This window comes from Flavobacterium sp. Arc2 (assembly GCF_041431385.1).
GTDB lineage: Bacteria > Bacteroidota > Bacteroidia > Flavobacteriales > Flavobacteriaceae > Flavobacterium.
Genome location: NZ_JASMRH010000004.1, coordinates 173,015 through 229,275 on the forward strand (window position 1 = coordinate 173,015; position 56,261 = coordinate 229,275).

Sequence of the window (56,261 nt, forward strand, 5' to 3'; positions counted from 1 at the left end):
TTAGTACTTGGCTAGCATCAAGAGCTTTCCCTCGAAATTATCACTCGCAGTCCTATTTAGAAAATAAAAACAGATTATGGGTTAGCGAATGGAATAGTAGAGTTTTACAACCTTTCCGTTACAATCCCAATCTTTATGAAATGTCCATTAACTATAATTCAAATGTTGATTATGGCTATGAGGTAAATTATTTAATTTACAACTATATGGTCTATTTTCAAAATACCTATAAACAAAAACTTTTTGGTTATGTTCCTCAGAGATAATGTTACTATATTTGTAATCATTATAAATAAAAATGAAGGAATTAAAAAAACGTTGGAAAATTGAATCCAATTTTCAACTAACAATTATATTTATTGTCTTTGCAATAACCGGTTCTACTTCGGCTTGGCTATCAAAGCCAGTTTGTTTTTGGTTGGGAATTATGAAAGAAGACTTCGGTTTCTGGTACACACCAGTTCGATTGCTTATAATTTTTCCATTATATCAAGTACTCTTGGTTTTAATAGGATCCCTACTGGGACAATTTAAATTCTTTTGGGCATTTGAAAAGAAAATGCTGAGAAGTATGGGATTAGGCTTCCTTTTTAAAAAATAAACAAACCTAACTCCCACTCTCTCTTTTTATAACATAACTGTAAAACCACATTAGTGTAAAAGAGGGAATAAAATCCGTGAAGGGAAAAATCTCTTCAATAAAAGTCACCACACCTCCTACTTTTCCTGCCGTTCCTTTATACATTTTAGTCATTAGATAAGCCGCTACAGGTGCCCAAATAACATCTGAAAATTCACCAACCATAGGTACAGTAAAAGACAGCATTCCTATGGCATCAAATAAAATGCCTAACAGTAAATTTTTCTTTTTAGTATTTCTGCTAACCGCAATAACTTCTTTCTCCATTACTTTTTAAGTTTATCGTTGTAAACTTTTTTTAATTTTTCTATTTTAGGAGTAATGATATAAGAGCAATAACCTTGAGATTTATTATCGTTATAATAATTTTGATGATAATCTTCTGCTTCATAAAATTTTGACGCTGCCGAAATCTTGGTAACTATTCGCTTCCCAAAAGTATCTTCACTTGTCATTAAATTAATATAGTCCTCAGCTATCTTTTTCTGTTCCTCGTTGTGATAAAAAATTTCACTTCGGTACTGCGTTCCCACATCATTACCTTGGCGATTTATTGTCGTAGGATCGTGGGTAGCAAAAAATATTTCCAGAAGTTCTCCAAATGAAATTTTTTCAGGATCAAAAGTGATCTTAATTGCTTCAGCATGGCCTGTCTCTCCTCCACATATTTCTTTGTACGTTGGATCAATTGTCTTTCCACCAATATAACCCGAAATAACGCTGCTTACACCTGCTAATTCCAAGAAAACAGCTTCTGTACACCAAAAACAACCTCCTGCAAACGTAGCTACTTCCATCTTTTCTTGTATTTCCATTATATTATATACTTTTATTTGAGGTAAAATAACCTCATTTTTATTTTAACCGTCATGAAATTAGAACTATTCTATATTTTAATCCAGTATAGCTGTTCTTACTAAATCATTATAAATCAAATTTAGGCTATTAAAAAGACTCCCCTATTTCTTATTAACTAAATTTTATACTTTGTCTCATGAAAATTATTTTGTAAGCCATTTAATATTCATTTAAATCTTTGTTTCTTTGCAGAAATACCTTCTTATGATCTATGCCAAGAATTTGCACAAATATTACGACCAACTCCATGTTTTAAAAGGAGTGGATTTACATATAAAAAAAGGAGAAATCGTTTCTATTGTTGGGGCATCCGGAGCAGGCAAAACAACACTTTTGCAAATCCTTGGGACTTTGGACAGACCTTCAACAGAAAAGGAAATAGAACTTCGCATCAACAACGAAGACATTCTAACGATGAACGATAAAAGCCTCTCCAAATTTAGAAATTTGAACCTTGGTTTTATCTTCCAATTTCATCAATTATTACCTGAGTTTACGGCATTAGAAAACGTATGTATTCCCGCTTTCATTGCTAATAAGTCCAAACACGAAACAGAAACAGAGGCTAAAAAATTATTAGATTTTCTTGGGTTATCTCACCGGCTAAATCACAAACCCAATGAGCTTTCTGGAGGAGAACAACAACGTGTAGCAGTAGCCAGGGCTTTGATCAACAAACCAGCAATTATATTTGCAGATGAGCCATCTGGTAATCTTGATACCGCATCTGCTGAAAACCTGCACCAATTATTTTTTAAACTGCGTGATGAATTTGGTCAAACTTTTGTGATTGTAACCCATAATGAGGAACTAGCTAATATGGCCGACAGAAAACTGATAATGGTCGATGGCCAAATTAGTAATTAGGAGCTTTTTCCAGCTATTTGTTACAATCTTTTTAGCAGTCGAAAAGCCTGATAAAAAGGATTTCCACTTCTATCTGGGCTAAGTGTATTTGCAATAATTAGTGATTTGTCAACAATTTGCGTCAATCTGTATTAATATATTTCATCCGGTTCCAATAATGAAAAAATCAGAACTTAAAGATTTTCTCGACGAAAAAGTACTGCAATACAACACCCTCGATTTTATAGAAAGTGATCCGGTGCAAATACCCCATCTCTTTACTCGAAAAGAAGATATTGAAATTGCAGGTTTTCTAAGCGCAACCATTGCCTGGGGGAATCGAACCATGATTATCAAAAATTCCCATCGCATGATTGACTTGATGGGCAATGCTCCTTATGACTTCGTGATGTCTCATTCTGATGATGATTTGCAAAGATTAGAGCCTTTTGTACATCGCACTTTTAACGGACAAGATTTTAGAAGTTTTATAAAAAGCCTACAGAATATTTACAAAAACCATAACGGTCTCGAAGCTGTTTTCTCTAAACATCAAGAACCAGAATCGATTCAAAAGAGTATCTCTGAGTTTAAGAAAACATTCTTTGAAATTCCACACCAATACCGTACTCAAAAGCATGTTTCAGATCCCATGAATGGTTCCGCGGCAAAACGCATCAACATGTATTTGAGATGGATGTGTCGTCAGGATAACAAAGGGGTTGATTTGGGAATATGGAAAAGCATTCCCACTGCAGTTTTGTCTTGCCCTTTAGACGTGCATTCTGGTAATGTAGCTCGAAAATTGGGATTACTTACCCGAAAACAAAATGATGGTAAGGCAGTAGCTGAATTAGACGCTAAACTTAGGATACTCGACCCTAATGACCCTGTTAAATATGACTTTGCACTTTTTGGATTAGGCGTTTTTGAAGGCTTTTAATTTTTTAATTTAAGGAGCGATTACTATTCAGTAGAAATTACTTGTTTAACAGTGATATACTTACTTAAACATCTTTTAACCGCATTTCATCGGCATATTTCGTGCTTTATCGTTTAATTAAAATAATTATACTACATTAGACTGAAACAAGTATTTAAATGTTGTCGTCTTTTTCACAATAGAATATTTTGATTAAATAGTTTAATAAAGCCACGTGAATCATTATTTAAAATAATATAAACGTAGAGAGAAATTATTATCTATAAAGTAGTAGAGTAGTTACTAAAATTTGAGCTAAAGTTATTATACAAAATTAACATGAAAAAAATTTTACTAGCCGAAGATAATTCAATGCTATCCTTATTACTTAAGTTCAGGTTAGAGAAAGAAGGGTACAAACTTTTGATAGCAGAAAATGGAAAAGAAACTATAGCCCTAATTGATGAACACAATCCTGAATTAATTCTAACAGATATTATGATGCCATATATCAGTGGGTTAGAAGTAATCACTCATGTACGTAATAAATTGAATGATAACACCCCTATCATAATTTTCGCCTCATCGGGTCAGGAAGAAGTAGTACTTAAAGCCTTCAATCTAGGAGCTACTGACTTTATGAGTAAACCTTTTAGCCCTAATGAATTAATGAATAGAGTAAATCGAATATTACGTTAAACAATATGGCAACTTATTCATGCGAATAAGATTACTCATAAAAAAACTAAAATTTTAAAAAATAGTAAAGTTTTAGAAAAGTCACAAAAACACTTTCTGCCTTAAAATACATAAAAAATAGTTAATTAATTGCGCTTTTTTTATTTGTATCTAAATATTTTACTCTTATCTTAGATTAGCCCAAAAGTCTACAAACCTGATCCTTACCTATTCAATTTAAAAATTAATTAGATATAAGTATGAGTAATATGTTTAGAAATGTCAGTCCCATTTATACCGTTTACTTTTCAAAATCAAATAAAAGTATTAGCTCTAGTAATGCTGAAAACGAATTATTCTCATTCAATAGTTACTTCCTTACGAATGAGTTTGTGTTTGATATAATGCAATATATCCTTGTTCCTTTGCTACTAGCAGTTATCATTACTATGGTCATATTATTAATTGCAAATCGCTTTTACTTCGAAAATAAAATACAACAAAAGAAAGACATAAGTAATAAAACTAATAATTTTCTTACTCAAATTATATTTTCAAATTATGATGCTAAAAGTATCAAGGAAAAAATAAAACTATTTGAAAAAGAAGTTCCTTTTAAAAAAAACTGGTGTAAAGGTTTAATTCTAAATACAATCCTATCATTTAAACGAAATGTTACTGAAGTGAATCCGCATCAAATGTTAATGATTTATAGATATTTTGGATTTCAGGAGTACAGCCGTAAATTGATTAAAAGCAGCAATTGGAAAAATAAATTATTAGCAATTTACCACTACCAGATATTAGACTATAAAATTAAAACCGGATACATAAGACCTTATGTACATGAGAAAAATAAATTTCTAAAGTCGAATGCATTAATTGCCATAATATCCCTTTCTGATCAAAAACTTGATTTTTTAAGCAATTATGAAAGTAAAATATCAAATGCTGATCAAATCAAAATACTCGATATCATTTATCAAAAAAAAACGGTACTACCCGAAAAAATCAATGAATGGCTCGATAATAAAAATAGTTCGGTAGTAGTATTAGCAATCAAGTTAATGATTCGATATAGTAAAACCTTAACCAACTCAGAAATAACGTACCTTTTTACAAGTGTTGACAATGAGATAAGAAAAGAAACTTTTGAACTTATCCGACATTTATATATCGTTGACGCAAACACTATCGTAATGAATCAATATAATCAAGAAACCGAGAAGTCTAATAAAATTACTGCTCTGAAGACAATGGCTGTTATAGGCGACGCTAACACTACGGATTTTGCACTCAGCCTTATTTCTAAAGAAAAAGATTTAGAAATAAAATTTGAAATCATAAATTGTATTAATAAAATTGACTCGACTTTTTTTAAGACTTTTAAAATAGACGATCCTTTAGAAAACAACATCATAAATAGAATTCTTTTACATGTTAATAACCCATATCTTAATTAAATACTATGGAGAATATTATTAAAACCTACGAAAATTTTCTCATATATTATTCAATTAGTTATATTTTAATTTACCTCTTTCTGGCTATTCTATCTTGGATCGCAATCAGAACTTATTTTCAATCTAAATATTTCTTGCTTAAGGAAGTATTGATTAAATCTAATCACACCGTTGGAGTTTCTATTGTGGCTCCGGCATTCAACGAAGCGGTTACTATTGTTTACAATGTTAAATCACTTCTTTCACAAGAGTACCCAAAATTTGAAGTAGTTATTATCAATGATGGAAGTACAGATGATACTCTTGCAATATTAATCGAAGAATTTAGCTTAGTTAAGGTGGACTTTTTTTACCAAGAAAAAATACCAACACAACCAGTAAGAGGACATTACAAATCCACGAATCCCGTATACTCTAAACTTTTAATTGTAGACAAAGTAAATGGAAAGAGTAAAGCTGACGGATCAAATGCAGGTATCAACTCTGCTAAATATCCTCTTTTTATCTGTACTGATGTCGATTGTATTCTAAGAAAAGACACAATTTCAATGTTAGTAAAACCCTTTATTGAAAACACCGAAAAAGTAATCGCAACTGGAGCAGCAATACGAATTTCGAATTCATGCGAATTTAAAGACGGCATGCTCTATAAATCACATTTTCCTACTAACTTTTTTGCACGTTTTCAGGAACTGGAATACACACGCTCTTACTTATTTGGCAGAATGGCCTGGAGTAAAATAAACGGATTGTTATTAGTTTCCGGAGGACTGGGAATGTTCGATAAAGAAACAGTTATTCAGGCAGGTGGATACTGGCATCAATCACTTGGTGAAGATATGGAACTCATCACTCGAATGAGAAAATTAATGCATCTAAAAAAGGAGAAGTTCTTAATAATTTACATTCCAGAATCTCTTTGTTGGACTGAAGTTCCTGCAAGTATGAGAATATTTATAAGGCAAAGAATTCGCTGGGCAAGAGGGTTAATTCAAACACTTTATTTACATAGAGAGGTGCTTTTTAATCCAAAATATGGCAAAACAGGTTTACTTATTTTTCCCTATTATCTGTTTTACGAACTTGCAGTTCCGGTCTTAGAAACTTTAGGATTAATAGCACTACTAGTAAACATCATGTTCTTTGATATTAACTATCATTATTTATCAATTGGTAGTGCTTTTGTCTATTTATTTTATATAAGCATAACTCTAATTTCAGTTTTTTTAGATCAATTGATTTATAAACATTACACAGGTATGAAAGAAATAATTATACTAATTCTAATGGTTTTTATCGAGCCTATAATTTTTCACCCACTGAACGTTTTTGCTTCGATACAAGGATATTGGCACTTTTTACGCCAAAAAGAACGAAAATGGGGAATAATGATACGTAAAGGATTTACAACACCACAAAACCAAACATTATGAAAAAAAGTATCGTTTTAAATATCGTTAGTTCTTTCATTTTTATTTTTATTTTTTCAAGTCAAAAAACCACCGCTCAAAAAATTGATACAGACAGCCTTTTATCTGTAATTATCAAGGACATGAAGGATGGCAAAAATTATGAAAAAAATATTGAGAGAGCATTGATTGCTAAAAAAATTGCTCCTGATTACCTTGATTATTATTTGTTATTAGGGAGAAACCATGATCTATTGAATAACAAAGACAGTGCTAGATATTACTATAATTATTATATAAAAAGAACAACTTATAATGAAGTTGCTTTCAATTATCTAATCAACATTGAATTAGATAAAAAAAACTATCTCGAAGCTGAAAAAATAATAGATCAAGCCATTGAGTTACACCCTGAAGATAGAAGTTTTGAAAAAAAGAAAATAGTGGTTTATCAGTTGCAAAAAGATACTAAAAAAGAATATAATTATCTAAAAACTTTGCAAGCCAAATTTCCCAAAGATGATGAAATCAAACAAACTCTATTTCTGGTAGAATCTAAAATAAACTCAGATAGAGTGGGCGTGAATTATAGTTATACTTCATTTGACAGAACTGCTTACGGCCCTTGGCACTTGGGAAGTATACAATATATTAGGGAACGTAGTTGGGGTTCTTTAATTGGCCGTGTTAACTATGTAAATCGATTATCATCTGGAAAAAGTGTTTCTGACGGAACACAATTTGAAGCAGAATCCTATTTTTTCACAGGAAAAACTAGCTATTCCTATTTGGGAGTAGCCTATAGTCAAGATCCCGTTTTCCCTAAGTTAAAATTAGCTTACTCTTTTTACCAAAGTTTCAAAAAAGGATGGGAAGCTGATTTAGGTGCTCGATACATCAAGCCCGAAAACACAGAAATTAAAACAATTGTTTTAGGAGTTGGAAAATACATTGGCTCTTATTGGATAAATTTTAGATCCTATATTCAAAATAGCAACAATGAATATAATCCGTCATTCACGTTAACGACAAGATATTATTTTGAAACTAAATATGACTATGTTTCGCTAATTGCAGGATATGGAACTTCACCAGACGAGAGAATCACTATTGGTCAATTAGAACAAAGAGTAAACCTTACTTCTTATAGAATCGGGGCTGGATATTTCAAATCATTCAACAACAAGTATCTGACAGGTATTCAAACAACCCTTAATAATCAAGAATACGTACCAAACAAAAAGCAAAATGAATTTGAAATTTCGTTACTATTCCAATACAAATTCTAATACGTTTGATAATAAATCATATCTATTTAGGATACTATTTTTTTTAATTTTCTTTAGCTGCAAAATGATGGCGCAATCTGATATTGTTATAACGAACAAACTAACTGAAACAAACACAATTAATATTGCCTCTGAGAGTGCAAGACCAGCTGCAATACTATTGAAGTCTTACTTAGATAAATCTTTTTCTAATGCCTTTGCGATTCAGACTAATAATAAAAAGAGCGAAGAAAGTTCAAAAATACTCCTCAAAATAGCAAAGGAAAAAAAATCAACTGACGACACTACCTTTATAATTAAAAGCAATTCATCCAGCATTTCCTTAATAGCTCCAAATGAAAAGTTATTACGTTACGCTGTTTATACCTTGTTAGAAACTTGGGGATTCAGGAAGTTTACAGCTAAAGACACATACATCCCTAAGATAGATTTAGTTAAATTCCCAAAAAACACGGAACAACATCATAAACCCTCATTCGAATATCGTGTATTACTATATCCGGATGCCTACGACGAAGACTTTAGAGATTGGCATAAGCTGGATTGGTACTTAAATGACTTTAGTGTTTGGGGGCATTCGTTTGATAAACTTTTACCACCGGCAACCTATTTCAAAACTAATCCAAAGTTTTTTGCTTTATATGAAGGCAACCGTAAAAGCGAATCACTCTGCATGACTAATGATACAGTTGTGAGTCTTGTCATTAAAAAAATGCAAGAGGTTATTGCTAAAAACCCCCATGCTACATTTTATTCTGTAAGTCAAAATGACGACGCTGTATACTGTGAATGTGAGGAATGCAGCTACCTAAACAATAAATATGGAGGCCCTCAAGGTTCCCTTTATTATTTTTTAAATAAAATTGCTAAACACTTCCCTAATACTAAAATAACTACCCTAGCCTATCTTCACACTTATAAGCCACCCGTAAATTTAAAATTAGAACCTAATATTTACACCTTGTTTTGCCCTATCGAGTTAAATCGGGGAAAATCTATTGTAAACGATAATTCTAGTACTTCTTTTAGAAAAACATTGCAAGATTGGGCTAAAACTACCTCGCATTTATATTTATGGGATTATACAGTACAATTTTCTAACTACCTATCGCCATTTCCTAACATCCAAACCTTTTCTGATAATTATAAATTTTTTAAAAATAATAATGTAACAGGGATATTTGCGCAAGGATATGCAGATGTGCCAGGAGATTTTTCAGAATTAAGGCAATATCTTTTAGCCAAATTATTATGGGATACAACTATCGATATTCAGGCAACAACAAATGATTTCTTGAGAGGCTTTTATGGTAAAGCGGCCCCATATATCAAAAAATATTTAGATCTTCTATCTGAAAATCAACAGAAATCTAATTCTTACTTAGACATTTATTCGGGCCCTGTTCAAAGTAGAAATACCTTCTTGTCACCCGAAGCAATGAATCAATACGATGAATTAATTGATGAAGCTGAAATGATCGTTAGTGAAGATACACTATTAAAACCTAGAGTTGCAAAAATACGACTCGCATTAGAGTATGTCTTTTTTGAGCAGTCAAAATTCTATGGTAAGGACAAGCACGGAATGTTTACAATTAATGAAGCAGGTCAAAAAGAAGTTAAAGACGGACTTACCAAAAGAGTGCAAACATTCTCAAAAAAATGTTCTGAATATGGAATTTACGAATTAAGCGAAGACGGGTTATCTCCAGAAAAGTACTATCAAGAATGGCTAGAAATTGCCAAAGACACGACAACACATCTTGGAGAAAACCTGAAAGTTAATTTTCTAACATTACCTGCGGCAGAATACAGTGGAAAAGGAAGTTACGGGCTGGTAGATGGTGCTAAAGGTCACAGAGATTACAACATAAACTGGATAGGTTGGTACGGCACTAATCCATCGATCGAGTTGATAACAAAAAAGCTAGAATTTAATCAAATAAAAATAAATTTTCTTGATGACCAGCGGCATTGGATCTTTATCCCTAAGAAAATTACTGTCTATGGATTTAATGATAAGGAATGGGTTTTAATTACAGAAAAAGACCTTGAAGATTTAACAGAAAACCCTATAATAAAAACAGAATCTATAGAGATAAATAGTAAAAAATTTAATAACTTTAATCGTATAAAAATAGTGATAGACAACCAATTAGAACTACCTATTTGGCGAAACCGGAAAGGAAAGAAACCGATGGTAATGATTGATGAAATTGAACTATACAATAAATAAAACTAAAAAATGGCTAAAAAGAAAATACTCATAATAGAAGATGACGAGCTTATAATTAAAATTATGGAGTTTATTCTAAAGAAAGAAGGCTATGAAACTTACGTATCAAAAGATGGTAATGACGGCGTAGAACAAATAGCGATTATAAAGCCTGATTTAATTATTACCGATATTATGATGTCCTATAAATCAGGACTAGAAATCACCGCTTATAGTAAAAAAAATTATCCTACTATTCCTGTTATTATAGTTTCTGCTCTAGGTAAAGAAGACCTAACTGTAATTGAAGGCTTTGAACTTGGTGTAGATGATTTTATCGCTAAACCTTTCAATCCTAAAGAATTAGTTCTAAGAGTAAATCGTTTCCTTTAGAAAGTTTTACTCTTGTTTAAACGGTTAAAAACGACAACAATAGCAGAGTAATAACCACTATCCTCATAAAAACACTATCTTTGCACAAAATATACGTTTTATGACCACTTTCGAGCAATTCAATCTTCCAAAATCAGTCCAAAAAGCAATAGACGATTTAGGATTTACTACCCCTACTCCTATTCAGGAAAAAACTTTTTCTGTGATAATGTCTGGCCGTGATATGATGGGAATTGCACAAACAGGTACTGGTAAAACATTTGCCTACCTATTGCCTTTATTAAAATTATACAAATTTATACCTGGACATACTCCAAAAATTGTAATCCTCGTTCCTACTCGTGAACTTGTAGTTCAAGTAGTGGAGGAAGTGGAAAAATTAACCAAGTATATGTCGGTTCGTACCGTTGGTATCTTTGGTGGTGTAAACATTAATACTCAAAAAACAACTATTTATCAAGGTTGCGACATATTAGTAGGAACACCTGGTCGAATCATGGATTTAACATTAGACAATGTGATCCGTTTTGAGGAAATGCAAAAACTAGTTATCGATGAGTTTGACGAAATGTTGAATTTAGGGTTTCGTACTCAGTTGACTGCTATTTTAGCAATGATGCCTAAAAAACGTCAAAACATCCTGTTTTCTGCAACGATGACAGATGAAGTGGATGCTATTTTAAATGATTATTTTGATTATCCACAGGAGGTTACTCTTTCAGCTTCTGGAACACCGTTAGAAAATATTCAACAAATCGCTTACAATGCACCTAATTTTAATACGAAAGTAAATCTATTAAAACACTTGCTACAGGAAAATGAAGACATGAGTCGTGTTTTAATTTTCGTAAACAACAAGAAAATTTCAGATATGCTTCATGTTCGTATCGATGAAGATTTTGCAGATCAATTTGGAGTAATCCACTCTAATAAATCACAAAATTACCGTTTGAGTACGATGGCTTCTTTTCAAGAAGGAAATCTACGCGGACTTATTACTACTGATATTATGGCTAGGGGTTTAGATATTTCTAATATCACCCATGTTATCAACTTCGAAATGCCAGCAATGCCAGAATTATACATGCACCGTATAGGTAGAACTGGACGTGCTGATAAAACGGGTACAGCAATTAGTTTTATTGCTCCTAGAGAGGAAGAAGCAAAAGTTGAAATTGAAGTCTTAATGAACATGGAATTACCTATTGAAGCATTCCCTGAAGAGGTAGAAGTTTCAGCAAAGTTAATTGAACCAGAAAAAGAGAGACAAGTCGTTAAGTTCTTAATGAAAAAGAAAACGCTTGATGGAGACGGTGCTTTTCAAGAAAAAAGTAAAAAGAATAAGAAAGTCAATTTAGGAGGTCCTGGTGTTACCAAGAAAAAAACACATGGATCTGTAAATCGTAATATGTTAAAAACGAGAGACAAGAAAAGGAAAGACAAAAACAAATAGTATAAAAAAGGCTATAAAAATGAAATTCATTTTTATAGCCTTTTCTCTTTGCAAGAAGATCTATTACTATTTATTTTCAGTAAAAACCAAGCATACCGGGGAACACAACTCTATTTTTTTTCCAGTATCCATTAGTTTGCCCGTAGTAGTATTTCTTTGAAATATGATAATGTCATTCGTATATTGATGCGCTACTAAAAGAAAATTCCCAGTTGGATCAATGGCAAAACTTCTTGGTCCTTTACCTAAAGTACTTGTTTGTCCTTGAGACTCTAATTTTCCGTTTTTTAATATTTTAAAAATTGAAATAGTATTGGCTTCGCCACGGTTTGTTGCATATAAAAATTTTCCGTCAGGCGAAATATCTATCGCAGCTCCAGTGAAAGTCCCTTTAAAATCTTTGGCTAAAATGGTAGTTTGATCTACTTTTTTCAACTTCCCTTTCGAATAAGAAAACGTAGTCAAACCGCCGCTAAGTTCTTTCAAAAGATAAGCGTACTTCCCATCCTTACTAAACGTTAAATGTCTTGGACCACTTCCAGCTTCAACAGCGAAACTATCTTTTACTTTTAGAGCTGCATTGACTGAGTTTGGATTGTATACATAAGAATATACCTTATCGTTACCTAAATCATTAGCCAAAACAAACTTTTTGTCAGGAGAAAATTGAACCATATGAACGTGTGGCCCTTCTTGTCTTTTAGCGTTAATTCCTTTTCCGTAGTGCTGAATCACCTGTTTGGCTTCACCAATACTTCCGTCAGCATTTTTACCAAAAACACCTATATTTCCACCAGAATAGTTAGCAACAATTACATTTTTATCATCGTTAATAATATAACATGGATCTGCTCCCATTGCATTCTGGGAATTTAAAAAATCTATTTTACCATTAGAAGGAGTATAACCGAAAGCACTTACTTTACTCTCATTACCATTTTCATTTACAGAATAAATAAACTTATTATCTGCTGAAAAAGTCAAATAACTCGGGTTAACTGTACTTTCAGCTGCATTCTTAAAATTAAAATCACCCGTATTAGCATCAAAACTATAAACGTAGATCCCTTTGCTTTCGCACCCCTTTGTATAAGTACCTATAACTAGATTGAATTTATTATCCTGAGCTTGAATACTGTAACACATTAAAACTAACAGAAGGGCCGTAATTTGCTTTTTCATTTTCTTAAATTATTTTTAAAAGCTAAAATACATAATATATCGCAGTGTATTTGCAGCATTTAAAAAATATAAAGTCCTTTCAAAATTGATTTTTTTTAAATTGAAAAGAAAATCGAGTGTGCAATAAAAAATTTAAACAATAGCGTATTGCAACTGTTAACAAATTTGTATTTTTGGTTGCAACTTCATTGAGAATTTAATCCAATGCAGCAAACCTTACGTAAGAATGCAATTTAAACATCCTGAAATTTTATACTTTCTCTTCTTGTTGATTGTACCTATTTTGGTTCATTTATTTCAATTTCGTCGTTTTAAAAAAGAATACTTCACTAACGTTCGATTCCTATCCGCACTTTCTGTGCAAACCAGAAAAAGCTCCAAAATAAAAAAATTGTTGCTTCTTAGCTGCCGATTATTATTACTTTCTTGTATCATTGTCGCTTTTGCCCAACCCTTTTTTGAAGCAAAAGATAAAGAGAATGCAACAAACGAGATGTATATTATTTTAGACAATTCATTTAGTATGCAAGCCAAAGGAAAAAAAGGCGAATTACTAAAACGAGCCGTTCAGGAACTACTTGAAGACACTCCAGAAAACACTACTTTTTCTTTGTTGACGAATTCTGAAGATTTTTGGGACACTGATATAAAATCAATTCGGAGTTCCCTCCAAAATTTAAAATACAGCGCTACACCATTTCAATTAGATCCTATTTTAGCAAAAATAAAAGCACATAAATCTGCTTTTAAAAAAGATATTATCATCATTACAGATGGAGTTGGTCTCACTGAACAACAACTTAAAAATAGGGATAAAAATGACGTACCCTATTTTATAATCCCAAAGGCACAACAAAAAAACAACACTTCGATAGACAGCGTTTATATTAATGAAATATCTGATGATTTCTATGAAATTACAGTTGAATTATCACATTATGGCGCTGATCTTAAAGCGATACCCATAGCGGTTTACAATGAGAACAAGATGGTCGCAAAAACAGCGGTTAAATTTGAAACTAAAAAGAAGAGTATCAATTTCACTATTGCAAAACAGCCCTTTCACGGTTATGTTTCTATCACTGACAACGGACTCAGCTATGACAATACGCTATATTTCACTATTTCGAAAATAAAAAAAACCAATATCATTAGCATTGGTGAACCCGAAAAAAGTAATTTCCTTAGTCGGATTTATACGGATAGCGAATTCAATTTTGTTAGTTCAACTATTCGCTCACTAGATTACAATAGCATTGAAAAACAAGATGTAATCATTTTAAATGAACTCGATGATATTCCAGAAGCTTTGCAAACGACTTTGCGGTCTTTTGTAGAAAAAGGCGGCAATATTGTCCTTATACCTTCAGAAAAAGATACGGCAGCAAATCTAAATCAATTTCTCGGAAATTTTGGAGCCATCCAATTTAAGCCTTTTGAAAATGTGGAGAAATTGATCACTAAAATAAATTTCAATCACCCGCTGTTTAAAGCTGTTTTTGAAAACAGAATCACTAATTTCCAATATCCTAAAACAAACGGTTCCTTTACAATATCAAATACAAATGCCGCAGCGCTATATAATGATGATCAAAGTACCTTCTTAACGGCTTTACCAAATGCAATTTTTACCGTATATGTTTTTTCGGCTCCAATAAACACTAAAAATTCAAATTTCCAGCAATCACCGCTTATCGTTCCCACCTTCTATAAAATGGCAATGAATAACCAGCCAAAAGGCATAAATTCATTTACGATTGGAAATCCAAATCCGTTTCTCGTTGATGTTACACTATCAAAAGATGCAGTATTAACCGTTACTAATTCATCTGAAAGTTTTATTCCCATTCAACAAATCATAAATGACAAAGTGAAATTAACGTTTAATGACTATCCAGAAGAAGCGGGGAATTACGGAATCTACAACCAAAAAGAACTTTTGGAAAATATTAGTTTCAACTACGACAGAACAGAAAGTAATCTTAGCGCAGTCAATGAAAACGTACTTTCTGAGTATAAAATAATTGATTCCGTAGCAAATGTATTTGATACTTTACAAAGCAACCGATTGGACAATCAAATTTGGAAATGGTTTGTTATCTTTGCACTGCTCTTTCTAGTCACAGAAATGGCAATCATACGATTCATGAAATAAATTATTTGTTTTTAGAATACCGCATTAAAAAAAAACAGTCTCTATATATGAAATTTATCCTCCGAAGCGCCAAAATTATCGATTCAAACAGTCCTTTTAACAATCAGACAGTAGATATTTTAATTGTAGATGGTTTTATAAAAAAAATAGCTGCATCCCTTCCCAATTCAGATAAAACCGAAGAAATCAAATTAGACAACCTCCATGTATCACAAGGATGGTTTGACAGTAGCGTTTCTCTAGGTGAACCCGGTTTTGAAGATAGAGAAACTATACTAAATGGATTAAATGTTGCGGCAAAAAGTGGTTTTACTGCTATCGCTTTACAGCCCAACTCCTTCCCTATTATTGACAATCAGTCCCAAGTTAATTTTGTTCAGAATAAAGCCGTAGGAAGTGCTACGCAACTTTTCCCAATTGGTGCTTTGACAAAAGGTAGCGAAGGAAAAGATATGGCTGAATTATTTGACATGACAAATTGCGGAGCGATTGCCTTTGGCGATTATAATAAAAGTCAGGACAATGCTAATTTGCTCAAAATAGCGTTGCAGTATGTACAAGATTTTGACGGCTTAGTGATCGCATTTCCTCAAGACGAAAAAATAAAAGGACAGGGCGTAGTTAATGAAGGCGTTGTTTCAACTCGATTAGGATTAAAAGGAATTCCAAATCTAGCTGAAGAACTACAAATTGCCAGAAATTTATTTTTACTAGAATATACTGGAGGTAAGTTGCACATCCCTACTGTTTCTACAGCAAAATCAGTTCAATTAATTAAAGATGCAAAAGCAAAAGGATTACAGGTTAGCTGTAGCGCTGCTGTTCATCATTTAGTAATGACGGATGAAAAACTGGAAGGTTTTGATACCCGATTTAAAGTTTCGCCTCCATTGCGTACAGAGAAAGACCGAAAAGCATTACTCAAAGGAGTTTTAGACAATACCATCGACATGATCACATCAGACCATAATCCTATGGATATCGAACATAAGAAAATGGAGTTTGACATGGCTAAAAATGGAACTATCGGATTAGAAAGTGCATTTGGCGCTCTAATGACTGTTTTCCCATTAGAAAAAGTGGTAGAAAAATTAACTTCAGGAAAAACAGTTTTTGGCATCGAAAACTACCCTATTACAGAAGGAGCCAAAGCAAATTTGAGTTTATTTACACCAGAAGGAAAAGGCGTTTTCACCAAAGCGGCTATTTTATCTAAATCTAAAAACTCCGCATTTCTAGGAGCACAAACAAAAGGAAAGGTATACGGAATCGTAAACCAAGGAAAATTAATATTAGCACAATAATACAACATGAATAACACTATTGAAAAAGGAAAAACGGCAGCGATTACCAGCTATATTTTAGGTATAGGGGTTTTTATTGCGATGTCCATGAACTCTGAAGATAAAAATACATTTGCATCGTTTCACATCCGTCAAGGACTGGGAATAACACTTACTTTCATCTCACTAGGCTTAATAATCAGCAATTTTGACAGTCTGCTGATTTCGGCTCCAATGTGGATTTTCGTATCTGTGCTATGGTCTTATGGCATTTTCAGTGCAATAAAAGGAGAAACAAAACCAATGCCGCTATTAGGCAACCTTTTTCAAAAATGGTTCGTAAAAATATCTTAAAAAAATGAATAAATTATCACTTGACTACCTCATTAGAGAGCCCAAAATAAAATTAGAAAAAAACCCACTTATACTTTTACTCCACGGATACGGCAGCAATGCCGAAGATTTATTTTCATTTGCAAATGAACTTCCAGATGAGTATTACGTGATCTCTGCGCAAGCACCTTATGACATACAATACGGTAGTTATGCCTGGTATGCGATTAATTTTGATGCAGACCAAAATAAATTTTCAGATAACGAACAAGCAAAGTCTTCCAGGAATTTAATTGCTGGTTTCATAAACGAGTTAATCCTCAATTATCCGATTGACGCAAAAGCAGTTTCTTTGCTTGGTTTCAGCCAAGGGGCGATATTGAGTTACGCAATTGCGTTATCTCATCCAGAAAAAATTAATAAAGTAATTGCGTTGAGTGGCTATATAAACGATGAAATTTTTGAAGAAAACTACCAAAATAGTGATTTCTCAAAACTAAGTATATTTGCTTCCCATGGGGTTGTTGACCAAGTAATTCCAGTAAGCTGGGCTCGAAAAACAACGCCGTTTTTAGATGCATTAGGAATCGAATCGATCTATAAAGAATATCCGATAGGTCATGGAATATCACCGCAAATTTTTGCTGATTTCAAAAACTGGTTATAAAACAAATCAAAAAAAAGGTTCCAATTATGGAACCTTTTTTTGATTATTTCTGATACAATAATGTTTGGTTTACTTCAAAAGAAATAGTTTCATCACTATTTACAAAATATTTGAGTAACACTTCACCCCATATTTCTCCATCGCTATAATCAGCGATAATCCATCTGTGGTTTAGAATTTTTACTTTATTAATTATAAATTTATTAGCTCCTATTTGATCTTGCCCAACATAAGGATTCCCTTTTGGGTTTGAATTATAATCTAATAATTTCTCTGTTACATAAGGAATTAATTCTTCATACTTAATCATTTTTTCTGAATCTGCCGAGTCAAAATAATTCTGGGCATTTTCATTTTTTTCTAAAGAAAAATAATTAGCATCATTCAATTTAGCAGTAACTGACGTCAAACTGTCTTTTAATTTTTTAGTTGTTTTTTCATACCTGCTTTGCTCGTAAGCGACCTCTTTACTATAAAAACTGTAGGTAAAAACGTTCATGAGGACTAGTATTATAAAGGCATAGAGCAGAAAAGATTTTTTCATTATTTATTTATATTAAAGTGTAATTTCTAAATTATCGTAAGCAACAAAGACATTTGCAGGCAACTTTTTTTGTATCTCTTCATGAAAGCCAAATAAATGACTTATATGCGTTAAGTACGTTTTTTCAGGTTGTAGCAGCGCAATTAAGGCTAAGGCTTCTTCTAAGTTTAAATGAGAGAAATGCTCCTCTTCTCTTAACGCATTAATTACTAATACTTTTAAGTTTTGAAGTTTAGGGATTTCACTATCATCTATTGTTTTTACGTCAGTAAGATAAGCAAAATCGTCAATTCTATATCCAAAAACTTGCAGATTACCATGCATAACATTTACTGGAATTGCTGTTTTATTCCCTATTTGAAATGGCTCGTTATTGACAACGGCATTGACTTTTACAGAAGGTGCACCGGGATATCGATTTTCTGTTCTAAAAATGTATTCAAAGCGTTCCTTAAGGTTATCAATCACTCGATGATGGGCATAAATAGGAATCTCTCCCTGTTTAAAATTAAACGGGCGAATATCATCTAAACCGGATGTATGATCCGCATGTTCGTGAGTAAATAAGATTCCATTTACCTTTTGACAATTAGACGCAAGCATTTGCTGTCTGAAATCAGGGCCGCAGTCAACTACATACGAATAGTCGTCCCAACTAATCCAAACAGAAACGCGAAGCCTTTTGTCTTTGAAATCAGTGCTTTTGCATACGGGGTGGTCACTTCCAATAACAGGAATCCCTTGCGATGTACCAGTGCCTAAAAAATATACCTTCAATTGCTCTTTTATTTTTTTACAAAAATAGGATTAATTCTCTTTCATTAGAAACCTATTTAATTAACTTTGTAACATATTAGCCATATTTAAAATATAATGGATACAGAGATAAAATTAAAAGGTGACAAAGTCATCGCACAAATACCCTCAATAAAAGACAAAGCCCTACGTATAAATTTGAACGAAAATATATATGGAACCTTTGCCGAGATTGGTGCTGGACAAGAAACTGTAAGACATTTTTTTAGATCTGGTGGTTCATCCGGAACTATTGCAAAAGCGATGTCAGCCTATGATAAAGATTTTAGTGATTCTATTTATGGTATAGAAAAAGACGGAAGGTATGTAACCGAAAGCCGACTCAAAAGAATGATCACCATGGAAGGTGAGTTAATTGAGAAGCGATTGAGTAGAGAAAAACATCCTAATAAAATGTTTTTTAGTTATGCCAATACGGTTGCTACCATTGATTTTGCCAAACAATTTAAAGGCCACGGATGGGTAGGTATCCGTTACCAAATTGAGCCAGACGAAGATTATAATGAAATTATACTTCATATCCGTTTTAAAGAAACTGATGCTCGCTTACAGCAAGAAACCCTTGGTATCCTTGGAGTGAATTTAATTTATGGTGCTTACTATAAATACAATGACCCTAAAAGATTACTACGTTATTTATACGATCATTTAGACAAAGACCAACTGGAAATAGATACTATAAATTTCTCAGGTCCTCGTTTTGCCGATGTAGACAATCGCTTGATGAGTTTACAATTAGTAAAAAACGGAATGACTGATGCGGTTATGTTTGATCCTCAAGGCAGAAACATACTTCCAGCAGCAATATTGTATAAAAAGAATATTCTTGCTCTAAGAGGCAGTTTCCGTCCGGTTACGAAAGTAAACATGGACATGTACGAGAAATCATTGAAGATGTTTCTTGAAGAAAATAAAGTCGAAAAAGAAAATACACTAGTTGTTTTTGAAATCACCTTATCAAACTTACGTTCTGATGGTGAAATTGACGAACGCGATTTCATGGATCGAGCCGAGTTACTTTGTTCTCTAGGGCAAACAGTAATGATTTCGAATTTCCAGGAATATTATAAAGTGGTCGAATATTTTGCTAACTATACCAAAGCAAGAATGGGATTAGCCATGGGAGTAAATAACTTAGTTGACATTTTTGATGAAAAATACTATCGTCATTTAAGTGGAGGAATTCTGGAGGCTTTCGGGAAATTATTCTTCCGTGATATGAAGGTGTTTTTATACCCAATGCTTGACGAGAATGGTGACATCACTACTTCAGAAAATCTAAAAGTACATCCTAGAATGAAAGAACTTTACAAGTTCTTTAAATTCAACGGAAAAGTAGTTGATATTGATGATTATGACCCTGCAATCTTAGAGGTATTCTCAAGAGAGGTTTTAAAAATGATTAGCGACGGAAAACAAGGTTGGGAACCAATGCTTCCTTCCGGAATTGCTGAAATAATTAAAGAGCATAGCCTCTTTGGTTACAATCCGACGAAAATTTTGAATGAAAATAATTTAAATCCTGATTGTTAATCTAAACGATTCGGTACTAATTAATAAAAAAGCCAAGAAAGTTAAATTTACTTTCTTGGCTTTTTTTGTATTAAAAAACGACTGATTTTTACTTCTAAATCTCTTTTAGAATTTGGTCAGCATGCGCTTTAGTTTTTACTTTTTCGATTACTTCATCGATAAGTCCATTTTCGTCGATGACAAAAGTAGTTCTGTGAATGCCGTCGTATTCTTTTCCCATAAATTTTTTAGGTCCCCAAACACCAAAAGCTTCAATTACTGATTTATCCTCATCTGTTAATAGCGGAAACGGGAAATCATATTTTTCTTTGAATTTAGCTTGTTTCGCTTGTGCATCGGCACTTACTCCGAGTAGTTCGTAATTGTTTGCTTTAAAGCGCTCAAAATTATCTCTTAGGTCGCATGCTTCTGCAGTGCAGCCTGGTGTACTTGCTTTTGGATAAAAGAAAACAACTAATTTTTTTCCCTTGTAATCTGCTAATTTATGAGATTTCCCGTCTTGGTCTAATCCTGAAAAATCAGGCGCTTTATCTCCTTTTTTTAATGTTATCATCATTTTTTTATTTAACCGCAAAGTGCGCTAAGGTTTTTAGCAAAGATCACAAAGCTTTATTATTGTTTATTACTATTTTAATTTACACTTCTACTGCCCCAGATGGTAATGGAAAGCCCGGACTGAAAAAATACATTTTTTTATTGTTTATAAAGAGCGACCGGCAGGAAGCTCCTTTATAAACTTAGAAAAAAAGTTTTTATGAAGGAGGACTTGTAATGAACAGCTGGATTAGGCACATCCTAAAATTTATATTATTTTTACAAGATATAAAAATACAAAAATGACGAAGCAAGAACGGGTAACGTTTGTTATAAATACGTTAAAAGAATTATACCCAACCATTCCCATTCCTTTAGATCACAAAGATCCTTATACTTTATTGATTGCAGTATTACTCTCTGCACAATGCACTGATGTGCGTGTCAACCAAATTACGCCATTGCTTTTTGCTAAAGCAGATAATCCTTATGATATGATAAAAATGTCTGTCGAGGAAATAAAAGAAATCATACGTCCTTGTGGGCTTTCCCCGATGAAATCTAAGGGAATTCATGGTTTATCTCATATTTTGATTGATAAACATGGCGGAGAAGTACCGCAGAGTTTTGAGTTTCTAGAAGAATTACCGGCGGTAGGTCATAAAACAGCAAGCGTTGTTATGTCTCAAGCCTTTGGAGTTCCGGCTTTCCCAGTCGACACTCACATTCACCGTTTAATGTACCGATGGAATTTGACTAATGGTAAAAATGTGGTTCAAACAGAAAAAGATGCTAAACGTATTTTTCCTGAAGAAATATGGAACGATTTGCACTTGCAAATAATATGGTATGGAAGACAATATTCGCCCGCAAGAGGTTGGGATTTAGAAAAAGACATAATTACTAAAACTGTAGGAAGAAAAACGGTTTTAGATGGGTACTATAAAAAATAAATTTCACTAGTTTGAAATACAAATTAGTGAAATTTATCAATTCAAGTTCCGTAATAGAACTTGGTTTTTAAGCTTTTAAACTAATAATGGTTTAGTTAGAAATAATTTCGAAACTATGATTATTAATTTCAATCATGGTTAACGCCTTTGAATAATTTAATAAAAAAGAAACGACTTCTTTTCTTGGTTTCATTGCCTTAATGGATAATGATTTTTTAGAGTAAATTTTTGCCATGTTGTATTAATTTGTTTTTATTAATAACGCAGCATATATCTAAATATTGTTAATTAGTTAAAACAATTTGATGTTTGTCAATAACTTTTCTCAAGTTCATTAAAGCGTAACGCATTCTACCTAAGGACGTATTAATGCTAACTCCTGTAATTTCTGAAATTTCTTTAAAGCTCATATCCTGATACATACGCATCACTAAAACTTCCTTTTGGTCGAGAGGCAGCTCTTCGATAAGCTTCTTTATGTCGCTTTCTACTTGATCAGATATAATTTTATTTTCTATCGTAGGGGAATCATCAGACATTATCGAGAAAATAGAAAACTCTTCAGTTTCTCTAAACATTGGCATTTTCTTATTTTTTCTAAAATGATCGATAATAAGATTGTGCGAGATTCGCATAACCCAAGGCAAAAATTTCCCCTCTTCATTGTATGAATTAGACTTTAGCGTTTTGATTACTTTAATAAAAGTATCTTGAAAAATATCGTTTGAAATATCTCTATCCGAAATTTTAGAATAGATAAAGCCGTAAATTCTTGATTCATGCCTTTTGATTAATGTAGATAGTGCTTCCTCGTCACCTGCTACATAATTTTGTACCAATAATGCATCCGGGGGTTGTGTATGAGCCATAGTTATACCTTTTAGTCTAGTTTGAAATTTGGAGTAAATTTTCTAAAAAGTAGTGTTATACTATAGGCTGGATTTAATTATGGTTTCATTTAGTAGCCAAATTTAACAAATATTTACGCTAACAAACAAATAAATTTAAGAAAAATTAACGGCCTAAGCATTAAAGTATTAAAAACAAGGAGTTAAAGATTCTATTTAAACATTTTTAAAGGATCACAAAAAACTTGTGACCCATTAGTACCCTTAATTATAGCATCCTAAAGAGAAATAAATCAATGATAAAAGAGCTGTTTTTACTCTAAAAAAAAATAAGTAGCAAGCTTAAATTTACTTGCTACTTTTCTTATATTTCCATCAGCTATTTATTGATAAACTCTAATATAATCCACAGAAAAATCTTGTGGAAAAATGGAATCATCAACATCTGGCCCTCCAAAATTTCCTCCAATTGCCAAATTAATAATAAAATAAAAAGGTTGATCATACGGCCAGGTCGCTTCCGTCTTATGCTCTGGATTAAAAGTGTAGACTAAAATAGAATCTACAAAAAAGTCTATTTTATCTTTTGACCAATCCATCGCATAGATGTGAAACCCTTCTTCAATGTTTTGAAACTTTGTTTTTTTAGTGTTGATAGTATTTCCGTGACTATCCTGTGTATGCAAAGAAGTAAAAACCATATCTGGCTCTCTTCCTACATACTCCAAAATATCAATTTCTCCACATTTAGGCCAACCTACTTTATCAATATTAGATCCCAACATCCAGAAAGCCGGCCATATGCCATTCCCAACAGGTAATTTTGCTTTAGCTTCAAAGTACCCGTATTGAAATTCTTTTTTCCCTTTGGTTGTGATTCGGGTAGAAGTATATTTCACCTCTTCCTTTTTAGCGGTAATTACTAATTTACCTTTTACTAATTTATGATTTTCATTGGTATATAATTGACGTTCATTATTGCCCCAACCACAATTGGGGCAACCGTCTCCAAGTTCAACATTCCAAATTGCCTCGTTTAAGTTTTTTTTTCCATTGAAATTTTCCTCCCAAACCAATTTTTTCCCTTTTGGCTGTGCCAAAGAAATCGAACATACCATCAATAATATTAAAAATTTATTCATTTACTAGTTATTTAGATATTGAAAATCTCCTTCTAAGGTTTGAGCAGAACTACCACCAACAAATACTTTAAAATCGCCCGGTTCAGCTTCCCATTTAGAATTAGCAGTAAAAAACTCGATTGTTTTTTTGTTGATTACAAAAGATACTTTCTTAGACTCATTAGGTTGCAATTCAATCATTTCAAATCCCTTTAATTCTTTTACTGGTCGTGTTACCGAGGCAAACAAGTCACGAATATACAATTGAACAACTTCTTTACCTGTGTATTTTCCAGTATTTTTTATTGTAACAGATACTTCCATTTGACCATTGTCTGCAAATGATTTTTGACTTAATTCTAAATCAGAATATTTAAATTTAGAATAGCTTAACCCATAACCGAATGGGTATAACGGAGTATTCTCTACATCAATATAATGTGACCAAAAAACACTTTCTGGTTCATTCATAACTGGCCTCCCTGTATTTTTATAATTGTAGTAAATGGGTACTTGACCTACATTTCTTGGAAAAGTCATTGGTAGTTTTCCGCTCGGATTATAGTCGCCATACAAAACCTGTGCGATCGCATTACCGCTTTGAGTCCCTAAATGCCATGCTTCCATTATCGCGGGAATATTTTCGTCAGCCCATGGAATAGCGAGTGGTCGTCCATTATTTAAAACCAAAACAATATTAGGGTTCGCTTTAAAAATTGTTTCTAACAATTCTTGTTGTACTCCAGGCAATCCTAAATCTGTTCTACTTCTACCCTCTCCTGATTGCAATCCGTGTTCTCCTAAAACCATTATCACAACATCAGCCTGCTTTGCTGCAGAAATTGCTTCTGCAAAACCGCTTTTGTCTGTCATATTAATTTTAGTCTCCCAAACAAATTGGGTTCTTCCGACACTAACATCAGCTCCTTTGACATAGTTAAGTTGATTTCCTTTATAGCCTTGAAGTCCCTCCAATACTGAAACAGCACTTTCGTCATCTGCCGCAATTCTCCAACTCCCCAACGGACTCGTTTTATCATTTGCCAATGCTCCTATAAGAGCAATTTTTACGCCTGATTTTTTAAGAGGTAACAGTTCGTTTTCATTTTTTAATAAGACAATTGATTTTTTTGCCATATCCAAAACTTCTTCTTGAAACTTAGCACTTCCAACCGTTTCTTTTTCACGAGTTTCATCACAATACTTATATGGATTATCGAATAACCCCAATTCAAATTTCACTTTAAGGATTCTTCTAGCAGCATCATCAATTAGATTTTCGCTTACTTTCCCTTCTTGAACCAATGCCACCAAATGCTCTACATAAGCACTGGATTCCATATCCATATCAGAACCTGCATTAATCGCAATTTCGGCAGCTTGCTTGCTGTCTTTTGCATAACCATGAGCAATCATTTCGTTGATCGAACCCCAGTCAGACACTACAAAACCATCGAATTTCCAATCGCCTTTTAAAATCTGTCTTTGCAGGTATTTATTTCCGGTGGCAGGAATTCCGTTCAATTCATTGAAGGAATTCATAAAAGTTCTTACTCCGGCATCGACAGCCGCTTTAAAAGGAGGAAATATAACATTCTGTAGAGTAGTTTCACTTACATCAACTGTATTATAGTCTCTTCCCGATTCTGCAAAAGCATACCCTGCAAAATGTTTAGCACAAGCTAAAATAGTGTTTGTGGCAGCTAAATCAGTTCCTTGAAAACCTTGGACTCTTGCTACTGCAATTTTACTTCCTAAAAAAGGATCCTCACCTGCCCCTTCCATTACTCTACCCCATCTCGCATCTCGCGCAATATCAACCATAGGCGCAAAAGTCCAGTTAAGTCCTACTGCTGAAGCCTCCTCTGCAGCCATTGCAGCCGATTTTTGTATAGCTGCCATGTCCCAGCTTGCTGACTCAGCTAGTGGTATAGGGCTTATGGTTTTATAACCATGAATTACATCAAATCCAAAAATTAAAGGAATACCTAATCTTGTTTCTTCAACTGCAATTTTTTGCAATGCTCTTACATCCTTTACCCCTTTTACATTAAGCATTGAGCCTACTAAACCCTTTTTTAAATCATCATACTTTTTTGCAGCCTGTCCCTCTTTAGGAGAAGGTCCTGTTATTTCCCAAAAACCATTGTATTGATTGAGTTGCCCAATTTTTTCTTCTAAGGTCATCAATTTCAAAACCGAATCTACTCTGATTTCTAAAGGATTATCTTTCACGTAAGAAACCGATGGTTTCATTATTTTGTCACCACAACCCACTACTAAAAGGGAAACTGTAATGAAGGGTAACATCAATTTTAAATTATTTTTCATGTATTTCATTTTTTCATATTATTAAAATTAAAAGGCCGGTAAAACACCCGACCTTTTTAATCTCTTTAAATAAATACTTACTTATTATTGATAAACTCTTACATAATCAATCTCCATTGAAGATTGAGTAAATGCGGGATCTACCGTACCTCCAAAAGTTCCTCCCATAGCTACGTTTAAAATCATGAAAAAGTCTTTATTGAATGGCAGACTACTAACATTTGCCACAGTGTGGTATAACACATCATCTACATATATTTTTACTGATGCTGGAGTCCAAATAGTTTTATAAACATGAAATTCAGTAGAAGCATTGGTAATTGTTTTAGTACTTCCATTTGCATTACCGCCAGAAAAGCCTGGATAATGCAAAGTACCATGAATAACATTGGGCTCATTTCCTTTGTGTTCCATAATATCTATTTCTCCACAACCTGGCCATGTATTAGTTGCGTAATCTGAACCTAACATCCAGATCGCTGGCCATGTTCCTCCACCTGCTGGCAATTTAGCTCTTACTTCTACTTTTCCATAAGTAAACTTGTACTTACCTTCTGATTTTAATCGAGACGAAGTATAACCAACACCTACTTTTTTGGCAGTAATTTTTAAACTTCCACCCGCTACTATTACATTATCTGAACTATTAGTATAGGTCTGCAATTCGCTATTTCCCCAACCACCAGCACCTAAGTCATAAGACCATTTGGCTGGATCAGGTGCACCATCAGTATTAAACTCATCCGAAAATTTAAGTGTTGTATAATCAGTAACCGCTTGTGTTGGTTTTGTTGTGGTAAAAATCATATACCAAGCTAAACCTGTATTATTCGCCTGTACAAAACGCACAGCCATACGGTTATCTGTTATTGATAGAATTTCATAAGAGCTTTGTCCTACATAGTACCCCATAAATCCTCCGTCAGAGAAATTCATAACCGTACCTCTTGTTTGAGTCAAACGATCGGCATTGCGCATTATGACTGATTCTGAAGGGCTTAAAGCTACCGTTTTAAGTCCTCCTGTATTATAAGCCAAACAAGCATCATTACTTCCTGTTCCGCCACCTACGCTTAAGTAAGCACTGTTAAAAAATGTAGAGCCACCATTATCTAATTTGAATTTCATGATACCGCCATCCAAACTGAACGTTAGCACATTATCATAAAAACAACTAGTCGCCGCTGCACCTGCTTTTTCAAACGCAACCGCTTGGTAATAATTTGGATAATAATTCTTAGTAGCGTCGCCATCATTCTGCCCTACACCTAAATGGCCTGGTTCTGACGCAGACACGTACCATTTTTTAGTAGTACCACCTGTCAAAAGCTTAATAGCCTCCGCATCTTCGAAATTACTTTGCACTTTTACTTCAACAGTACTATTCGTCGACACTCCCCCAGTACCTGAAGCAACCACAGTTACAGTATAAGAGTTAAGACCCACTTTTGTAAAAAGTTTCTCCAAAACACCACTTGGTGCGTTTGAAGACGTTCCATCAGGGAAAACAAATTTATAGGATATCGCATCATCTGCGGTTGCCGTAAATTTAACTTTACCGGAACCATCACCATTTGGGTTCGCTGCTGTTTTACCAATCAGCTGTACTGCTACTTGCAAATTTGTAGGAGCCTGTAATGAACCGAAAGTAAAATCATCTTTCGAACAATTGACCATTATTAACAATATAAAAATGGAGATTGTGTTTATAATTATTTTTTTCATCTTTTATGTTTTTAGTTGGATTGTTTAATATCGTCAAAATAATAGGTAGCTCCGGCTCCTGTTTGTCCAAAATCAAAGAACACAACCACTCTTTGATAATCATTAGAATTTATAACACCTGGAAAATCAAAAGTCAGTTCTTCCCAACCATTAGCAACTGTAGATGTAGCATCAACTTCAATATTTGTCGCATCAGTAGCTACTTTTTTCTCCAATTTCATTTTTACTACAATTCCAGCTTTTGGAGACCAAACTTTCATTTTAATCTTTTTCATCACCGCAAAATTTATAGGGCTATCTAAAGCCAATGAACTACCTGCCCATACTTCGGCTCCGCTTCCTTTTGTAAGGGCTGCTACTTTTGTAGAAGTATTGATTCCTGTAGCATTTTGATTAGCAATAACAGCTGTGTTTGCCCCGCCGAAATTCCCAAAATTATAGGTCAAAGTTGCTGACTCAAAAGAAAGAGGTAAAACTAAAGTTTCAGCACCACTAACTAATTCTATATCATCATAAAAATAATCAACACCTGTACCTGGCTTTCCGAAATCGAAAAACACTACAATTCTTTGGTAATTATTTGCATTGTTAATTGTTGTAAAATCATAATTCAATTCTTCCCATCCATTAGCAACGGTTGTAGTGACATCTACTTCGACATTAGTCGCGTCAGTAGCTACTAATTTTTCAAGCTTCATTTTTATCACAATTCCAGCTTTAGGTGACCAAACTTTCATTTTAATCACTTTTTTAGTTGAAAAATCGATAGGAGCAGCTAATTCTATTGTAGAACCAGCCCAAACTTCAGCTCCAACTGGCTTAGTTAATTTGGCTACTTTAGCACTTCCATTAACTACTCCAATACTTGGATTGTTTGCACCAACAGAAAAAGCGCCTCCAAAATTTCCAAAGGCAGGTACTGCCGTTTCAAAAGTGATTGGTAAATTGATAGGGTTTGAAATAACTACTGTTTGTGTACTGGTTGTTTTGGCTACTCCACCACTCAAAGCCACTATTTTTACTACATAACTTCCAACTGCTACATAAGTATGGCTAATGGCTTCTCCTTCCATGAAATCTACTGGTACTTCATTGGCTACATCTCCAAAGAAAACTTGGAAATAGGTTTCTAACTTGGCTGTAGCCGAAACTGTAATTGAGAAATTATCTCCTAAAACTGGACTAATAACTGGTGCTAAATTGGTAGGCGCAAGAAAAGACACCGTTACAACTTGAGTAACTTCAGTTTTTTTACCGTTTAATGTCGTTGCAACGATTTTTGCATTATAAACTCCTTCTTTATACGTATGATCTACTGTTGCACCCGCATTTACATATGCAGGCTCCGTTGTTCCGTCTCCAAAAAGTATTTCATATTGCGTAACTCCTTCACCTCGTGGTAAAAAAGTAACCTTTCCAGTATTATCTTGAGTCACTGTGGTTAATGCTGAAATGTTTTGTGGCGCAACTAAAGCGTCCAAATCAACGTCTAAGTTGTCTTCTGAACACCCTAAAAAGAGTGCAAAAACAATAAGACTTGCTATTAATTTTAAATTTTTCATAATTACTGTTTTTTTAATATCCAGGGTTTTGCGTCCAATTTCCGTTTGCAAATTGAATTTCCTCAATTGGAATAGGGAATAATTCATTTTTTCCAGCTGTAAATCCAGTTATTTCTTGAGCCGCTTTTTTAGTTCTCACTAAATCAAAGAAACGGTGTCCTTCACCAACTAGCTCTATTTTTCTTTCTGTCAAAATAAAATCAGTTAATGCTGCTCCTGATGCTGAAATGTCATGATTAAGATCTCCGAAAGCACGCCTTCTAACTTGATTCAAGTATCCTCTGGCTTTAACATCACTCAATCCACTTCTATTAAAAGCCTCAGCTGCCATCAATAACACATCCGCATAACGTATCGATCTGTAATTATTAGGATTAGTCAAGTTTAAATCTCCTGCAGCTTTTGTGCTTCTTTTTCTTGGAATATACTTTCTATTAAAGTACCCAGTGTCTTCATACCCTTTACCATAAGTAGCACCTGTTTTTGTTGCCCAATCTTTAAAATCTAAAATGGCAACAGCCTTACGATTGTCTCCTACCTCAAAAGCATTCACAATTTTAGGTGTAGGAATATTAAAACTAAAACCAGATGTAAATAAAGTTCCAGTATAGTTTCTCGGTCCGCTAAAACCAACAGCTACATTTCCTTCGCTACATTGTAAACAATCAAAACTAGCTCCTTTAACGTCAGAGTATTGTACTTCAAAAACGGATTCAGCTCCATTTTCACCCTCCGCTTCAAAAATCGAATTGTAATCTGCTACAAGTGAATAATTCCCTGCCGTGATTAAACTTTCTAAAGTAGTTGCGGCCTTAGGAAAGTTGTCTTGATATAGATACGCCTTCCCTAAAAGTGCCAATGCAGCTCCTTTTGTTGCTCTTCCCTTTTGTGAAGGCAAAGCGGCTAAATTTTCAGAAGCGTAGATTAAATCAGCTTCAATTGACGCATACACCTCTTTAACCGTAGAGCGTGGAATAGTTTTTTCATCTCCAACTTTGAAACGGGCATCCCCTTTCATAGGAATACCACCAAACCATTTTACCAATTCAAAATGGTAATATGCTCTAAGGAAACGAGCTTCAGCAATAACTTGCTTTTTACCATCAAAATTAGTTTTATTTTGAAACTCTAAGATGTAATTAGCTCTGTTCACTCCTGCAAACATCCAGTTCCAAACATCTCTTAGGTTACTGTTTACCGGAGTATGAATCATATCGTCAACTTGCTGAAAACCAATGACATCAGTTTGACTCTCTCCACCTGCTAAGGTATTGTCAGATGCAATTTCACCTAACAGTACGTTTACATAAGAGGATTGTAGTAAGTCGTAAGTCGCCACTAACGCATTGTCATAATCGGATTTAGAATTAAAATAATTCTCAGAATCTATAGAATATGCTACATCTCGATTAACAAACTCATCGCTGCAAGAAACGGTAAGAGTTGAAAAGATTACTATAGTAGCAATTGTAAAAAATATATACTTTTTCATTTTAATATTACTTAAAAATTAATATTTAGACCTAACAAATAGGTTCTTGGAGTAGGATAAAAACCATAGTCAATTCCACTACCAATCGGATCCCCATTGGACGCTCCTGGATCAAAACCTCTATATTTTGTAAAAGTGTACAGGTTGTTTACTCCTGCATACAATCTCAACTTGGTAATACCTGCTTTTTCTGTATATCTTGAATTAAGTGAGTATCCTAATTGCACGTTTTGAATTCGCACATATGAAGCATCCTCTACAAAATAGTCCGAGAAAACATTATTTGCCGTAGCTCCTGTGGTAACTCTAGGCGTCACACTAGTTGTTCCTTCCCCTGTCCATCTATCCAAAACATAATTCAAACGGTTAGCATCAGAAAGTGTTCTTTCATAATTTCGCACCATATCATTTCCTACAGAAGCAAAAGTGAATACTGCAAGATCTAAGTTTTTATAATTCATCTGCAAATTGAACCCCATCGTCGCTTTTGGAATTGGGTTTCCTAAATTAGTCCTGTCTTTTGCATCTATAACATTATCTCCATTTACATCAACATAACGAATATCTCCAGGTGCTGCATTAGCTCCTAAACCTATCTGTGACGGATGTGCATTAATTTCAGCTTGATTTTGGAAAATACCATCCGTTTTATATCCATAGAAATAACCAATAGGAAGGCCTACTTCCATTCTTGATGGAGCAGGTTGGCCAACACCAAAGACTCCTCCTTCTATAAAACCGGTACCATTGTTTACTTCCAATACCTTATTTTCTAAGAAAGTAACATTATAACCCGCACTCATAGAAAAATTATCAGAAAATGAGTTTTTGTAATCAACAGAAAATTCAATCCCTGAGTTTTTTACTGTTCCAGCATTTACTGTAGGTGCGCTTGCTCCAGGAGCATAATTTCCCGTAATTCCAGAAACAGGAATATTTGGAATCAATAAATCTTTTCTTGTATCCGTAAAATAGTCAGTAACTATCGATACCTTATTATTAAATAATTTTAAGTCTAAACCAAGATCAAATTTTTGCGCTTGTTCCCACTTCAAATCTGGATTCGGTATTTGACCGCTTGCTGTTCCGTTTACTAAAGTACCATCAAAAACATAAGTACCTTGACCGCTAAGTTGAGAAACATAACCATTATTAGGGATTTGATCGTTTCCTAAGGTTCCATAACTACCTCTTAACTTCATGAAATTTACTAGTTTTGAATCACCGTAAAAACCTTCATCAGAAATTATCCAACCAGCAGTAAAAGAGGGAAAATAACCCACTTTATTACCCGGTCCGAATTTTGTGGAAGCATCACGTCTTAGCATTGCTGACAATAGATATTTCCCCTTGTAATCGTACTGCATTCTACCAAAATAAGATAGTCTTCTTTCATCATATACATAAGAGCCATTCGTTTTAGCTTCCAAAAACCCAGTAGTCAGTGAAATATCAGCATAATCCCAAGAATTGTTAGGTACGTCATAGCCTGTTGCGTTTAATGAGCTACCCCACTCTTTATAAATAGTATTTCCAATTGTTCCTACGAAATTATGATTCTCGCCTATTGTTTTTGTGTAAGTTCCAAAAATATCGAACGAATAATTATTATCATTTACATCTTTTTGAAAAACAGAACTTCTTTGCACATCAAAAACTTTTCCTCCATAATTAATTTCTTTAGCAAAAACTTTTTCTTTACTGTTAGATGTATTAAACCCCATAGAACTAGATAATACAAACCCATCAAAAAGTTTATATTCTAAACCAAAATTTCCATTTAACTTCTTGAAATTATAATCATTATAGGTATTAGCAACTTGAGCTAAAGGATTTATTATTTCATTTCCCAAACCTGTTGTGCTCGGCACTACAGTAAAATCTCCATTTGCACCGTAAGGATTTAACGTTGCAGGAGTATTTAAAGCATTAAACAAAACAGAACCTAATCCATCCTCACTTAATGTTTTACGATTAAAATAAGTATAAATAACGTTTGTTTTTAATTTTAATTTATCTGAAACGTCAGCCCCTAACGACACTCTAGCAGTATTTCTTAAAAACCCAGACTTGTTACCGCCAATAATACCTTCTTGATCTAAATGGGATCCACTTACGGCATATGTGACCTTATCTGAACCTCCGGTAATTGATATATCATGATTAATAATTGGAACGCCTTTATTAAAAACCTCTTTTTGCCAATTTGTCCCTTTCCCAAGTCCGCTTACATTAGAAAAAGGAACTGGATTACCTCCGTTTGCATAACTTTCATTGAGCAATAATGCATACTCTGTCGCATTCAACAGGCCAAGCGACTTGGTTGTTTCCTGAAAACCTGTATAGGAATTGAAACTTATTCTTGGCTTTGAATTCTTTTTACCTGTTTTTGTTGTTATCAAAATAATACCATTAGCACCAATAGTTCCGTAAATTGCTGCTTGTGCATCTTTTAAAACGGTAATAGTTTCAATGTCATTTGGATTTAACAACCCTAGTTCTCCAACATACCCATCTATAATAGTTGTTGGTCCGTTTTCTCCGTTTGTTGCAATACCCCTGATACGAATATCTAGCTTCGCCCCTGGTGCTCCAGAAGTTGATGTCACATTAACACCAGAAACAGTTCCTTGCAAGGCTTGTTCAATTTTAATAGGTTTTAAAATTTCCAATGTCTTGCTATCTACAGTAGATACGGCACCCGTTACTTCTCTTCTTTTTTGACTTCCGTAACCAATAACTACTACTTCTTCTAAACTTTTAGCATCTTCTTCTAATATGATGGTCAGATTAGTATTGCTACTGTTTACTTTATATTCAAAATTTTTATAACCTATATAAGAGAATACAAGCGTAGCTCCTGATGAAATTTTCTTTAGAGAGAAAGCACCATCAAAATCGGTTACGGTACCACTAGCCGAATTTTTAACTTGAATATTAGCTCCTGGTATTGGTAGACCAGAACCTTTCTCCTTTACAATTCCTCCAACATCATAACTTTGGGCAAAACCGAAAGTCGAGAAAAAAAGGAAAATAATTAATAGATAATTTGATTTCATAATTTGTGTTTTTTGTGAATTATAAAATTACACTGCTAACACTAAATAATCATCAAAAAGAACCTTTACAAAAAACATACAATGCAAAAAAAACAGTATTTAATTCATAATAATATTATAAAACTAAGAAAACGGCCTGTTAAATAACAAAATACCCAAAAGCATAAAACAAAAAAACCACAACAATAACGTTAATGTTGTGGTAATGTATAGGTAATATACCGTAATAGTTACAATACTATACAGCCAAAATATATTCTGCAAGGCCTTGCTCGTGTACTAATCCCATCTTTTTACGCAATCTATACCTCTTTATCTCTACACTTCGTACTGAAATATTTAACATAGGAGCAATCTCCTTTGAAGTAAGATTCAGTCTTAAGTAAGCACATAATCTTAAATCATTTGAAGTCAGAGAAGGATGCAGTTGCTTTACTTTTTTGAAGAAATCCTTATCCGTATTTTCAAATGCTTCTTTAAAAACACTCCAAGAATCCTTTCCTGTTATATTTTTATTAATCGTAGAAATAACCGATTTAATACTTCTGTTTTCATCACTGTTTGTCTTTTTTAAATCTTCTTTTATAAACTCAAGCAGCTCGTTTTTACTATTCAAACTCATTGTAGAAGCGGCTAGTTCTCTATTTTTTACATCTACATCTTGAGAGAGTTGCTCATTTCTCACGCGCATTAATTGGTGCTCACTCTCAAGTTCTTTTATCTCTAACAAAAGGTTATTTTCTTCAATAAGCTTGTCTTTTTGCTTTTGATAATAACTTTTATATTTCTTGTGAATAACCCGAGCTAACAATAATAATAATATGAAATAGAGAAATAGCGCCTGATTAGTACCATACCATGGTTTTTGAATTCTAAAATTATAAACAACTACTTTTTCGAGTGTTGTATTCGCAAATCTTGCTCTCACTTTAAACACATAATCATGTGAAGGAAGGTTTTTAAAATTTACCGATGGTTTTGCACTCCAGTCGCTCCACTCGTTTTGAAAACCTTCTAGTAAATACTGATACTCTGCATTGATATACTTATTGTATTCTGGAACGGTATAACTAAAGGTTACGTTGTTTTCATTATAATTAAAAGAACCTTCTGTGGTTAACGTGATATATCTAGGCTCCTCATTTAATTTATTAGCGGTGACACTTGATAAAGAAATCCAATAATCATTAAAAGCAAGCTCATTAATATTCATAATATAATAACCATCAGTAGTGCCAAAAAGATAATCTGAATTAGAAATCTGAGCTATATTTTCGTAGCCCAACATCGAATTTGTTAAAGAAACAGGAATGGGAATACTATTTTTTTTAAGCTGATTACTTAATTTGCTTGAAGAGAAATAACTGATGTAATTTTTAGAAAACAACCAGATTTTATTCGTATTATCAACAATCATCTTTCCAGAAGTATATTCATCATTTTCAAAAACTGAACTTAATAAAGTATCTTTTTCAAATAGTTTGGTTTTATTATTTAATTTAAAAACACCTAATTTATAAGCATAATATATGACGTTATTAAACTTTACCAAGCAAGCATTTTTCCCTTTTTTAGGATTTACATACGTTTTAATTACTTTTATATTATCTAATTTAACATCACAAACTAATCTGAATACGCCTTTATATTCGTGACTCACATAAATTTCATTGTCTTTTGTTATTTCGAAATATTTTGAAGAATAATCAAATCCTTTTATTTTATTTCTAAAAACCCACTGATTATTAACTTTTTGCAAAACAGATATTCCATAGTAATTTCCCTGTAACAATAATGCTTTGTTTCCTGGTACGGTTTCAAATTTCCAAGTTCCTGATTTAGAAAAAATAGGTTTAGCTGAACTATTTTCAATAATAAAAGTACCGGTATCGTGTCCGCAAAACAAAGTTTTATCGTATTCAAACAATGACCAAACCTGACCTTTAGTACCTTTGATAAAAGTAAATCTATCTTGAGAATTATAGTTTCTATAGAACAATCCTTGATTGGTTCCTACATACAATTTTCCGTTAAAAAGTTTGGAACAATATACGGTTCCTAAAGCGCCTGTATCATCAACATAACTCCGAATAGGCGATTGCATATTGATACAGTTTATTCCGTTATCTAAACCTACCCAAAGATTTTTTTCGGCATCTTCAAATAATGAAAGTGCTGTATTATTACTTAACCCTTGATTTTGAGAAATATGGTACTTTATTTTTCCTTGATTTGATAAAACAAAAATCCCGTTAGAAACCGTTCCAATAGCGTAGCTCCCATCCGAAAGCAACTGACTACTATAAACACTACTATTTGATAACTCAGCATCAGCTTCGGTAATAAACTTAGTCCATTTTAATCCTACTAATTTATAAAAACCGTCTGTTTGTGTCTGAATTAAAAGTCCGTCATCGGATGCAAAAATATTAACTACTCTGTTATTCTTCAAAATTGTACTATTCGAAATCAACTTACTCTTTCCGCCTTCTATTTCGAACAAATCACCAGTAACCGTTTGGAAATAAATAGAATTTTTAGTTCTAAAAGATCGAAGTATACCCGAATTAGGCTTAATAACCTTAAAAGCCTTCGTTTGGAGATCATAAATGTAAATTCTGTTCAACGATTGAAATAAAACCCAATGCTCATAATTTAAGATATTCCAAAATTGTTCGTCATCAAGAATTGTATTTTTTAATTTCTGACTTAAAGAATTGTATTGCAGCCTTCCATCCGTATTTCTTTTCCAGAAACCAAACTCCATGTAGCTCCCCGTAAAAACTTTTCCATCAATTACTTTAACGGATCTAATAATTGTTTCGTTAGAAGAAGGGTACAACTGCCAGCTAGCACCATTGTATTCTAAAAGCCCTTCGTTATTGGCAAAAAAAACATATTGATTTTGATCCTGAGATATCATCCAATTTTGATTTCCTGCACCATAATGATTCGGGGCATATTTCACTATTGGAGGCAACTCCTGTGAAAAAGCAAAAGACGAGACTAAGACGAACAGAATATATAATTTTGTTTTCAATGGATTTGGGATTTATTATATTTCAAAAATAAAACTAAAAACGGTATTTATCATCCGAAAGGAAATAATTAAACTGTACAGTATGAAAAATTGAGATTTAAAAGCCAAATTTAATTTAAAACACTAGAATTAGCTAAAATTTGTGATTCGTTCAATCCCATTTCTCTATTCAAAATTGATTACTTTTGTGAAAACACATTATTTTTTATGCAAGTTGACTTTTCCAAAATAGATCCAAAGAAAAATATAATAATAAAAGGGGCACAAGTACACAATTTAAAAAATGTGGATGTTGTGATTCCGCGCAATAAATTAGTGGTAATCACTGGTCTTTCTGGCTCCGGAAAATCCAGTTTAGCCTTTGATACTTTGTACGCCGAAGGACAACGTCGGTATGTAGAAAGTTTGTCTTCTTACGCCAGACAATTCCTCGGAAGATTAGACAAACCTAAAGTAGAGTACATTAAAGGTATCGCACCTGCTATTGCCATTGAGCAAAAAGTAAACACTACTAACGCTCGTTCTACAGTAGGAACTTCTACTGAGATTTACGATTATATGAAATTGTTATTTGCCCGAATTGGTAGAACATTTTCACCAATTTCTGGTCAAGAAGTAAAAAAGAATACGGTTACTGATGTGGTAGCTGATGTGAAAAAACTTGATTTAGAAAGCAAATGGCTACTCCTCGCACCAATTCATCTCGAAGAAGGTCGGAAACTAGAGGATAAGCTTAAAGCATTGCTACATCAAGGGTTCGCTCGAATTTTAGTTGACAATCAAATGATTCGTTTAGACGAAATCGATCAGCATCCACTAGACAAAAAAGATATATTACTAATAATTGATCGAATTGTAGTAAAAGACGAAGAAGAATTCTTTAATCGTCTTGCTGATGCGGTGCAAACTGCTTTCTATGAAGGAAAAGGTATCTGTTATTTACAAGAATTAAATTCTGATAAAAGGTTTTCTTACTCCAATAATTTTGAACTCGACGGAATTACTTTCCTAGAGCCAAATGTCCACTTGTTTAGCTTCAACAATCCTTACGGCGCTTGTCCCGTATGCGAAGGATATGGAAACATAATAGGTATCGATGCTGAACTAGTTACCCCAAACACTTCTCTATCTGTTTATGAGAATGCCATCTTCCCTTGGCGCGGCGAAAGCATGAGTTGGTTCCGCGATGAACTAGTGAACAACGCTTACAAATTTGATTTTCCCATTCACAAACCTTTCTATCAGTTAACCGGCGAACAAAAAGAGTTAATATGGCAAGGGAATCAATATTTTCAAGGTTTAAATGATTTTTTTAAAGAATTAGAAGAAAAAAATTATAAAATACAAAATCGCGTAATGCTTAGTCGTTACCGTGGCAAAACAAAATGCCATGCTTGTAAAGGAAAGCGTTTACGCATTGAGGCTTCTTATGTAAAAATCAATTCAAAAACTGTTTCTGACTTAGTCGATTTACCAATTAAGCATTTAGTTACTTTTTTTGAAGGAATCGAATTGGATGTCTATGAAAAACAGATCGCAAGACGTTTACTATTAGAAATCAATAATAGATTGTCTTTTTTAACCGAAGTAGGTTTAGATTACCTAACCTTAAATAGAAACTCATCCACTCTTTCCGGTGGAGAATCACAACGCATCAACTTGGCTACTTCACTAGGAAGTAGTTTGGTGGGGTCGATGTACATTTTGGATGAGCCGAGTATTGGCTTACACCCAAAAGATACGGAACGCTTAATAAAAGTATTGATATCACTTCGTGATTTAGGAAATACTGTTATAGTCGTTGAACACGACGAAGATATTATGAAAGCCGCCGATATGATTATCGATATTGGTCCTGAAGCCGGCTCCTTCGGTGGAGAATTAGTTGCTCAAGGTACCTATGAAGAAATTTTAAAATCAACTTCGCTCACCGCAAAATATCTCAACGGAGATTTAGAAATTTCAGTCCCTAAAAAGCGTAGAAAATTCAAAAATTTCATCGAAATAAAAGGAGCTAGAGAAAATAACCTGCAAAATATTGATGTTACTTTTCCATTAGATGTACTTACGGTAATCACAGGTGTTTCTGGAAGTGGAAAAAGTACGCTGATTAAGAAAATATTATTTCCTGCCATGCAAAAGAAACTAGATAATGCAGGTGAAAAAGCAGGTCAGTTTAGCGAGATCTCAGGCTCTTTTTCTCAAATAAAGCACATTGAATATGTAGATCAAAACCCGATAGGGAGAAGCTCCCGTTCAAACCCTGTGACTTACATCAAGGCTTATGATGACATAAGAGAATTATATGCCAAAGAAAAATTATCAAAAATAAGAGGCTACCTCCCAAAACACTTTTCTTTTAATGTCGATGGAGGCCGATGCGAAACCTGTAAAGGAGAAGGTTCCATCAACGTAGAAATGGTTTTTATGGCCGATGTTCAATTGCCTTGCGAAACTTGTAATGGTAAACGATTTAAGAAGGAAGTACTTGAAGTTACTTTTGCAGGAAAAAACATCAACGATATCCTGACCATGACTATCGATGATGCGGTAGCATTCTTTGAAACTAACGAGCAACATAAAATCACACAAAAACTAAAACCATTGCAAGATGTAGGTTTGGGCTATGTTCAATTAGGGCAATCCTCTTCTACTTTATCCGGTGGTGAAGCCCAAAGAATAAAACTAGCTTCTTTCCTTGTAAAAGGAGCAACAAAAGAAAAAGCATTGTTTGTATTTGACGAACCCACAACGGGATTACATTTCCATGATATAAAGAAACTTTTAGCCTCTTTTGACGCCCTGATAGAAAAAGGACATTCGATACTAGTTATAGAACACAATCTGGATCTTATAAAATGTGCCGACTGGATCATTGATTTAGGCCCTGAAGGTGGCGAAAACGGAGGACAATTACTAGCCGTTGGAACTCCGGAAGAAATTGTAAAAAACAAAAAGTCAATTACCGCTCATTATTTAAAAGACAAACTGTAAGCAAAATAATATAGACAAAAAAAATAGCCTTGTATAAAATACAAGGCTATTTTTTTTTACTTAAAACAGTAAATTAATTGTAGCATTTATCTTCAAATGCATTCCCATCTTCGTCAATGGCAACTAATATTCTTTGCTCACGCGAAGAAATAAAGCTTCGATACATCCAAGGAATTGACCATAAACCTAATGTAGCACAAGAAAAAAGAAAATTGATATTGTGATTTACTTTTATTCCTTTTTTTGATAAAACAGCGAAAGGCAATTTATCATTTCTCTCCTCTATTACAAACCCTTTATTAATTTTTTCCTTAAGAATTTTAGAGAATTTAATTTTATTCTCATCGTTGGTTAACTCTTGGTTTTTCATAATAATCAGATGATTAAATTTCAATAATGTTGTATTAAGTCAAACAATAATGATATGACAAAATTAGGAAGTTATACACTCTCCCACAATACCCACTTTTAGTGATATTTTAAAAAATTAATATCTCCAAAACAATTTATATATTTCAATCTCAAATGTATTTATCAAAGCAATCAGTCTTGTTATATAATAATCCTATAAGTTTATAAAATTTACATACTCTGTAAGTTAAAAAGCAAAAAAAACTTGTTAGAGAAAACTATTTATAAAATAATTTCCTCTAACAAGTTTTTATAATTTAGACCTAAAATGCGTTAACGAATTCCTACTTTCTTTAATAAACTAGCCAACACCCCGTTTATTTCTTTAGAAACTTTAAACTTATAATTGAGATAAACATAAGCAATAGTAACTAAAACCGACTTCATACCAATAGCAATTATAGGATGTAAAGGAAACTCCCAGAAATAAAATGCTAAAAACAATATAAAAGTCAATATTAATGAAGTCACAGTTTGTTTTGTAAAAGGGTATAAATGCATCCTCTTAACTACAAAAAGTAATTTAGCTAAACTATATAAGGTTATAGACAATAATGTCGCAAAAGCAGATCCTAGGATTCCGTATAGTGGTATAAAGATCATATTTAAAGCTATTGTAATAAACACTAAGAACAGCCCTAAAAACAGCACCATACGATAGTATTTTGAATTAAATATTATCGCGTTATTATTCCCTAAAATTAAATCAAAATATTTTGACATACCAATCATAAAAACAACTGATATTCCACCGCTATACTCCTTTGGGACTAACTCATATAACTGATTGATATTAACAAAAATACAAAGCATTACAAAACCACCTACTACTTGAAGATTGATCGAAGTTTTTTTATACAAATCATTCAGTTCATCATGCTTATTTTCATGCATCAACTTTGCTGTAATGGGATATACAATTTGGTGCATAGCACGACTAGGAACTGAAATAACTAATGCAATGTATGTTGCAACAGAATAATACGCTATGTTTTCAATCACCATGTATTGATTTAGCATTAACTTATCACCATCCAAAAGTAAATTAGCCACACTACCTGACAGAATAATATAAAAAGTGTATTCTAACACCTCTTTTACATTATCTGGAATCGTAAATTGAAATCTAGGTTTCTTTATTTTAAAGGCATAAAACATTGTAATTACTAAGGCTAAAAAGTAAATTCCAGACGTCACATATACAAAATCAACAACAGTTATCCATTTAAAATATACTCCTATTAGAGCAAACAACGAGAATAATCGCAAACCAACTTCTTTAATAAAATTTCCAAAAACAGAATGCATGTGTACACGTGCCCAAGCATAAAAAATTTCGAAATACGCCATACATAATCCGGTAAACGGAATTAGCCAAATAAAAGTTTTAACAATTGGATTCTTTTTAGAAACAAAAAAAACCAAATCATCAAAGAAAAAAAGGCCAATAAAAGCTAAGGGGATGCATAGTAGTATAGGAAATAATACCGTAAAAGATAAAAACCGCTCTCGCTCCTCCTCTGTATTGTATTGAGAATAAAATTTTACTAAAGTATTTTGCATACCAATAGCAAAAAGTGGCATAATAACATTAGCCGCCGATAAAATATAATTTGTTACCGCATAATAAGTAGCACCAAGAAAAATTGGGTATAAATAAAGTGTATTAATAGCTCCTACACCAAAACCGATGTAAGTTATTATTGTATTTTTTAAGGACTGATTTAATACTATTCCCATTCTTACTTATTGTGAGATGCAGTAATCTCTTTATATTATTTATTAAGCAGTTTCACCAGTTCTTTAGTGAGATTCTTTCTAGAATATTGTTGTAAACCAACGCCATTTGCCTGTAATTTGCCTTGCAAAAATTGATTGTAAAAATCCAAAATTACACTTTTTAATTTCACTTTCTCTGAATAATCAAAAAACACCCCAGTATTTGTATTTGTTATTATTTCTGCAAAATCAGAGCTCTTGGGTCCGATAGCAACAATTGGTCTGTTCGAAACCATATATTCAAATAATTTCCCCGGAATAATGCTCTTAGTATCTTCAGAATCAATTTCGATTAATAACAAAACTTGCGATTTACGTTGATGAGCAATCGCTTCCTCATGCGAAACATACCCCAGATTATTCAGATAAGGATTTAATCCAAATTGCGAAATAGTTTCCAGCACTTCCTGACTTACGGCCCCTATCAACTTAATCTCTAAATGTGATTTAAACTCCGGAATATCTTTAATCAACTCTACTAAGGACTCCCATAAAATCATAGGGTTTCGCTCAGAAAGAAAAGAACCAATGTGCGCCAAACTGAATTTATTATCCAATGGCTGTGTTTCTATATTCTCGACATCATATCCATTTGTAATTACCGCAATAGGCTTGCGTGTAATGGCTTCAAATTCTGTTTTTGTAGTCTTGCTCGTAACAATAATCGTATCTGCAGTATTCAAAACTTTACGTTCTAACATTTTATGCTTTTTAGTGGCATAATTTGATAATCGTAACGATTTATGATAACCAATAGTCGTCCATGGATCTCTAAAATCAGCAAACCATTTTAAATCTAATTTTTTCTTCAATCCCAATCCTATAAGGTGCAAACTATGCGGTGGTCCTGAAGTAACAATAGTGTCAATATTGTTTTCTACGATGTATTTTTCTAAATAAGAAATAGAGGGCTTAACCCATAAAAAACGAGCATCAGGAATAAACAAATTACCACGTATCAAAAGAAAAAGTTTATCGATAAAAGATTGCTTTTTTTGATTTGGGATAATTCCAGAACTTATTTTCTTGGTTTTATTTTTCGAAAAAAAAGAAGCTAATTGGTAGGGCTCAAAAATTTTCTGCTTCAAGACAATTGCCTTATCTGAAACTTCTTTTACTAAGTTTTCATCAACAATAGGATACGTAGGATTCTCCGGAATATAAACTATAGGCTGAATTCCAAAATCCGGCAAATATTTTACAAATTTAAGCCAGCGTTGAACACCTGGTCCTCCTGCTGGTGGCCAGTAATAGGTTATGATAAGGACTTTCTTTGATTCCAAAGTTTAAGGTTTAAGGTTTAAGGTTTCGAAACCCAACAAAATCGATATTAAAAAAACTTTAAACTTTAGACTTTAAACTTTTTTTCCTTTCATAATAAATTCCTCCCACTAAAAGCAATAACATCCCTACAGCACTAATTAAAGTAATAGTACTTCCAGTTTTTATTACTTGTGGTTCAAACTTAAACTCAATAGTATGTTCTCCCCCAGGAATAATCAAAGCTCTCAATACATAATCAACAGGGAAATGTTCTGTCTTTACTCCGTCAATGTAGGCATTCCATCCATCTTCATAATAGATCTCAGAGAAAACCGCTAAGCCTTCGTTTTTATTATTAGAAGTATATTTTATATAATTGGGTTTGTATATGTCTATTTTAATTGTTCCTGATGTGTCTAAATTTCTTTTTAAACGCGCATTTTTAAATTTATCACCATACAGATGAATATTGAAAATAGCTGCTTTCTTAGTATCCACTTCGTTTAGCAATTTCATTTCATCATTAGACTTATTTACTAATTTGACATCATTAACAAACCAGGCATTTCCATTAGCATTTGGATTTACCGTTGGGAATTCTTTTCCTTCTTTATCGGTCTGAATGATATATTTAACATTCAACATGTTTAGGATTTCCATGTTGTTTTTAGCGATTTGATAATCAAACAGCTGCTGTACTTTTCTAGGTTTTGCAGCGTGATACCCTCCAATAGATTTATGAAAATATGAAGCTCTCGCACTCGAAAAATTACCGCTCACCTCAAAAACACGATAATGACTCGTGTCTTTTAATATCATGGCATCTGAAGGCGTTTCCTGAAAAGGTACTTCAACTTCTCTTCCGCTGACAAAATCTTTAGCAGAAACATAATTCTTATCCACAAAAAACAAGTCGGAAACCATAAATAATCCAACAAGTATTATAGCCGTATTCTGAGCAATTTTGTTTTTTATAAATAACCAAAGAACTCCGGCAGACAGAAGAATAAAAAATCCAGAACGTAACAAATCTGCACTATACAAACTCATCCTGTCGCCTTTAAGGGCATCAACAAATCCAGGTCCGTAACTTTCTCGATAATATCCGTCATTAGCACCTGAAAAGCTAAACATACTTTTACTTAAAAACAAAACTACGATAAGTCCTAAAGCCACTGCTCCTGAATGCCAAAGAGCCTTCCATTGCATTTCTTTATCTAATTTAAAAAATGACTGTAATCCCATAATTGCTAAAACAGGGAAACATAATTCTAAAATTACCTGTATTGAAGAAACTGCTCTAAACTTATTGTACATGGGTACATAGTCAATAAAGAAATCAGTCAATACTGGAAAGTTTTTTCCCCAGGAAAGTAATAATGCGGTAATTGCTCCAGCAAGAAAAACATATTTAATTTTTCGCTCATCAATAAATAAAGCTATAATTCCCAAAAAGAAAACTACAACCCCAATATAAGCTGGTGCTGCAACAATAGGTTGGTCTCCCCAATAAGTTGGCATCCCTTTTACATAATCAGCTGCTTGTGCTTCAGGAACTCCTTGCCCAATCATGAATTCATACATTTTACTATCTGGACCTAGCGCTTCATGGTTTGATCCACCAAAAAGTCTTGGCGCAATCAAATTGAAACTTTCTGCTAGTCCGTAGCTATATTCCGTAATATAATCCCTAGTCATAGCGCTTGAAGAAGTGCTTTTTGAACCATCAGGATTAAAAGTCAATTCGCTTTTTCCCCTAGTACTAAAAGTGGCATATTCAGAAGTAGCCAGTAAATTGGTTGCATTGGCACCGATGGCAAATATCCCTGCAATTGCCAAGACTCCAAGTGAATTTAAAAGTGATTTATATGATTTGTCTTTAATATCTAAATAGATAAAGTAAGCCGAAAGTATCAGCAAGAAAATCAATAAATAATAGGTCATTTGAAAGTGATTGGCATTAATTTCCAATGCTGTCGCAAACATAGTAAGCAACCCACCCACAACATATTTTTTTCGGTATACCAGTATAAAACCAGCAATTACAAGTGGCATATAAGCAATAGCATGTGCTTTAGCATTATGTCCTACACCAAGTATTATAATCAAATAAGTAGAAAACCCGAAAGCTAGGGCACCAAAAAAGGCCTTTAGTGGATCTGTTTTTAAAACTAATAGTAAGCCATAAAACCCTAAGAAGTATAAAAATAAATAATCTGCCGGACGAGGTAAAAAACGCAAAGCGTCATCTATTGCACCTATAAAATCGTAAGGATACTTTGCCCCTAATTGATAGGTTGGCATTCCTCCAAAAGCACTGTTTGTCCAATAGGGCTCCACATGTTCAGCAGCTCTAAAGTCATTTTGCTCTTTGGCCATACCTGTATATTGAGCAATATCAGATTGGTAAATTTGTTTACCCTGCAAAACGGGATAAAAATAGATTAAAGAGACGAGAACAAAACCAAGAATGGCTAAAGCGTGCGGGTAAAATTTATTGATAATTTTCAAATTTCCAGATTTATTTTTAAAATATGAGACTGTTAATTAGGGCAAATCTAATCTATTTCTTCGTAATCGACATAATCCCCTACTTTTTTGGTTTCCCTTGGTTTCGTGGAATTAGAGGTATTATAAATTACTTCGTCATTAGACTGTGCTTTCTTCCAAGAAGTATCTTGAGTTTTATTTTGCTGTTGCTGAAAATTCTCTCCTGCTTTTTGTACTACTTTTTTAACGAGTAAAGGCAAAAATAACTTCGCCAAAAACTTAAAAATATAATAGAAAGCCAGAATGTAAAACAGTACTCTTATAAAACCCGTAAAGGAGGCAGTTTGCATAATCAAATATTTTTTAGCAAAATTAATAAAACCATCTCGAAATTTCGGGACAAAATTAAAATATCATTCTTAAATAAATGATAAAATATAGTACATTTGAACAGCGTTATTACTTTTAAACCCAAAAAACAATATGTCAAAACTTAAAATAGTACTTGCTGCTGTGATTTTTATGTTTCCAATAATTCACTATGGTCAACATACTGATCAGATTAATTCAAATAGACCTGGTGAAACAATGTCTGCCTTTGCTGTTGGAAAATCCGTGATTCAAGTGGAAACCGGAATTTACGGTATTCAAGAGAACCACCGCTTATTAGGGTATGACGCTAAAGGATTTGGATTAGATTTAACTTTACGATATGGCGCATTACTCGAGCGCTTAGAATTTATAGCCGATTTGCAATACCAAAATGAAGACTTCACAACTCCATATAGCAATACTAAGAAATCCGATTTAAAGCAAACGGTTTTAGGTGCAAAATACCTAATCTACGATCCGTTTAAAAATCACGAAAATAAAATTAATATTTATAGTTGGAAAGCCAATCATTCTTTCAATTGGCATCAATTAATTCCTGCAGTGTCTGTATTTGCCGGTGCAAACTTCACGATGAAAGATAACCCCTATTATTTTTCTCCTGATGCCAGTATCTCGCCAAAAGCCATGCTGATAACACAAAATCATTTAGGTGATGGAACTTGGGTTTTTGTGACAAACATAATAGCAGACTATATAGGTACTGATTATCCAAGTTACGGCTATGTACTAACATTGACAAAAGGATTCAATGATAAATGGTCTGGGTTCGTTGAAAACCAAGGATTTAAAAGTGATTTTTACAGTGACGCCATCCTTAGAGGCGGTGCTGCTTACTTGCTAAACAACGACATGCAAATTGACGCTTCAATAAGCACCAATTTTAAAGATACACCAACCGTCCTTTATGGAGGAATAGGATTTTCTTGGCGCTATGATGCGCGTTATAAAGAAGTGCGAATGAGCATCGACAGTGGTGACAATTCCAAATCAAAATCGCAGAAGAAAGTGGAAAAAAAGAATAAAAAACGCAAAGATCAAATTCAATCTACACAATAAAAAAACATAATGATTACTATAAAAGAAGCTATTACAAAAAAGGAATTAACGACATTCATAAAATTCCCTTTTTCACTATATAAAGACAATGAATTCTGGGTGCCACCAATTATTGCCGATGAATTAGAATCATTCGATAAAACTACAAATCCTGCCTTTGAAAATGCAGAAGCTTATTTTTACATCGCGTATAGAAATGACGAAATAGTAGGTAGAATTACCGCTATTATCAACTGGAGCGAAGTAAATGACCAGCAAAAAAAGAAAGTCCGCTTTGGATGGTTTGACGTTATAGACGACATTGAAGTAACCAAAGCCTTACTCGAAAAAGTTTATGAACTAGGTCGCAAAAACAATCTAGAACACGTAGAAGGACCTATGGGTTTTTCTAATTTAGATAAAGTAGGCGTGCTTACTGAAGGCTTTGACCAACTAGGAACCATGATCACTTGGTACAATCCTCCTTATTACGCTACTCATTTTGAAAAACTGGGTTACGTAACTGAAAAAGAGTATATCGAAAGTAAATTTCCTTTTAAAAATGTAAAGCTTGAAGCTTTTGATAAAGCGCAAGAAATAATCAAAAGAAGGTACCAGCTTAAAGCACTAAATTTCAAAAAAACAAAAGACGTGATGCCTTATGTAGACAAGATGTTTGATTTATTCAATGCTTCTTACGCTAGTTTATCTTCATTTGTTCCAATAACCGACATTCAAAAAGAGTATTTTAAGAAAAAATACATCAGCTTCATCAATCCCGAATACATAAAATTTGTAGAGGATAAAGACCAGAATCTAGTTGCTTTTGCCATCGTGATGCCTAGTTTTTCTAAAGCATTACAAAAAGCAAACGGCAAACTTTTCCCTTTTGGATTTTACCATTTATTAAACGCCAGAAAAAATAGTAAAGACGTTACTTTTTACCTGATTGGAGTTCATCCAGACTACCAAAGCAAAGGAGCGCATGCTATAATTTTTAAAGAGTACCATACTACTTTTACCGAAAAAGGAATAGAAAACTGTATTAGAACCCCAGAATTAGCCGATAATCATGCGATTCATGCAATTTGGAAAAACTTTGACCCAAAAATTATTTGTCGAAGAAAAACATTTAGAAAAGAACTTTAAAAAAAGTTTTTAGTAATCAGTTCTTCTTTCGATTTTCTATAAAAACACAATATCCATTAGCGCAAACTAATGGATATTTTTTTATTTTTTATTTAAGTCAAAGCTATTCTTTGCAATCAATTTTATTGTACACTAAATTTCCGTCAAATTTGATTTTCGTTTTATCTTTAAAAGCCATTTTCCCGTTGATTTCAATAATTTCACCATAGCCCCCCACATAAGTATTTGCGTCTTTTTTTAAAAAAACCAATTTGCCTTTAAATTGATTGATATCATTTATATCAGCAGTAAGTGTAATGGTGTCCTTTTCAATTATGGCTTGGTAACATTCTTTGGCTGCTGTTTCCAGAGGCGCTTCAACTTTTACCTGAGGAACACTCACTTCTTCTTTTTTACTATTCATACAATAGGTAGACAAAGCCAATATTATAACAGTAGAAACCAAATATACATTTTTCATGTTTATTTGGTTTCTACTGTTAATAGACTAGTAAATTTAGCTAAAAAAACAAAAAACCATTCATAAAACGAATGGTTTTTGTTATCACATTCCCATAAAGAGAATCTAAAAATAGTAGAGTATTATGCGTCTAAATCAACTTTTGTTTTAGATGCAATCTCTTTATAAGTACCATTTTCTAATTTCTCACGTATAGCTTCAAACGCAACAAGAGTCTCATCAATATCAGATAATGTATGAGGAGCCGTTGGAATTACACGCAATAAAATCATTCCTTTTGGAATCACAGGATAAATCACAATCGACAAGAAAATACCGTGATTTTCTCTCAAGTCATTTACCATTACCATAGCTTCCGGAACACTTCCTTCAAGATAAACAGGTGTCACACAGGTATTTGTGTCCCCAATATTAAATCCTCTGCTTCTTAAACCGCTTTGTAAAGCATTAACATTCTCCCAAAGTTTAGCTTTTAATTCTGGATGATTACGCAACAAATCTAAACGCTTCAATGAACCAATTACTTGAATCATTGGTAGTGATTTAGCAAACATTTGAGAACGTAAGTTGTATTTTAGATAATCAATAATGTCTTTATCAGCTGCAATAAAAGCACCAATGTTAGCCATTGATTTTGCAAAAGTCGAAAAGTAAACATCAATATCATCTTGAACTCCTTGCTCCTCACCTGCCCCAGCACCTGTTTTTCCCAGTGTACCAAAACCATGTGCATCATCAACCAGTAAGCGGAAATTGAACTTTTGCTTCATCGCAACAATCTCTTTCAGTTTACCTTGTTGACCGCGCATTCCAAAAACACCTTCAGTAATAAAAAGAATTCCTCCCCCTGTTACTTCAGCTAATTTAGTAGCACGCTCTAAGTTTTTTTCCATACTTGCAAGATCATTGTGACGGTATGTAAAACGTTTCCCCATGTGCAAACGGACACCATCAATAATACAGGCATGAGCATCAACATCATAAACAATTACATCATTTTTTGTAACCAATGCGTCAATTGTTGACATAATTCCTTGGTACCCAAAATTCAATAAATAAGCAGATTCCTTCATTACAAAAGCAGCCAATTCATTCTCTAATTGCTCATGGTATTTTGTATGACCACTCATCATTCTCGCGCCCATAGGATAGGCTGCACCATATTCACTCGCTGCATCGGCGTCTGCTTTTCTCACCTCTGGGTGATTCGCTAAACCTAAATAGTCATTCAAACTCCAGTTCAAAACCTCTTTTCCACCAAACTGCATTCTAGGACCTAATTCACCTTCTAACTTAGGAAAAACAAAATATCCCTCCGCTTGCGAAGCCCATTTCCCTAAGGGTCCTTTATTGTTCTGAATCCTTTCGAATAAATCTTTTACCATAATATATTTAAGTAATAATTTTAATTTTAAGAAGTTGCAAAAATAAATATTTAAATCTTAAAAAAGGATTTTATGTCACTTTTTTTTAGTACCCGTCCTGCGCGTTCGTATTTTCGTTATGAAAAACGACTGTTATACCATGGTCAGAACCGCAAAAATTCGTTTTCAATAATAAACTTTGTACCTTTGAATAAATATTTCAATTCGACTTAATTTATGGCACTAGATACAAAAGAATTAAAATTGGCTGTTCTAATTGACGCAGACAATGTTCCCTATAGCAATGTGAAAGGAATGATGGAAGAAATAGCTAAATACGGAACACCTACAACCAAACGTATATATGCCGACTGGACGAAGCCTAATGCTGGAGGCTGGAAAAGTGTTTTATTAGAACATGCAATTACGCCAATTCAACAATACAGCTATACAGTTGGAAAAAACTCTTCAGATTCGGCAATGATTATTGACGCTATGGATCTATTGTATTCTGATAAAGTAGATGGATTCTGTATCGTTTCCAGTGATTCTGACTTTACACGATTAGCGATACGATTAAGAGAATCTGGAATGAAAGTTATTGGAATTGGAGAGAAAAAAACACCTAATTCCTTTATTGTTGCCTGTGATCGATTTATTTATATCGAAGTTTTAGACGGTGCTATTCAGAAAAAAGCAAAAAAACGCTCTGCAGACACTAAAAAACCTGCTGGAAAACCCGCTGGAAAAACGATTGAGAAACCTATTGAGAAGTCATTAAACAAAATAGATACACAAACCATAGAGCTAATAGAAACTACTATAGAAGACATTTGTGATGATGACGGCTGGGCGTTTCTTGGTGATGTTGGAAACCTTATCGTAAAAAGAAAACCCGAATTTGACCCTAGAAATTATGGTTTTGCAAAATTGACTCCAATGTTAAAATCTTTGACTGATATCCTAGAAATCGACGAAAGAGAATCGGAGAAAAAAGGAATCAAACACGTTTATGTACGATTGCGTTTCAGCTAGACTAATTGTTTAACTATAGTATATAAGTCTTCTTTTTTAATTGGCTTAGATAAATAATTATTCATTCCTATTTCTGCAACTCGTGCTTTTGTGCTTTCCATAACATCAGCTGTTACCGCAATAATAGGAATGTTCACATTTTCTACTCCTACAGCACCGCCTCTTATTGCGATTGCTGCTTCGTAGCCATCCATAACTGGCATTTGAAGATCCATCAAAACAATATCAATCTTATTTGTTTTAAATACATCCAATCCTTCCTGACCATTATTTGCATATAAAACAGTGGTGTTCAACCATTTTTTAGTAATCATTTTAATCACCATCTGGTTCATTGCATTGTCTTCAACCACTAAAATAGTTTTTCCGCCCAAGTCATAAACAACTATTTCAGCAGGTACTATTTCACTTTTTTTAATTTCAACTACATCCAAATCAATTGTAATTTTACAACTTGTACCTTTATCCACTACACTTTCTATTTTTATTATTCCATCCTGCATATCCACCAACGTTTTTACAATGAACAAACCTAAACCAAGTCCCCCGAATTTTCTTTTGTTATCAATATTATTTTGAGAAAAAGAATCAAAGATACTTTCCATTTTTTCTTTTGGTATTCCCGCTCCTGAGTCAGAAACATTCATTATCAAACTAACCTTATTATCATCCTTCAGCAGAACACTAACATTAAAATTCACAAAGCCCTCAGATGTAAATTTAATAGCATTACTTAGCACATTATTTACAAGCTGTACTAATCTAGTTTCATCCCCTTTAACAATCTCAGGAATATCATTTGTCATCGAAAATTGAAATTCTAATCCTTTATCTTTCGCTCGAATTTCCGCACTATTCTTTAAACCCTGAAAAAAATTCATTGGGCTAAAATCCACTTTTTCTAATTTCAATTCCTTTTTTTCAATTTTAGAAAAATCTAAAATATCATTTACTGAACTTAGTAAACCATGGGAAGAATATTTTATGACTTCGCAATTCTTTCTAATTTTTTCATCTTCTACTTCACTAGCCACAGAATCTATTAAATTTATAATAGCATTTAATGGTGTTCGCAACTCATGACTGATATTAGATAAAAAATAAGTTTTTAGATCATTCATCTCCTCTGAACGAATCAAAGCAATACGATTCAGCTCATTTTTTTCATTTTTCAAACTTCTTATTAGATTAGACATTGAAAGCGAAAGAAAGACAACTTCCATGCCAGTACCTAATTTTGAACTATTTTGAGTCAAAAAATTGCTAGGTAGTATTCCAAAATTATGCAATATAAACACGGTAAATCCCACAATCAAAAACAAAATACCTGCCGAGAAAAAAGAGTCTACTGGTTTCCGTTTGTAATACAGGTAAATTATAGAGTACACAATCAATACTAGAAATACTAATGTCAGAATGTTTATCAGTAGGTAACTTAGCAGCAAAAGTGACGGAAATAAAACCACGCAGACAAATAACAGCAAAAGCAGCATATAAGAAACATTAAACAAAATGTAAATCGTTTTACTGTGCTTTTTAACTTTTAAAAATACTTCGCTATATTTTCCAGAGAAAAAAACTGCAATTATAGCAATAAAAAGCAAGGCATGGTCTGAAAACCATCCTGCATAAGGGGTCACAAATTCGTAGAAAAAACCATCTAAAGCGAATTGCAACAGCCCTACAAAAACAACATACAGACTATAATATAAAAAAGTTTTATTCCCTAAGGCAAAAAAGAAAAAAAAGTAAATAACAGCTACGATTGCCAAAATGCCGTAAAAAAATCCAAAAACTAACTGCTCAAAAGAAATCTTCCGTATAAAATTATCTGCATTGCGTAAAGTTAGTGGGATTTTCAACACCTCTCCATCACTTTTTAAATGTAAAAAAAAAATTAAATTTGAATTAGGTTGGATGTCAATCTTAAAAATTGTCCTGCGATTATCATATGTTCGTTTAGAAAAGGGAATCCCATCTCCACTAACTGCTTTAGAAACCTTACCAGACACCTGATCAATCGTATATAACTCAGCAAGATTAGTTATGGGCAAAGCTGTTTCCAAATAATAATGTAAATCTAAATCAGTGGGGTTTTGAAGTCCAAAATTTGCCCAAAAATTATTTTGCGTAAAACCTAAATCATCAATTGCCGTTTTTAATGCTTTAGGATCCAATGCATCATAATGCATCATTATATATTTAATATCTAATTCTCTTTCACCTACATCTGTTATAGAAGTATAGCTATGTAAAGATATTTCCTCAGGCAATGCATCCGCCTGAAATATATATTGCGAATATGCATTGGAAAAAATGAAAAAGAAAATTATAAAAGCATTAATGAGGGTAGTGTTTTTCTTCATTCTTATATTTTATTCTTTGTATTTATCGTATTTAAGTAAAACTAATTTTTCAGATTTCCTTAGCTGTTTTCCACGGTGTGAAATATATAAATATTTTTTTTTTTATAATAGTAAAATATGCGAAAGAACTTATATTCTTACTAAATTAGAGGTCTACAAAAAACTTTAATATGAGAATAAAATTTTTTACTTATGGAATTGCCGTCTTTATTAGTAGCATGGCATCGCATTTTTACTTCAACACGGGGTTGCTCTTCCCTATTATTATTCTACTCCTTTTAGTTATTGGCTTTTTTAATATCATACAACCTAAACATGCCATTCTTAGAAATTTTCCCGTTTTGGGTTATTTCAGGTATTCTTTTGAAAGCATAGCTCCTGAGATACAGCAATATTTCATTGAACGAAATACAGATGGAAAACCATTTTCAAGAAGTGAACGCGCCCTTGCTTACCAAAGAGCGAAAAACATAGATGCCACTACTCCATTTGGAACACAATTAGACATTAATCAATCCAATTATGAAGGAATTAAACATTCTGTCTTTCCAGTTAAAGTCAATCACGATTTGCCGCGAATTCTAGTGGGCGGGCAAGATTGCACGCAGCCGTACTCTGCTTCGTTGCTAAATATTTCAGCAATGAGTTTTGGTTCCTTGAGCGAGAATGCAATCGTAGCGCTTAACAAAGGAGCACTTAAAGGAAATTTCTATCATAATACCGGTGAAGGCGGGCTAACCGAATTTCACCTACATGGTGGTGACGTAACTTGGCAAATAGGTACTGGATATTTTGGCTGCCGCAGTGATGAAGGAAATTTTGATGCTGAAAAATTCACCGAAAAAGCCAATACCCCTTTTGTAAAGATGATTGAAATAAAATTATCACAAGGAGCAAAACCAGGTCATGGAGGCGTATTACCCGCAGAAAAAAACACAGAGCAAATCGCAAAAATAAGAGGAGTTAAACCGCACACAACCATTCTTTCTCCTCCCAGCCATAGTGCATTTCATGATGCTAGTGGCTTAATACACTTCGTTGCTTTACTACGCCAATTATCTAATGGAAAACCTATTGGCTTTAAGCTATGCATAGGGCAGACAAACGAGTTTGAATCAATTTGCCAAGAAATGATTCTGCAAAATTGTTTTCCCGATTTCATAACAGTTGATGGAGCTGAAGGTGGAACGGGCGCTGCGCCATTGGAGTTTTCAGATGGAGTAGGAATGCCATTTGAACCTGCACTTATTTTTGTGAACAAAACATTAATTAGGTTAAACATTCGAGACAAAATACGCGTAATATGCAGTGGCAAAATAATCTCAGGTTACTCCATACTAAGAGCAATAGCAATGGGAGCAGATATGTGCAACAGCGCCAGAGGTTTTATGTTTTCCTTAGGTTGTATTCAAGCATTGCGATGCAATAACAATACTTGTCCTACTGGTGTTGCCACTCAAAATAAAATGCTAATGAAAGGCTTGGTTGTGACAGATAAATCAGAACGAGTTTATCATTTCCATAAAAATACTTTGCATGCGGCAAATGAACTTCTTGCCGCAGCAGGAAAGTCGAGCTATGAAGAAGTTGACGGCAGTATTTTTATGCGTGGAGATGAATTCTCGCATCTGGCTGATCTGTATTTCCCAGACAACTTGGGAAGCGTTACGCAGTACTAAAAGAAAATTAATATCCACAAAAAAGGAGGGCTATTGAAGCCCTCCAATTGTTAATTCTGATTTACCATTATCAACTCATACATTAAAAAAGTATAGCTGAATATTGCAATGTCATTCTCATGTGAAGATTGACATACACAAGTAATTAATCAAAACCACCTATCAAAGATATTAAAAATTATCTTAAAATTACTGTAAATCAATAGTTTAACTAACAATTAACCAAATAGCAAGTTGACTTTAAACAATCTTTAAGTTTACTTCTACTTTATTAATAAGTTCACATCAATCACGTCTTTTTTAAGTGTTTTCCAAATTACTATTTCATTACCAAATTAAAACGAAAGTCAGTTCCTCTGATATTCCAATAAAAAAGGAGGCCTTGTTACAGACCTCCAATTTTCAGATTTTGGTTTATCTTCGGATCAAGCGCAAAAGTTGGGGATTATCCAAAAAGGTTAGATAATCTGAACAAGAAAAAGTCGATTTTCCGAACCCC

Annotated in this window: 44 protein-coding genes and 1 pseudogene (1 of these 45 cut by a window edge); 22 read left to right on the forward strand and 23 right to left on the reverse strand. The window is 33.4% G+C overall.

What is annotated here, in order from left to right; genetic code table 11:
* Together QO182_RS04045 and QO182_RS04050 are read left to right on the forward strand one after the other, a co-directional pair.
* On the forward strand, window positions 1-266 hold the 3' portion of the coding sequence (locus QO182_RS04045; protein ID WP_371542216.1) for a DUF6146 family protein. The gene continues 172 nt to the left of window position 1, outside the view; 266 of the gene's 438 nt are visible here — the last part of the coding sequence; its start codon lies beyond the left edge, outside the window; the stop codon is at window positions 264-266.
* 32 nt (window positions 267-298) lie between these two features.
* On the forward strand, window positions 299-601 hold the full coding sequence (locus QO182_RS04050; protein WP_371542213.1) for a DUF6787 family protein: 303 nt from the start codon (window positions 299-301) through the stop codon (window positions 599-601).
* Window positions 602-607: 6 nt separating this feature from the next.
* Here QO182_RS04050 and QO182_RS04055 read toward each other — a convergent pair whose 3' ends face one another.
* Together QO182_RS04055 and msrA are read right to left on the reverse strand one after the other, a co-directional pair.
* Window positions 608-907 carry a hypothetical protein gene (locus tag QO182_RS04055; RefSeq protein WP_371542210.1) on the reverse strand — a complete coding sequence of 100 codons (300 nt, stop codon included), beginning with the start codon at window positions 905-907 and terminating at the stop codon, window positions 608-610.
* Window positions 907-1,455, reverse strand: a complete 549-nt coding sequence (msrA, locus tag QO182_RS04060) for a peptide-methionine (S)-S-oxide reductase MsrA (protein ID WP_371560015.1) — start codon at window positions 1,453-1,455, stop codon at window positions 907-909. Before msrA ends, QO182_RS04055 begins: the two co-directional genes overlap by 1 nt.
* 247 nt (window positions 1,456-1,702) lie before the next feature.
* Here msrA and QO182_RS04065 point away from each other — a divergent pair, with 247 nt between their 5' ends.
* The 9 genes and pseudogenes from QO182_RS04065 (at window position 1,703) to QO182_RS04105 (ending at window position 12,166) form a co-directional block, all read left to right on the forward strand.
* Window positions 1,703-2,365, forward strand: coding sequence for an ABC transporter ATP-binding protein (locus QO182_RS04065; protein ID WP_371542351.1), 663 nt, complete (start codon window positions 1,703-1,705; stop codon window positions 2,363-2,365).
* Between the two features lie 157 nt (window positions 2,366-2,522).
* Complete coding sequence (locus tag QO182_RS04070) at window positions 2,523-3,287, forward strand: TIGR02757 family protein (RefSeq protein ID WP_371560017.1); 765 nt, start codon at window positions 2,523-2,525, stop codon at window positions 3,285-3,287.
* Between the two features lie 318 nt (window positions 3,288-3,605).
* Window positions 3,606-3,965, forward strand: a complete 360-nt coding sequence (locus QO182_RS04075) for a response regulator transcription factor (RefSeq protein ID WP_371560019.1) — start codon at window positions 3,606-3,608, stop codon at window positions 3,963-3,965.
* A gap of 239 nt (window positions 3,966-4,204) precedes the next feature.
* Entirely contained in the window at window positions 4,205-5,407 is a 1,203-nt protein-coding gene (locus tag QO182_RS04080) for a hypothetical protein (RefSeq protein ID WP_371560021.1), read from the forward strand.
* Window positions 5,408-5,412: 5 nt separating this feature from the next.
* Window positions 5,413-6,840, forward strand: a complete 1,428-nt coding sequence (locus QO182_RS04085; protein ID WP_371560023.1) for a glycosyltransferase — start codon at window positions 5,413-5,415, stop codon at window positions 6,838-6,840.
* A complete protein-coding gene (locus QO182_RS04090) occupies window positions 6,837-8,105 on the forward strand; it encodes a YaiO family outer membrane beta-barrel protein (protein ID WP_371560025.1) in 1,269 nt (422 codons plus the stop codon). The genes QO182_RS04085 and QO182_RS04090 overlap by 4 nt, the downstream gene beginning before the upstream one ends.
* Window positions 8,065-10,341, forward strand: coding sequence for a DUF4838 domain-containing protein (locus QO182_RS04095; RefSeq protein ID WP_371560027.1), 2,277 nt, complete (start codon window positions 8,065-8,067; stop codon window positions 10,339-10,341). The genes QO182_RS04090 and QO182_RS04095 overlap by 41 nt, the downstream gene beginning before the upstream one ends.
* Before the next feature lie 9 nt (window positions 10,342-10,350).
* A pseudogene (locus QO182_RS04100) lies at window positions 10,351-10,698 on the forward strand (response regulator transcription factor); the annotation flags it as partial.
* A 115-nt stretch (window positions 10,699-10,813) separates the two neighbouring features.
* A complete protein-coding gene (locus QO182_RS04105; protein ID WP_371540936.1) occupies window positions 10,814-12,166 on the forward strand; it encodes a DEAD/DEAH box helicase in 1,353 nt (450 codons plus the stop codon).
* 66 nt (window positions 12,167-12,232) lie between these two features.
* On the opposite strand, the gene QO182_RS04110 is transcribed toward QO182_RS04105, so the two are convergent.
* Window positions 12,233-13,348, reverse strand: coding sequence for a lactonase family protein (locus QO182_RS04110; RefSeq protein WP_371560029.1), 1,116 nt, complete (start codon window positions 13,346-13,348; stop codon window positions 12,233-12,235).
* A 226-nt stretch (window positions 13,349-13,574) separates the two neighbouring features.
* Between QO182_RS04110 and QO182_RS04115 the strand changes: the two genes are divergently transcribed.
* The 4 genes from QO182_RS04115 to QO182_RS04130 are packed head-to-tail and all read left to right on the forward strand — an operon-like array spanning window position 13,575 to window position 17,786.
* Window positions 13,575-15,503, forward strand: coding sequence for a BatA domain-containing protein (locus QO182_RS04115; protein ID WP_371560031.1), 1,929 nt, complete (start codon window positions 13,575-13,577; stop codon window positions 15,501-15,503).
* Between the two features lie 47 nt (window positions 15,504-15,550).
* Window positions 15,551-16,807, forward strand: coding sequence for a dihydroorotase family protein (locus tag QO182_RS04120; protein WP_371560033.1), 1,257 nt, complete (start codon window positions 15,551-15,553; stop codon window positions 16,805-16,807).
* A 6-nt stretch (window positions 16,808-16,813) separates the two neighbouring features.
* Window positions 16,814-17,140, forward strand: coding sequence for a hypothetical protein (locus QO182_RS04125; RefSeq protein WP_371560035.1), 327 nt, complete (start codon window positions 16,814-16,816; stop codon window positions 17,138-17,140).
* Window positions 17,141-17,144: 4 nt separating this feature from the next.
* The gene (locus QO182_RS04130; protein WP_371560037.1) at window positions 17,145-17,786 is read left to right on the forward strand and encodes an alpha/beta hydrolase; all 642 of its coding nucleotides are present in this window, start codon (window positions 17,145-17,147) and stop codon (window positions 17,784-17,786) included.
* Window positions 17,787-17,829: 43 nt separating this feature from the next.
* Here the strand turns inward: QO182_RS04130 and QO182_RS04135 are convergent, their stop codons facing one another.
* Together QO182_RS04135 and QO182_RS04140 are read right to left on the reverse strand one after the other, a co-directional pair.
* Entirely contained in the window at window positions 17,830-18,330 is a 501-nt protein-coding gene (locus QO182_RS04135; protein WP_371560039.1) for a hypothetical protein, read from the reverse strand.
* Window positions 18,331-18,342: 12 nt separating this feature from the next.
* A complete protein-coding gene (locus QO182_RS04140; RefSeq protein WP_371540943.1) occupies window positions 18,343-19,107 on the reverse strand; it encodes an MBL fold metallo-hydrolase in 765 nt (254 codons plus the stop codon).
* Window positions 19,108-19,203: 96 nt separating this feature from the next.
* Between QO182_RS04140 and QO182_RS04145 the strand changes: the two genes are divergently transcribed.
* Entirely contained in the window at window positions 19,204-20,679 is a 1,476-nt protein-coding gene (locus QO182_RS04145; protein WP_371560041.1) for a TonB-dependent receptor, read from the forward strand.
* Window positions 20,680-20,773: 94 nt separating this feature from the next.
* Here the strand turns inward: QO182_RS04145 and bcp are convergent, their stop codons facing one another.
* On the reverse strand, window positions 20,774-21,232 hold the full coding sequence (gene bcp / locus QO182_RS04150; protein ID WP_371560075.1) for a thioredoxin-dependent thiol peroxidase: 459 nt from the start codon (window positions 21,230-21,232) through the stop codon (window positions 20,774-20,776).
* A gap of 283 nt (window positions 21,233-21,515) precedes the next feature.
* Here bcp and nth point away from each other — a divergent pair, with 283 nt between their 5' ends.
* The gene (gene nth, locus QO182_RS04155) at window positions 21,516-22,166 is read left to right on the forward strand and encodes an endonuclease III (protein WP_371540946.1); all 651 of its coding nucleotides are present in this window, start codon (window positions 21,516-21,518) and stop codon (window positions 22,164-22,166) included.
* Between the two features lie 91 nt (window positions 22,167-22,257).
* Here nth and QO182_RS04160 read toward each other — a convergent pair whose 3' ends face one another.
* The 9 genes from QO182_RS04160 to QO182_RS04200 all read right to left on the reverse strand — a co-directional run bounded on the left by QO182_RS04160 (window position 22,258) and on the right by QO182_RS04200 (window position 37,344).
* Complete coding sequence (locus tag QO182_RS04160) at window positions 22,258-22,401, reverse strand: hypothetical protein (RefSeq protein ID WP_371540947.1); 144 nt, start codon at window positions 22,399-22,401, stop codon at window positions 22,258-22,260.
* Between the two features lie 49 nt (window positions 22,402-22,450).
* Window positions 22,451-23,035: an RNA polymerase sigma factor gene (locus tag QO182_RS04165; RefSeq protein WP_371540948.1), complete on the reverse strand. Its 585-nt coding sequence runs from the start codon at window positions 23,033-23,035 to the stop codon at window positions 22,451-22,453.
* Between the two features lie 362 nt (window positions 23,036-23,397).
* Window positions 23,398-24,156, reverse strand: a complete 759-nt coding sequence (locus QO182_RS04170) for a family 16 glycosylhydrolase (RefSeq protein WP_371560043.1) — start codon at window positions 24,154-24,156, stop codon at window positions 23,398-23,400.
* Window positions 24,157-24,159: 3 nt separating this feature from the next.
* Entirely contained in the window at window positions 24,160-26,466 is a 2,307-nt protein-coding gene (gene bglX / locus QO182_RS04175) for a beta-glucosidase BglX (RefSeq protein WP_371560045.1), read from the reverse strand.
* Window positions 26,467-26,550: 84 nt separating this feature from the next.
* Complete coding sequence (locus QO182_RS04180) at window positions 26,551-28,191, reverse strand: family 16 glycosylhydrolase (RefSeq protein ID WP_371560047.1); 1,641 nt, start codon at window positions 28,189-28,191, stop codon at window positions 26,551-26,553.
* Window positions 28,192-28,202: 11 nt separating this feature from the next.
* Window positions 28,203-29,753, reverse strand: a complete 1,551-nt coding sequence (locus tag QO182_RS04185; RefSeq protein WP_371560048.1) for a hypothetical protein — start codon at window positions 29,751-29,753, stop codon at window positions 28,203-28,205.
* A 13-nt stretch (window positions 29,754-29,766) separates the two neighbouring features.
* A complete protein-coding gene (locus QO182_RS04190; RefSeq protein ID WP_371540953.1) occupies window positions 29,767-31,245 on the reverse strand; it encodes a RagB/SusD family nutrient uptake outer membrane protein in 1,479 nt (492 codons plus the stop codon).
* A gap of 11 nt (window positions 31,246-31,256) precedes the next feature.
* A complete protein-coding gene (locus tag QO182_RS04195) occupies window positions 31,257-34,304 on the reverse strand; it encodes a SusC/RagA family TonB-linked outer membrane protein (protein ID WP_371560051.1) in 3,048 nt (1,015 codons plus the stop codon).
* 238 nt (window positions 34,305-34,542) lie between these two features.
* Window positions 34,543-37,344 carry a triple tyrosine motif-containing protein gene (locus QO182_RS04200; protein WP_371560053.1) on the reverse strand — a complete coding sequence of 934 codons (2,802 nt, stop codon included), beginning with the start codon at window positions 37,342-37,344 and terminating at the stop codon, window positions 34,543-34,545.
* Window positions 37,345-37,551: 207 nt separating this feature from the next.
* Here QO182_RS04200 and uvrA point away from each other — a divergent pair, with 207 nt between their 5' ends.
* Window positions 37,552-40,338 carry an excinuclease ABC subunit UvrA gene (uvrA, locus tag QO182_RS04205; RefSeq protein ID WP_371560055.1) on the forward strand — a complete coding sequence of 929 codons (2,787 nt, stop codon included), beginning with the start codon at window positions 37,552-37,554 and terminating at the stop codon, window positions 40,336-40,338.
* Between the two features lie 73 nt (window positions 40,339-40,411).
* Here uvrA and QO182_RS04210 read toward each other — a convergent pair whose 3' ends face one another.
* The 5 genes from QO182_RS04210 to QO182_RS04230 form a co-directional block, all read right to left on the reverse strand.
* Window positions 40,412-40,708, reverse strand: coding sequence for a hypothetical protein (locus QO182_RS04210; RefSeq protein ID WP_371560057.1), 297 nt, complete (start codon window positions 40,706-40,708; stop codon window positions 40,412-40,414).
* Window positions 40,709-41,022: 314 nt separating this feature from the next.
* Window positions 41,023-42,489, reverse strand: coding sequence for an oligosaccharide flippase family protein (locus QO182_RS04215; protein WP_371560059.1), 1,467 nt, complete (start codon window positions 42,487-42,489; stop codon window positions 41,023-41,025).
* Window positions 42,490-42,524: 35 nt separating this feature from the next.
* Window positions 42,525-43,811 (reverse strand): glycosyltransferase family 4 protein, encoded by a 1,287-nt coding sequence (locus QO182_RS04220; RefSeq protein WP_371560061.1) that lies wholly within the window; start codon window positions 43,809-43,811, stop codon window positions 42,525-42,527.
* Window positions 43,812-43,869: 58 nt separating this feature from the next.
* Window positions 43,870-46,302, reverse strand: a complete 2,433-nt coding sequence (locus tag QO182_RS04225; RefSeq protein ID WP_371560063.1) for a YfhO family protein — start codon at window positions 46,300-46,302, stop codon at window positions 43,870-43,872.
* A 47-nt stretch (window positions 46,303-46,349) separates the two neighbouring features.
* On the reverse strand, window positions 46,350-46,631 hold the full coding sequence (locus tag QO182_RS04230) for a DUF4834 family protein (protein WP_371540961.1): 282 nt from the start codon (window positions 46,629-46,631) through the stop codon (window positions 46,350-46,352).
* A gap of 133 nt (window positions 46,632-46,764) precedes the next feature.
* Here QO182_RS04230 and QO182_RS04235 point away from each other — a divergent pair, with 133 nt between their 5' ends.
* Together QO182_RS04235 and QO182_RS04240 are read left to right on the forward strand one after the other, a co-directional pair.
* The gene (locus tag QO182_RS04235; RefSeq protein ID WP_371560065.1) at window positions 46,765-47,730 is read left to right on the forward strand and encodes a transporter; all 966 of its coding nucleotides are present in this window, start codon (window positions 46,765-46,767) and stop codon (window positions 47,728-47,730) included.
* A gap of 9 nt (window positions 47,731-47,739) precedes the next feature.
* On the forward strand, window positions 47,740-48,858 hold the full coding sequence (locus QO182_RS04240; RefSeq protein ID WP_371560067.1) for a GTP cyclohydrolase: 1,119 nt from the start codon (window positions 47,740-47,742) through the stop codon (window positions 48,856-48,858).
* Window positions 48,859-48,961: 103 nt separating this feature from the next.
* Here the strand turns inward: QO182_RS04240 and QO182_RS04245 are convergent, their stop codons facing one another.
* Complete coding sequence (locus QO182_RS04245; protein ID WP_371560068.1) at window positions 48,962-49,318, reverse strand: hypothetical protein; 357 nt, start codon at window positions 49,316-49,318, stop codon at window positions 48,962-48,964.
* Between the two features lie 122 nt (window positions 49,319-49,440).
* On the reverse strand, window positions 49,441-50,703 hold the full coding sequence (locus tag QO182_RS04250) for an aminotransferase class I/II-fold pyridoxal phosphate-dependent enzyme (protein WP_371540965.1): 1,263 nt from the start codon (window positions 50,701-50,703) through the stop codon (window positions 49,441-49,443).
* Between the two features lie 216 nt (window positions 50,704-50,919).
* On the opposite strand from QO182_RS04250, the gene QO182_RS04255 reads away from it, so the two are divergent.
* Window positions 50,920-51,717, forward strand: a complete 798-nt coding sequence (locus QO182_RS04255; protein WP_371560069.1) for an NYN domain-containing protein — start codon at window positions 50,920-50,922, stop codon at window positions 51,715-51,717.
* On the opposite strand, the gene QO182_RS04260 is transcribed toward QO182_RS04255, so the two are convergent.
* On the reverse strand, window positions 51,714-54,083 hold the full coding sequence (locus tag QO182_RS04260; protein ID WP_371560072.1) for a 7TM diverse intracellular signaling domain-containing protein: 2,370 nt from the start codon (window positions 54,081-54,083) through the stop codon (window positions 51,714-51,716). The two genes, QO182_RS04255 and QO182_RS04260, sit on opposite strands and share 4 nt — an antisense overlap.
* Window positions 54,084-54,253: 170 nt before the next feature.
* On the opposite strand from QO182_RS04260, the gene QO182_RS04265 reads away from it, so the two are divergent.
* Window positions 54,254-55,762 (forward strand): FMN-binding glutamate synthase family protein, encoded by a 1,509-nt coding sequence (locus QO182_RS04265; protein ID WP_371560074.1) that lies wholly within the window; start codon window positions 54,254-54,256, stop codon window positions 55,760-55,762.
* Window positions 55,763-56,261 lie beyond the last annotated feature (499 nt).

Bases quoted from the DNA above. Each gene is read 5' to 3' on its own strand.
- QO182_RS04050 (WP_371542213.1), top strand. From the start codon at position 299: ATGAAGGAATTAAAAAAACGTTGGAAAATTGAATCCAATTTTCAACTA.
- QO182_RS04055 (WP_371542210.1), bottom strand. From the start codon at position 907: ATGGAGAAAGAAGTTATTGCGGTTAGCAGAAATACTAAAAAGAAAAAT.
- msrA (WP_371560015.1), bottom strand. From the start codon at position 1,455: ATGGAAATACAAGAAAAGATGGAAGTAGCTACGTTTGCAGGAGGTTGT.
- QO182_RS04065 (WP_371542351.1), top strand. From the start codon at position 1,703: ATGATCTATGCCAAGAATTTGCACAAATATTACGACCAACTCCATGTT.
- QO182_RS04070 (WP_371560017.1), top strand. From the start codon at position 2,523: ATGAAAAAATCAGAACTTAAAGATTTTCTCGACGAAAAAGTACTGCAA.
- QO182_RS04075 (WP_371560019.1), top strand. From the start codon at position 3,606: ATGAAAAAAATTTTACTAGCCGAAGATAATTCAATGCTATCCTTATTA.
- QO182_RS04080 (WP_371560021.1), top strand. From the start codon at position 4,205: ATGAGTAATATGTTTAGAAATGTCAGTCCCATTTATACCGTTTACTTT.
- QO182_RS04085 (WP_371560023.1), top strand. From the start codon at position 5,413: ATGGAGAATATTATTAAAACCTACGAAAATTTTCTCATATATTATTCA.
- QO182_RS04090 (WP_371560025.1), top strand. From the start codon at position 6,837: ATGAAAAAAAGTATCGTTTTAAATATCGTTAGTTCTTTCATTTTTATT.
- QO182_RS04095 (WP_371560027.1), top strand. From the start codon at position 8,065: ATGAATTTGAAATTTCGTTACTATTCCAATACAAATTCTAATACGTTT.
- QO182_RS04105 (WP_371540936.1), top strand. From the start codon at position 10,814: ATGACCACTTTCGAGCAATTCAATCTTCCAAAATCAGTCCAAAAAGCA.
- QO182_RS04110 (WP_371560029.1), bottom strand. From the start codon at position 13,348: ATGAAAAAGCAAATTACGGCCCTTCTGTTAGTTTTAATGTGTTACAGT.
- QO182_RS04115 (WP_371560031.1), top strand. From the start codon at position 13,575: ATGCAATTTAAACATCCTGAAATTTTATACTTTCTCTTCTTGTTGATT.
- QO182_RS04120 (WP_371560033.1), top strand. From the start codon at position 15,551: ATGAAATTTATCCTCCGAAGCGCCAAAATTATCGATTCAAACAGTCCT.
- QO182_RS04125 (WP_371560035.1), top strand. From the start codon at position 16,814: ATGAATAACACTATTGAAAAAGGAAAAACGGCAGCGATTACCAGCTAT.
- QO182_RS04130 (WP_371560037.1), top strand. From the start codon at position 17,145: ATGAATAAATTATCACTTGACTACCTCATTAGAGAGCCCAAAATAAAA.
- QO182_RS04135 (WP_371560039.1), bottom strand. From the start codon at position 18,330: ATGAAAAAATCTTTTCTGCTCTATGCCTTTATAATACTAGTCCTCATG.
- QO182_RS04145 (WP_371560041.1), top strand. From the start codon at position 19,204: ATGGATACAGAGATAAAATTAAAAGGTGACAAAGTCATCGCACAAATA.
- bcp (WP_371560075.1), bottom strand. From the start codon at position 21,232: ATGATAACATTAAAAAAAGGAGATAAAGCGCCTGATTTTTCAGGATTA.
- nth (WP_371540946.1), top strand. From the start codon at position 21,516: ATGACGAAGCAAGAACGGGTAACGTTTGTTATAAATACGTTAAAAGAA.
- QO182_RS04160 (WP_371540947.1), bottom strand. From the start codon at position 22,401: ATGGCAAAAATTTACTCTAAAAAATCATTATCCATTAAGGCAATGAAA.
- QO182_RS04165 (WP_371540948.1), bottom strand. From the start codon at position 23,035: ATGGCTCATACACAACCCCCGGATGCATTATTGGTACAAAATTATGTA.
- QO182_RS04170 (WP_371560043.1), bottom strand. From the start codon at position 24,156: ATGAATAAATTTTTAATATTATTGATGGTATGTTCGATTTCTTTGGCA.
- bglX (WP_371560045.1), bottom strand. From the start codon at position 26,466: ATGAAAAATAATTTAAAATTGATGTTACCCTTCATTACAGTTTCCCTT.
- QO182_RS04180 (WP_371560047.1), bottom strand. From the start codon at position 28,191: ATGAAAAAAATAATTATAAACACAATCTCCATTTTTATATTGTTAATA.
- QO182_RS04185 (WP_371560048.1), bottom strand. From the start codon at position 29,753: ATGAAAAATTTAAAATTAATAGCAAGTCTTATTGTTTTTGCACTCTTT.
- QO182_RS04190 (WP_371540953.1), bottom strand. From the start codon at position 31,245: ATGAAAAAGTATATATTTTTTACAATTGCTACTATAGTAATCTTTTCA.
- QO182_RS04195 (WP_371560051.1), bottom strand. From the start codon at position 34,304: ATGAAATCAAATTATCTATTAATTATTTTCCTTTTTTTCTCGACTTTC.
- uvrA (WP_371560055.1), top strand. From the start codon at position 37,552: ATGCAAGTTGACTTTTCCAAAATAGATCCAAAGAAAAATATAATAATA.
- QO182_RS04210 (WP_371560057.1), bottom strand. From the start codon at position 40,708: ATGAAAAACCAAGAGTTAACCAACGATGAGAATAAAATTAAATTCTCT.
- QO182_RS04215 (WP_371560059.1), bottom strand. From the start codon at position 42,489: ATGGGAATAGTATTAAATCAGTCCTTAAAAAATACAATAATAACTTAC.
- QO182_RS04230 (WP_371540961.1), bottom strand. From the start codon at position 46,631: ATGCAAACTGCCTCCTTTACGGGTTTTATAAGAGTACTGTTTTACATT.
- QO182_RS04235 (WP_371560065.1), top strand. From the start codon at position 46,765: ATGTCAAAACTTAAAATAGTACTTGCTGCTGTGATTTTTATGTTTCCA.
- QO182_RS04240 (WP_371560067.1), top strand. From the start codon at position 47,740: ATGATTACTATAAAAGAAGCTATTACAAAAAAGGAATTAACGACATTC.
- QO182_RS04245 (WP_371560068.1), bottom strand. From the start codon at position 49,318: ATGAAAAATGTATATTTGGTTTCTACTGTTATAATATTGGCTTTGTCT.
- QO182_RS04250 (WP_371540965.1), bottom strand. From the start codon at position 50,703: ATGGTAAAAGATTTATTCGAAAGGATTCAGAACAATAAAGGACCCTTA.
- QO182_RS04255 (WP_371560069.1), top strand. From the start codon at position 50,920: ATGGCACTAGATACAAAAGAATTAAAATTGGCTGTTCTAATTGACGCA.
- QO182_RS04260 (WP_371560072.1), bottom strand. From the start codon at position 54,083: ATGAAGAAAAACACTACCCTCATTAATGCTTTTATAATTTTCTTTTTC.
- QO182_RS04265 (WP_371560074.1), top strand. From the start codon at position 54,254: ATGAGAATAAAATTTTTTACTTATGGAATTGCCGTCTTTATTAGTAGC.